The sequence below is a fragment of the Microbacterium sp. A93 genome (assembly GCF_051842835.1).
Map to the genome: position 1 here is coordinate 112,988 of NZ_JBPXMT010000009.1, position 56,269 is coordinate 169,256.

Consider the following 56,269-nt stretch of genomic DNA (forward strand, 5'->3'; position numbering starts at 1 on the left):
GCCGAATCAACTCGCGGACGAACTCACTGCTAGTTCCGTAATCACGTTCATCAACCTGCGCCTCCACGAACTCTTTAAGCGCGTCGGGCAGGGATACATTCATCGTCGCCGTGGGACCACAATAGACCCGATTGGCAAACCTTGCCATAGGCGTGGAGCCCGAGAACAAACCGGTGATGCAGAAGGCCACCGTCCAGGGGGCGGTTCTGGGACTCATATCCGAGGGCTGCGTTGCAGGCCGCCTCGACGTCATGCTCCACCGCCCGCCCGGCGAAGGAGTAGTTGACCTGTCTGACTAGTCAGTCATACGATCTAGTCATGACGGGGGACAACTGGCCGAGTGAATGGCTGCGGGGTGTGCTCGGGGTCTGCGTGCTGCGCATCCTGACGGACGGTTCCAGCTATGGCTATGCGATCATCCAGCGTCTGGCCGAGGCGGGCCTGGGGACCGTCAAGGGCGGAACCTTGTACCCGCTGCTGGGTCGGTTGGAGGAGGCCGGATTCCTCGAGGTCGAATGGCGGCCCGGCGAGGGCGGCCCCGGCCGGAAGTTCTATGCGCTCACCGAGCAGGGACGCCAGGAGGCGGGAGAGCAGGCGGCCCGATGGGCCGCGTTCACCGCGACCACCCGGACGCTCACGGACGGCGCGCTGTCCACCACCGGAGGAAACCGTAGGCCTCGAGGGAAGGAACTGACATGAAGGCAGTGCGCGGTGGATCGGAGCCTCAGCCGGGAGGCTCGCTGGGTTTTGTCCGGTGGGCGCCCAGCGCGGAGAAGGACTGGGTGCAGGATTTCGTCCTGGAACAGCGGCTCCTCGGTGTGCCGGGGGCCGCCATCGGTGACGCGCTCGTCCTGGTGGAGAGCCATATCGTCGATTCGGGTGAATCGGCCCGGGAGGCCTTCGGTGAGCCGAAGGAGTATGCCCGTCAGGCGGCGCCCTCCCGCCGGACCGCCGAGGACCGGGACCCTCGGTGGCTCCTCGGGTTGGGACTCGGTCTGTTAGGCCTGTTCGTCACGAGCATCGGCGCGGAGGAGTGGCTGTTCGGGTCCGGGCAGATCCAGGTCACGGCCGGGCTGCTGGTGAGCGGTGGGTTCCTGGTGGCGGCCTTTGTGGTCCTGATTCTGGCCACCGATGCGGTCCTGCGGATGGCCGTGGAGCGGACCTGGATGTTCCTGGGGGTCTGCGCGTTGTATGCGGCCGCCGTGGTGGCCGCCGTCCTGATCCTCGACGCCAGCGTGGGGCAGTGGTCCGCCGCTCCCGTGACCGCCGTGGGGGTGGGGCTCCTGGCCCTGGGTGCCGCGCTGGAGTGGGCGGTGGCGGCGCGGGGCGGATTGGATGATCCGATCGTGGGCCCCGCCCAGCGGTCCGAAGCGGGCGGGGCCGGTCCGGCGGCCGGGGAGCGGGGGAGTTCTCTGGACATCCTGAGCTGGCTGACGGTCTTCCTCTTCCCGATCCTCACGGCCCTGATGCTCGCCCTGGGCTGGGTCCTACACCTCATGACCTGAGCGGCGCGGAAGGGGGGGCGAACTATTCTTGGAGCGCGCAGTGGCCCACGGGAGCGGAGAACACGCATGGAAGAGTTCGCACTGCTGGCGGTCGCCGGCGTCCTGATCATCGTGACGGTCTCGCTGTTCGCGCCCAAGCTGGGGGTCGCCGCACCGATCCTGCTGGTGCTGGTGGGCATCGGCTGCAGCCTGATCCCCGGCGCCCCACAGATCCTGTTGGAGCCCGAATGGATCCTCATGATCGCCCTGCCGCCCATCCTCTATTCGGCGGCGGTCAACGTCCCCAGGCACCCCGGCGCTTCAGCGCGGTGGACCGGATCACGGACCGCACCAACTGGAGGACCATCCAGCTGCTGCTGGAGAACGGGGTCTTCCTGCTGATGGGCTTCGAGATCACCACGATTGTGGCCGATGCCGAATCCTCGGGGCGTGGCCTGTGGTTCGCCGTGGGCCTGGCCCTGCTGTGCACCGCCGTGCTGGTGGCCGTGCGCATCGGCTTCGTGGTGCCGCTCATCGCAGCCTTGCGCCGGAGGCAGCAGCGGGTGCCGGAGCGGGCGCGGCGGGTGGATGACCTGCTGGAGTCGGTGACGGACCGGGATCAGGCACTCCACCCCCGGGTGGAGGCCCGGCTGAACCGTTGGCGTGCGGACGCGCACTTCCTCTCCACCCAGGGCCTGGGCTGGCGGGCGGGGCCGTGCTGGCCTGGTCCGGGATGCGCGGGGTGATCACGCTCGCGGCCGCGCAGTCCCTGCCCGCCGGCATCCCGTACCGCTCGGAGCTGATCCTCATCGCCTTCTCCGTGGCCATCCTGACGCTCGTGCTCCAGGGCGGCACGCTCCCGATGCTGATCAGGGTCCTCGGGATCAAGGGGACCGACCAGGAGCTCCAACGTCGGGAGATCGCCCGGCTGGCGGAGGAGATCGTGGCGGCGCGGGAGGTGTTCCTGGACCGCCAGGCGCTGCTGCGGGAGAACGGCAGGCCCTTCGCGGAGGAGGTGGTCGCCCAGTCCCGGGAGCGGGGCTTGGCCGCCACCGAGGTGCTGGCGGCCATGGTCTCCGATGTCGATCCGGACAGCCCGGCCCAGCAGTTCCGGGAGCTGCACCGGCAACTGGTGGATGTGGAGCAGGCCGTCCTGCTGGACGCACGGTCCGGTGGCACCTACTCCTCGCACACCCTGCAGCGCGCGCAGCTCGTCATCGACGCGGAGTCCACCCGGCTCGGGTGACCGAGAAATCCTCGGGCAACAGATTTCAGGATGACATCTTTCGAGAAAAGGATTACTGTTAAAGTACGTTGAGCCACAGGAAAGCACCGAATGGTGCCGGAAGGGAATGACCATGAAGACACGTGCCGCAGTAGCCACCGCACCCCAGGCTGACCTGGAGATCCGCGAGGTGGAGCTCGATGCCCCCCGCCCGGACGAACTGCAGGTGAAGGTCGTGGCCTCCGGGGTCTGCCACACCGATGCCATCATCCGGGACCAGTGGTATCCGGTCCCGCTGCCGGCCGTTCTGGGGCATGAGGGCGCCGGCATCGTGGAGGCCGTGGGCGCCGACGTCGAGGGCTTCGCCGTCGGTGACAAGGTCGTCATCGGTCCGGCCTACTGCGGCCGTTGTGAGCAGTGCCTGGCGGGACACCCGATGTTCTGCGTGAACTTCTACGACCGCAACTTCGGGGTCCGGCGCCCCGACGGTTCCACCGCCTTCTCGGACGGGGACGGCGCGATCGGCTCCCACTTCTTCGGCCAGTCCTCCTTCGCCGAGCACACCAACGTGGTGGCCAGCGGCGCCGTCAAGGTCCCGGACAATGCGCCCCTGGAGCTGCTCGGCCCCCTCGGTTGCGGCATCATGACCGGCGCCGGCGCGGTGCTGAACGTCCTGGAGCCCCGGCCCGGTTCCTCCGTGGCCATCTTCGGCACGGGAGCCGTGGGCATGGCCGGCATGCTGGCCGCCCTGGCCGCCGGTGCCACCACCGTCATCATGGTGGACATCGTCCCGGAGCGGCTGGAGTTCGCCAAGGAACTGGGCGCCACCCACACCGTCAACTCCCAGGAGACCGATCCGGTGGAGGCCATCAAGGAGATCACCGGTGGTGGGGTGCACTACGCACTGGACACCACGGGCGTGCCGCCGGTCTTCGCCCAGATGACCCGGTCCCTGGCCACCCGGGGCCACGGCGCCCTGGTGGGTGCCGCCAAGCTGGGCACGGAGGCCCCGTTCGACATCGGCACACTGCTGCTCAGCGGCATCAAGGTCAGCATGGTGGTGGAGGGTGACGCGATCCCGCAGGAGTTCATCCCGCGGCTGATCAGCCTGCACGCGAACGGCAAGTTCCCCTTCGACCGGCTGACCAAGACGTATCCCTTCGAGGACATCAACCAGGCCTTTGCGGATTCCGCGAACGGCACCACGCTGAAGCCGATCGTCGTCTACTGACCGGCCACCCCACGGTCCGGACCCCGGGACGGCGACCGTACCGGGGCCGGGGCCGGGGCCGGGGCTGGAGCCGGGACCAGGCTCAGGGCTTCAGGGCCACGGGGGCGGAGTCCAGGTCCGCCACCCGGATCAACCGTGTCCCCCGGGGGTGCCGGGCGGCCGCCAGTGCCGCCGCCACGGGCAGGCGTTCCGGATCGGCGCCGGCCAGGATCTCCTCCAAGGCGCCGGCCAGGCCGGCCTCCGGCAGCAGTCGGTCGCCGCGGACGTAGCGGGCCGGCGGCGCGAGCGCGAGCAGGAGCATGCCGTAGACCGGCTCCTGAGAGGCGTCCACGGGCGGCTGGACATAGGGCAGGTCCAGGATGTGCCCGCCGAGCCGGCCGTAGAACCGTAACCTCGCCGCCGGGTCCCCGTGGACGGCGTGGACCGGGTGGTGTGCGGGATGCTCCACCTCGGCCAGCACCACGGACACCTCCGGTTCCTCCGCGGCGATCCCGGCCAGCAGGCCGGTCAACAGCGCCGAGCCGATGCCCCGTCCGCGCTGGTCGGCGCGGGTGGCGAAGTAGCCCAACAACACGGCCGGGGACCGGGCGAAGGACTCCGTCACGGCGATCGCCAGCGGGTCCTCGGGGGCGCCGATCACCCGGACCGTACTCGTCCCCGCGGCCACCGACTCCACCAGCTCCGCCGCGGTGATGAGCTCGCTGGCCGGGAAGTTCGGGACCAGCAGGTGCTCATACAACCCCGCCACGGTGAGGGGATCGTCCACCCGGGTGCCGGCGTCGGGCCCGGGGGTGTCAGCGGCGTTCACGCTCGGCCTCCCTGCGTGCGGCACGGGACCCGAGCCGGCGCCCCGGGGTGTGGGTCCAGCGGTAGGCCAGGACGCCGATCAGCGCGGCCAGGAAGACCACGGCGAGGACCAGCCAGAGGGTGTTCCACCAGCCGGTCATGCCGAAGCCCTCCTGCATGAGCGAGGCGATCCCGGAGATGCCGATCCCGGCCACCACCGCCAGCAGGGTCTCGACCATGACGCGGTTCCGGGCCTCCTTCCGGTCCTGCCGGCGCTTCACCCAGGCCCCGATGGTCTCCTCGTACCGTTCACTGAGGGCATCCCCGGCCCCGTCCGTGTACTCGGCCCGCCGGGACCACAGCGGATTCAACGCCAGCAGGTCGTTCAGGGTCTGGCGGATCACCGGGGAGGCCACCAGGGCGGGTGAGTCGATGAACAGCAGGCTGGTCCGGGCCCCGCTGACGTAGCGGCGCAGCAGGACGTGCGACTGTTCCAGCTCGCCGATCACCCGGTCCACCTCGTGGTGCTCGGCCTGCTCCATGCTGGCGACGTTCGGGTAGTGCTCCCGGTGCGCCTGGATCTCCTCCTGGAGCCGGGTGAGTTCGTCCTGCCACGCGGCGAACATCCCCTCGAGGCTGACGGAGAAGTCCACCACCTCCAACACGCTGGCGATCATGAACGAGGGCGCCGTGAAGGAGGCGATCAGCGTGTGGTTGATGTTCACCATCAGCAGCGTGTCCGTGGCGATGGCCGTGGGCACCACGGTGCCCAGCCGAGGGGATCCCAGAGCCCAGTCCGCGATCGAGCCGACTCCGGAGGCGAGGGGGCCGCAGACCGCGGAGGCCCCGAACAGCTGCGGAAGCTCGGAGGATGCCGTGAGCGGGCGGGCCCGGTCCGGATCGCCGCCGGGCAGTGCCGAAGCCCGGCGGATCTGGGTGATGACGTGGAACATCCCGGCCCGGTAGCTCAGGGTGGACTCGATGCCCACGGCGGCCAGGTTCTCCGTCAGATCCTGAAGGCAGCGGGCAACGAAGGCACCCAGCCGCGGCCATCCGGCGGGATCGGCGGGTGGGGTGAGGTCGGCGGGTGCGCCGGGCCGGCCGGGGCTGCCCGGTTCCGCGGACGGCTGGGGCAGCGGGGCGAAGTCCAGGGGCTGGCGGAGTTCCTGGAGGTCGCCGTACTCGGGGGTGGAGAGCAGGCGGAGGGCTGCCATCTCCTGGGGGAGCAGACCGGTGTCTCCACCGTCCGCGGGTTCCTCGCCGAGGCTGATCGCGAACCGCAGATGGTGGTTTCCGATCTGGGACAGCACGATGCTGGGCTCCAGGGTGTACTCACGGCCGCAGACCCGCACCGCCACCTCCGGCAGGTCGATCTGGGTGCCCTCGTAGCGGCGGTTCAGGGTGTCCTCACCGCGCCAGATGTCGTCGATCAGCAGCAGGCTGCTGGGGGCGTTGTCCAGGGGACGGCCCGCCAGAGACCACCGGGAGCCGTGGGACTTGACCGCCTCGATGAGCTCCGTGTGGCTGTCCGTGCGCAGCCCGAACGGGAACACGTGGGTGATGGTGCCCTCATCCACGCGCAGCCAGTCCTGATCTGCTGCCTCCTGCAGGCGTCGAAGCGCCGCCCGGTGGGAGCGGAGTTCGCTGGCCGCCTCCGGGGCGATCCTCTCATCGCGCTCCGCAACCTCGAGGGCACCGACGGCCTCCCCCAGGCTGGGCGGCAGGGAGCCCGAGTCCGGTCTGAGGGAGGCCGCGGCCGCCGCGGCGGCAGTGGCGAGTGCGCCGAGCCGGTTCCCGGTCTCCTCGGCCAGATCGACCAGCCACGATCGCAGTGCGAGCCGGTCCAGATCGTCGGAGAGCTCCTTAACCCTCGCCGCATGACACCGGCCTGCTTCGGCCGCCGAGACCAGGTGGGCGAGGGAACCCACGGAGTTCGCGGTCTCGGTCTTCAGCTCGTGATGCAGGAGCCAGAGGGCGCCCAGCGCCGCACGCTCCTCCGGGGTGCAGTCCTGGGGGGCTTCCCACATCGGCCGGGTGGAGTCGATGACCCGGGTGATGGGGCGGTGGTCCCAGCTGAGCTCCCAGGCCTCCTCACAGACGATGCGGATGTACCCCAGGACCTCGGGGAGCAGCCCGTGCCGCCGCGACTGGTGCATCACCCGCTGCACCATGGCCACGGTGTGGTCCATCTTCTCGGCATCGGCCAACTGGCTCCACCAGACACCCTCGATCAGCTCGCCGAAGCGGTGGGCCTCGTGGCGCCGGACATCGGCGGCGATCAGCTCAGGGATGAGCAACCGGCCCGCCCGGCGGATGTCGCCTGCGGCGATGTGGGTGATCAGTTCTTCTCGGGAGGCCTGGTCCATGAGCACACAGTACTGTCAGGCCCAGCGCCTGTTGGCCCGCTGTTCCACCACACCGAGGATCGTGTCCGTGACCTTGCCGATGACGGCCAGCAGGATGATCGCCAAGATCAGCCGGTCGGTGCGCCCGTTGTTCTGCGAATCGCTCAACAGCCAGCCCAGTCCCATCGAGGCGGCGATGAGCTCGGCAGCCACGAGGAACAGCCAGGCCTGGGCCAGGGCCAGCCGCAGCCCGGAGAACACGGAGGGGACCACGGCGGGCAGCTGCACGGTGCGCAGCAGGCGCAGCCCGTGGAAGCCGAAGGCCCGGCCGGCCTCCACGAGGTGGGGGTCCACATGCTTCAGCGCGGCGTAGAGGTTGGTGAAGATCGGGAAGAAGGCGCCGATGGCGATCAGCGTGACCTTCGAGTCCTCGTTGATCCCCATCCACAGGATCAGCAGCGGGACCCAGGCCAGCGACGGAACGGCGCGGATGGCACCGATCAGCGGCGAGAGCAGGGTGTCCGCCCACGTGGACAGGCCCAGCACGGAGCCCGCCAGCAGGCCGAAGACGCCGCCGATCACGAAGCCCAGCAGCACGCGCTGCACCGAGATGGCGATGTGGTGCCCGAGCTCCCCCTCGGCGGCCAGGTCCAGTCCCGCCTGGACCACCGATGCCGGGGCGGGCAGCTGCACCGGGGAGAACAGTCCGGCCGCCGTCACAGCCCACCATGCGATGACCAGCAGCACCGGAACCAGAAGCCCGACGGCGGCCCGGCCGGCCGGGGTGCCCAGGGCCCCACGGGTGCCCCGGGTGCTGCGTGTGGCCCGCGGCTGCGGGGCCGGGGCGACGTCCGTGGTGACGGGTGAACTCATCTGGTGGCCTGCTCGGCGAAGGAGGGCTCGAGGAGTTCGGCGAGGGCTGCGTCCACGTTCTCCTGGCTGGCCACGTCCCCGGTCTCCACGAGGATCGGGCCGACGACCTCCAACACGTCCAGCTGGGCCTGGCCGGGGACCGGGTCCACGTCCAGGTTGGACCGCTCCTCGATGACCGTGGTGGCCACCTCCGGCTCCAGGCCGGCGACCTCGGCCAGGATCTGGGCGGTCTCCTCCGGGTTCTCCAGGGCCCACGCGCGGGCCTGCTCGTAGACGTCCACCACGGCCTGGGCCAGCTCGGGGGACTCCTCCAGGAAGGACTCCGTGGCGTTGAGGAAGCCGTAGGTGTTGAAGTCCACGTTGCGGTAGAACAACTCGGCGCCCTCGGCCTCGGCGCCGGCCATGATCGGGTCCAGCCCGGACCAGGCGTCCACGGCGCCGTTGTTCAGGGCCGCGTTGCCATCGGCGTGCTGCAGGTTCTGGACGGTGACCTCGGACTCGTCCACGCCGGCCTCCCCGAGGGCCTGGATGAGGAAGAAGTAGGGGTCGGTGCCTTTGGTGGCGGCCACGCTCCTGCCGACCAGGTCCGTGACCTCGGTGATGTCCGAATCGGCGGTGGTGACCAGGGCGGACCACTCCGGCTGGGAGTAGAGGCTGATGGTCTTGATGGGGGTGCCGTTGGCGCGGCTGAGCAGGGCGGCGGAGCCGGCGGTGGAACCCACGTCGACGGCCTCGGCGCGCAGGGCCTCGTTGGCCTTGTTGGAGCCGGCCGACTGGATCCAGTTCACGGTGACGCCCTCGTCCGAGAGCTCCTCCTCGAGCCAGCCCTTCTCCTTGATGACGAGGGAGAGCGGGTTGTAGGTGGCGAAGTCGATGTTCAGCTCGCCGCCCGAGGCGGCAGTGCCGTCACTGTCGCCGGCCTCGGCGGCACCGGTGGAGCCCTCGCCGGCCACGCAGCCGGTCAGGATGAGGGCGGTGGCGGCCAGAGCGGCCGCGGACAAGGTGAATCGTGTGCGCATGGGAGTGCCTTTCGAGGGTGCGGTGCGTTCCGCGCCATCAGGGATGCGGCGCAGGACGGGGGAGTGTGGGGCGAGGGGATCCGGTCCGGTCAGTGCCGGTGGGCGTCCACGCCGAGGCCGGCGAGCAGCTCGGAGCGCAGCGAGGCCAGTGCGGCCGAGCCGCGGTCCCGCGGACGGTCGCCGGGGACGGTGACCACGGAGCGTGCCGTGGCTCCGGGGGCGGCCCCGGCGGTGGGATCCTGACCGAGCAACAGGATGCGGTCCGCCAGCTGGAGGGCTTCGTCCACGTCATGGGTGACGAGTAGGACGGTGGTGGGAGTCGCGGCGTGGATGTCCAGGAGCAGGTCCTGCATCTTCAGCCGGGTCAGCGCGTCCAGGGCCCCGAAGGGCTCGTCCAGCAACAGGACTCCTGGCTGGCGGGCCAGGGCGCGGGCCAGCGAGGTGCGTTGTGCCATGCCTCCGGAGACCTCGCGGGGCCGGTGGCCGGCGTACTCCGCGAGGCCGACCAGCTCCAGCAGCCGGTTCACCCGCTCGCGGCCCTCAGCACGGTTCGTCCCCGGGGGCAGGCCGAGGGTCACGTTCTGGTGGATGGTCCGCCAGGGCATCAGCCGCGGCTCCTGGAAGCCGACGGCGGTGCGGGAGTCGTAGGCGCGGGCCGGGGAGCCGCTGAGCAGGATCTCGCCCGTGCTGCCGGTGTCCAGGCCGCCCACGGCGCGCAGCAGCGTGGACTTGCCGCAGCCGGAGGCGCCGATGATGGCCAGGACCTCGCCCGGGGTCACCGTCAGGTTGATGTCCCGCAGGACGGTCCGCTCACCATCGGACGCCGGGAAGGAGCGGCCCACTCCGCGGAATTCGACCGCCAGGCTGCGAGCGCCGTCGCGTCCCGCTGTGGTCGTGCTGGCGGCGCCGGTGGAGGAGCCGGAAGCATGGTCCAGGGTCTCGGCCAGGGCAGTCATGGTGCATCACTCTCCATCGGTTCTGGCGTGAGCACCTTCCCGGATCGTTGCGGGAGGTTGCTGCGGCGTCGTCGAGCCAGATCTCTCGGCCGCTCTGGATGGTTGTTGACTTCAGTGAAGTAGGCCGGGGGTGCCCGTGTCAATCGCGAGAGGGCTCGCCATCGTCCTCCCACAAGGGGCTCTGCGCCGGTCACCGGTACGTTGTCCGGCGCCGGAGCGCCTCGGCGTCCTCGGCGCGCTCCGGCGCCGGGCGTCATGCAACGTCATCTTCGGGCGGTTTGGACCACCGGGCCGCCCCGGCGGCGCCGGGAGGACGTGACGGGTCTGAATGTGACGTCGAATTGGTTCGTACCCCCGATGATCTGGTCCTCTTTGAGGGAACCCATCCAGAGCGGCCGAGAGATCTGGCTCGACGACGCCGCAGCAACCACCGGGGAACCGGACAGGTGCTACCGCCAGGACCGATGGAAGGACGTGCATCCCCGTGCCCGAGAACCCGCCCGACACCCTGCCCGCGTCCCAGCCCGGGGACGGCGGTGCGCTGTGATCGAGATCCGCGACCTGCACCAGTCCTACACGGGGCACGGCGGGACCGTCGAGGTGCTCAAGGGCATCGACCTGACGGTGCCGGAAGGCTCCATCACCGCCGTGGTCGGGCCCTCCGGGGCCGGCAAGACGACCCTCTCGCACTGCATCTCCCTCCTGGAGAAGCCGACCCGCGGCGAGATCCTGGTGGACGGCAGCGACCTGTCCCGGCTGCGGGGCCATCAGCTGCGCTCCGCCCGCCGCGCCATCGGCACGATCTTCCAGCACTCCGCCCTGTTGCGCCGTATCACCGTGGCCGAGAACGTGGCCCTGCCGCTGCGCAACCTCGGGGTGGTCCACCACGAGATGCAGGACCGGGTGGCCGGGCTGCTGGACCGCGTCGGACTGCTGCACAAGGCTGACGCCTACCCCGGTCAGCTCTCCGGCGGGCAGAGGCAACGGGTGGGCATCGCCCGGGCGCTGGCCCTGCGGCCCCGGATCCTGCTCTCGGACGAGTCCACCTCGGGCCTGGACCCGGACACCACCGCGCAGATCCTGTCCCTGCTCGCTGACCTGCGCGCCGACCTGGGCCTGTCCATCATCCTCATCACCCATGAGATGGACGTGGTCCGGCACGTCGCCGACCAGGTGGCTTCCCTGTCCCACGGCCGGCTCGCGGAGTACGGCTCCCTGCCGTCCCTCGTGGCCGACCAGGACTCGACCGTCGGCGGACAGCTGCTGCCGATCGCCGCGCTGCCGCTGCCGCCCGGCTTCGACACCGCCCTGGACCTGGCTTACCGGGACGGGGACGTGGACCCCGAATGGTTCACCCGCGTGGCGGTAGACCAGCAGATCCGCCTGGCCCTGCTCGGCGGCACCGTCGAGGCCCGCGGCGCGACCGCCCTGGGTCGGGCCGTCGTCGGGGTCCGCGCCGAGCAGGCCCGGCGCGCCATCGGCGCGCTGAACGAACTCGGGCTCAGCGCCCGCGTGAGGAACGACGCCGGCCGGTCCGGTCCCGCCGGGACCGGCGCCACCGCGGGCACAGGCCAAGGCGCGGGTGCAGGCCAGGCCGGGTCGCCGCCGTCGGGCACCCGCCGGGTACCGGCCGGCACGACGGTGGGGGCGACGGCATGAGCGCGACCGCGGACACCTCACAGCCCCTGCTCTCCGACACCCCGCTGTCCGAGCTGCCTGCCCTGTTGCTGCCGGCCTACGGGGAGACCTGGGCCATGGTGGGCATCGTCATGGTGCTGGTCGTGGCGATCGGCGGCGCCACCGGCGTGCTGCTGTACAACACGAGCCCACGCGGGCTGTTCCCGCAGGAGCGGGCCTACGGAGTGCTCAGCTGGGCCGTCAACATGGGCCGGTCATTGCCGTTCCTCGTGCTGATGGCGGCCATCATCCCGCTGACCCGGTGGATCACCGGCACCACCCTGGGCATCGCCGCGGCCGTGGTGCCCATGACGATCGCCGGCATCCCGTTCTTCGCCCGGTTGGTCCAGAACACCCTGAACGACCTGCCGCGGGAGAACATGGCCGTGGGTCTCGTGACGGGGTCATCCCCAGTGCAGATCATCCGCCAGACGCAACTGCGCGAGGCCCTGCCCGGCCTGGCCTCCGCCATCACCCTGAACACCATCTCAATGATCGAGTACTCGGCCATTGCCGGGACCATCGGTGCGGGCGGCATCGGCTTCCTCGCCGTGACCTACGGCTACCAGCGCTTCGACATGACCGTCATGCTCGGCACGATCGTCCTGCTCATCATCACCGTCCAGCTCGTCCAGTTCGTCGGCGACCGGATCGCCCGTTCACTGACCCGGCCCTGAGCGGCCCCACCCCTGTTGAAGGACCTCCTATGAACCCCGAGAAGAAGGCCCCGGCGACCACCGGGGAGCATACGACGGCCGGACACGATCACGGCTTCACCCTGCGGAAGTCCCGCTCCGTGCTGCCTTGGTCGCTGGCGGCCATCGCCACGGTGGTCGCCTTGGCCCTGGGTCTAGTGGTGATCCAGCAGTCCAACCGCCCGGCCGTGGCCGCCGGCGGCGAGGCTGAGATCACCCGGCCGCTGAAGGTGCACTACGAACCGGCCATGGCCGGGGAGGAGAGCCTGGTCGAGTTCGTGGCCGAGGAGATCGCCCCTGACTACGGCGTCGAGATCGAGGCGGTGGGCATCGCGGACGCGGTCCAGGCCAACCGGGCCGTGGCGGAGGGGCAGGTGGACGCCACGATCTTCGAGCACCAGTGGTACATGAAACAGGTGGCGGAGGGCAACGACTTCGACCTGTCCACCACGGTGGAGATCTACCAGTGGGCCTTCGGCTTGTACTCCACCCGGTATGACGCCGTGGAGGACCTACCGGACGGCGCCACCGTGGCCGTGCCCACAGACCTGGCCAACCAGGGCCAGGCGCTGTGGCTGCTGGAGCGCGAGGGCCTGATCGGGCTGGACTCGGACATCGAACCGCGCACCGCTCAGCTCAAGGACGTGGTGGAGAATCCACGCCGTTTCGACTTCACCGAGATCGACCTGCTGTCCATGGCTCGGACCCTGGACTCAGTGGACGCCGCCCTCGGCTACACCAACATCTTCGACGCCGGCAAGATCGGTCGGGACCAAGGCATCCTATTCCCGGACCCGCCCCGGACCTATGCCTCCTGGCTGATCGTGGGGACCGATTTCAAGGACACCCCGGAGACCCGCAAACTCGTCGAGGTCTTCTCCGACCCTCGCTTCGAGGAGTACCTCAAGACCACGGACAACCCGCTGGTCGCCGGCGTCCTGACCCCGGTCTCCGAACAGTAATCACCCGCCCGGACCGGGTTGGAAACCACCGAACCCCTGTGGTCTGATGGAGGGGACCACCATCCAGAGCGGCCGAGAGATCTGGCTCGTCGACGCCGCAGCAACCCGCCCGTCAGGGGCCAGGGTGCTACCGCCAGGACCGATGGAGCCTTTCTCATGACGACCTTGCCGTCCCGCTACACCGCCCTGTCCGCCCGCTTCGCCCCGGCTTTCGCCGAGGTGGCGCAGGGGGAACTGGCCCGGGAGGCCGGCCGCCACCTTCCCTTCGCCGCTTTCGAGCAACTCCGGGAGCAGGGCCTGGGCGCCCTCAGCGTCCCGGAGTCCGCCGGGGGATTAGGGGCGGGCCAGGAGGACACCTACCGGCTGCTGATGGACCTGGCCGCCGTGGACGCCAACACCGCCCACCTGGTGCGCAGCCATCTCAGCTTCGTCCAGCACGTCCTCGCCCAACCCGATCCCGCCGCGAGGGACCGCTGGCTGGGGCGGATCGCCGCCGGGGAGGTGGCCGGCAGCGCCCTGTCCGAGGGGCGCGGCGCAGCACTGGGGGACGTCGGCACCACGGTCTCCCAGGACGAGACCGGACAGCTGCTGATCAGCGGCAGCAAGTACTACACCACCGGCAGCATCTTCTCCACGTGGGCCCTGGCCACGGCCCGGCTGGACCCGGGTCTTTCCCGCGCCCGCCGCCGCCAGCACGCCGGGTTCGCGCTCGCCGTGGTGCGCGTGCGCCAGCCACGGGTCACCGTCAAGGACGACTGGGACGGCTTCGGCCAGCGGCTCACCGGGACCGGGACCATGGAATTCTCCGGGGCGGGTGTCGAGGACCTGCTGGTGGTCCCCCCGGAGGACGGTGCGGTGCCGCTGCACCACGAGTCCACGCTGATGGCCCTGCTCGCCGGGATCGGGCGGGCCGCGCTGCGGGACGGGGTGGAGCAGACCCGGCTGCGCCGGCGCTCGCCGAACACCGGAGGGGGCCTGACCCCGCGCGATGACGACCAGCTGCTGGGGATCGTCGGCGAGATGTCCGCGCAGCAGGCGGCCGCCGAGGAACTCGTGCGGGCCGCGGGACGGGACCTGGACGCCGCGCTCGCGCTGGCGGAGGGCGCGCTGGAAGGGGCCGGGGCCGGCGTCGGGAATCTGAAGGGCAAGAAGGCGGAGCACGACGGCGGCGCGGCGGCCGAGGCGATGTACCGCGCCGCCCTGACGGCGCACCGGGCGCATGTGGTGGTGCCGCGGCTGGTCCTGGACACCTGTACCCGCATCTTCGACACGCTCGGCGCCTCCGCCACCAGCACGGACCTGCGGCTGGACCGGCACTGGCGCAACGCCCGGACCGTCGCGAGCCATGACCCGGCGGCCTTCATGGCCCGGATGGTCGGTGACTGGGAGGTCAACGGGACCCGCCCCGTCCCCTACCTGTCCACCGGGACCGCCGAGGCGTCCTGATCCCCGGGCTGCTCTCCCGGCACACCAGCCGGCACACCAGCCGGCACACCAGCCGGCACACCGAAGGAGATGCGGCTCGGACCCATCCGCGGCGGCCGCGGCTCCGAACACTGGATATCCCGCCGGATCCGGCGCGGGGCAGACACGGACAGGAGGCAGCGCCACTTAGGCTGAGGTGATGACGAGCGAGGCAGGGCCCACCGCCGGGCAACGCGGGCCCCAGGAGCGGGACCGCCACCTCGCGGGCCTGGTGCAGCGCAGCGCGTCCGGTGACCACGAGGCCTTCGCCGCGTTCTACGACGACGTGGCACCGGTGGCCTACGGGCTGGCCCGCAAGGTGGTGCGTGACGCGGACCTGGCCGCCGACGTCACCCAGGAGGCACTCATGGACGTGTGGCGCTCCGCGGACCGCTTCGACGCCGCGCGCGGCTCGGTGATCGGCTGGGTCTGCTCCATCACCCACCGGCGGGCGGTGGACCTGATCCGGTCCACCCAGGCCAGCCGGGACCGCGAGCAGCGGGCCGGGGTGGCCGCGTTCGACCGCGCCCATGATGACGTCGCCGAGCGGAACGAGGCCGTGGAGGACCGGGATCGCGTGAACGAGTGCCTCGGCACACTCACCGAGCTGGAGTACGAGGCCGTGACCGCGGCCTACTACGGCGGGCAGACCTACCGGGAGGTCGCCGAAGGCCTGGGCGCCAAACTGGCCACCGTGAAATCCCGGATGCGCAGCGCGCTGCAACGACTACAGGACTGTTTGGGGGTGGGTGCTTGATGAACCGCGATGGACACCGTGACGGGATCGATGGCGGGCAAGACGGCGGGATCGGCGGCGGGCCGGATGACGCGCTGCTCGCCGCCTGGGCGCTGGACGCCGTGGACGATCAGGAACGGCGTGACCTCGAACGGCGGCTGGAGGCCGACCCGGAGCTGCGGGCCCGCGCCGATGCCCTGAGCGGCACGGTCGCCCGGCTGGCCGCCAGCACGCCCGCCCGGCCCCCGGCCGGGTTGCGGGACCGCGTCCTGAGCGCCGCGGCCGGCACGGAACAGGACCCCGGCCCCGAGCGCTCCCGTCCCGCCGATCTGGACCGGCACCGCGCCCGACGCCGACCCGACCGGCGCCGCTGGTGGGTGACGGTGGCCTCGGCGGCCGCAGCGGCCGCCGTCGCCGTGGGCCTGTTGGTGACGCAGCCCTGGGTCGAGGCGCCCGGGATCTCCGAGGGCGAGCAGCTGACCGCCCTCGAACAGGTCCTGCAGGTGGACGGGGCACAACGCCTCGAGTCCGCCGTCACCGGAGGCGGAGCGGCGGAGGCCGCCATGGCACCCAACGGTGAGGCCGTGCTGGCCGTGCGGGACCTGCCGGATCCCGCCGACGGGCACGACTACCAGCTGTGGACCATCCAGGGTGAGCAGCCGCCCCAGCCGGCGGGACTGCTTCAGGTCCAGGGCGGCCGCGCCCTGGTCAGGATGCAGCAGGTCCCCGCCGGTGCCGCCATGGCCGTCACCGTGGAACCCGATGGCGGCTCGGAGGCCCCGACCACCGAGCCGATCGTGGTCTTGGCCGCGGGCTGAACCTGGAGTGACTCCTCGTGACGAGGCGGTTGGTACCGGACCGCCGGGGTGTGGTGCAATCTACAGGTAACCATCCAGAGCGGCTGAGAGATCTGGCTCGACGACGCCGCAGCAACCACCGGGCACATCGTGTACCGGACAGGTGCTACCGCCAGAACCGATGGAAGGAGCATCATCGTGTCTGTCCCCACCCCTGAATCCGCAGCATCCGCCCGCCTCCCCGAGGGTGTGCCCGTCACACCCGCCGGCCAGCGGGAGATCCTGTTCAACGCCTTCGACATGAACTGCGTGGCCCACCAGTCCCCGGGCCTGTGGCGCCACCCGGAGGACCACGCCCGCGACTACAACACGCTGGGCTACTGGACCGGACTGGCCCAGACCCTGGAGAAGGGCCTGTTCGACGGCCTGTTCATCGCGGATGTCCTCGGCCCCTATGACGTCTACGGCTCCTCGGACGAGGCCACCCTGAGGGCCGGCACCCAGGTGCCGGTCAATGATCCGCTGCTCGTGGTCCCGCCGATGGCCGCCGTCACGAAGAACCTCACCTTCGGGGTCACCGCCGGCACCGCCTATGAGCACCCGTACCCGTTCGCCCGCCGGCTGGCCACGCTGGACCACCTGACCGAGGGCCGCGTGGGCTGGAACGTGGTCACCGGCTACCTGCCGTCCGCCGCCATCAACATGGGCCAGGAAGACCAGATGGAGCACGACGAGCGGTACAACCACGCCGATGAGTACCTCGACGTGGTCTACAAGCTGCTCGAAGGGTCCTGGGAGGACGACGCAGTCCTGTATGACAAGGAGTCCGGCGTCTTCATCGACCCGACCAAGGTGCACCGGATCGAGCACGAGGGTGGGTACTTCAAGACCCCGGGCATCGCCTTCACCGAGCCCAGCCCGCAGCGCACCCCGGTGATCTACCAGGCCGGGGCCTCGACCCGCGGGCGCGCCTTCGCCGGCAAGCACGCCGAGGCCGTGTTCATCAACTCGCCCACGGATGAGCTGATCAAGGGCACCACAGCGAAGATCCGGCAGTCCCTGGCCGAGGCTGGCCGCGACCCCTACGACGTGCGCGTGATGTCCATGCAGACGATCGTCACCGGTGCCACCGACGCGGAGGCCCAGGCCAAGTACGAGGAGCTGACGCAGTACATCGACGTGGAGGGCGGACTGGTGCTGATGTCCGGCTGGATGGGCATCAACCTGGCCGAGTTCGAGCTGGACGAGCCGATCGGTGACGTCAAGTCCAACGCCATCCAGTCCGCCGTGGAGACTTTCAAGAAGGCCTCCGGGGACGACTCGATCGAGTGGACCGTGCGCAAGCTGGCCGAGTGGTGCGGCGTGGGCGGCTTCGGCCCGGTCATCATCGGTTCCGGGGAGACCGTGGCCCGCGAGCTCGCCCGGATCCAGGACGAGACCGATGTGGACGGCTTCAACCTCGCCTACCACATCACCCCCGGCACGTTCGAGGACATTGTGGAGTTCGTGGTCCCCGAGCTGCAGAAGATCGGCCGGTACAAGACCGAGTACACCGAGGGCACCATGCGCCACAAGCTCTTCGGCAAGGGCGACCACCTGCCGCTGAACCACTACGGCTCCGGCTTCGCCCTGCGGAACCGCGTCACCGCCTGATCCCTCGCCCTCCCCTCCCCGCGCATCATGTGACCGATGGATGTCACCACGGTGGGGGTCGGGTCACTCTGGGCCTGAAGGCGGCGTTGGAGAGGCCCACGGCGTGCTGGCAGGCAGAGACCCCGGCCCCCCGAACGGGGACCGGGGTCTCTAACGTGCTGGACCGTGGTGGGGCGGATCCGGATCAGTAGCGGTCGGGTCCGCCACCCTCGCTCTCGAGGGACTGGGAGGGATCCGAGAGGACGTCACCGTTCGAGGACTTCACGGTGGTGTCGCCACTGGAGGCGTTGGAGTCACCGGTGGCGTGCTTGCCGGCCGACTTCTCCGCGGCACTGGAGGCCTTGTCCGCCAGCCCCTGGGTCGCGTCGGAGCCCTTTTGGGTGGCCGTGTGGGCGGCGGCGTTGGCTTTGTCCGCCTTCTCCGCCAGGTTCGGGGCCTTGTCCTTCACGGCCTCCGTGGCCTTGTCGGCCAGCCCGGCGGCCCGCTCCGCCACCACGGGCGCCTGCTCCTTGACGGTGGAGGTGGCGCGCTGGACCTGCTCCTGCGTCTTCGGGTCATTCCAGAAGCTCTGCGCGTTCTTGGCGAACTTGTCCAGATTCTGCCGGCCTTCGCGGCTGCCCAGTAGGTAACCGAGGGCCGCGCCGATGCCGAGGGTGATCAATCGCTTCATGGTCTCTCCTTTGTGGCGTCCTCCCGGGGCGGGATCCACCGCTCGGGTATGTCCCGAGTCTTCACTCTGTGCGGACTCCGGTCAATCTGTACCCAGTGCAGTCTCGGGGCATTCCCAGCCGAATTTCAGGTTCAGCGGGCAGCAGCGAGGGCCCGTGGCACACTGTCCCCAGCGAAGGAGACCCCATGCTCACACTCACCCCACAGCTCGTGGCCCGCATGCGCCTGCTCGCCCAAGGACTGATCGAGCCCTGGCCCACGCCCGTGGAGGCCGCCCGGTCCCTGACCTGTACACAGGGCCAGGACTATCCGGGATCCACGATCTCCCTGGCGCTGCGTTCCGCCCCCGGCGGCTCCGGCCGCAGCACCGGGGGCACCAGTCGCAACACCACAGGAACGACGGCGGCCGTCCGGCAGGCGTACGACGCCGGCCTTATCGTCCGGTCCTGGCCGATGCGCGGGACGTTGTTCGTGGTGGCCTCCGAGGACCTCGGGTGGATCCTGGAGCTGACCGGCCCGAAGATGCTCACCGCCACGGGCCGCCGGCGCGAGGAGCTGGGCCTGGACCCGGGCACGCTGAGGACCGCCGAGGCCACCGCCGTCCGGGAACTCTCCGGCACCGGGCTGACGCGCGCCGGCCTGCTGGAGGCCTGGACGCGGGAGGGGATCGCGGTGGATTCCGGCCGCGGTTACCACCTGATCTTCTTCCTGGCCCTGACCGGGGTGCTGTGCTTCGGTCCCACCGAGGGCAACCAGCAGCGGATCGTGCTGGTCCAGGAGTGGATCGGCGCCCACGCCCCGTCCGGTCACGCCCCGTCCCCACCCGCCTCGTCCGCGCGTAGCCGGGACGAGGCGCTGCGGGAGTTGCTGCTGCGCTACCTGCGGTCCCACGGACCGGCCACCCTGGAGGACTTCTGCTGGTGGTCCAAGCTGGGCAAGACGGAGGCGCGGGCCGCGCTGCGCGAGATCCAGGGCGAGGCCCCGGACCAGCTGGAGGCGGCCGACGTCGGCGGCCGGGAGCACTGGATGGCCGCCGGACTGCCGGACCGGTATGCGGACCGGGCCCGGGCCACCGCCGCACCGCTGCTGCTGCCCGGATTCGATGAGATCGTGCTGGGCTACCAGGACCGTTCCGCCGTGCTGACAAAGGCCGAGGAGGCCCGGGTGGTGCCCGGCCGGAACGGGGTGTTCAAGGGCACCGTGCTGCACCGGGGCCACGCCGTGGGGACCTGGAAGCGGTCCACCCGCCAGGGGCACCCGGTGCAGGTGGAGCCGTTCGGCACCCTGCCGGGGCCGGTGCAGACAGCGGTGCCCCGACTCAGCGCGAGATGGCCGGGCTGAACCGGGGCACAGACTGCAGGGTGAGACTCAGCGGGTCTCAACCAGACCCAGCGAGGCTCACAGACCAGCGGGCCTCAGCCGCGCGGGGTGGCCACCCGCGCCACGGCCTCGGCCACCCGCACCGAGACCTCGGGATCGAAGACCGAGGGGATGATGAAGCTCGGGTTGAGCTCCTCGTCCGTGATGGTCTCGGCGATGGCCTGGGCAGCCACCACGAGCATCTCGTCCGTGATGTCCGAGGCCTCGGCGTCCAGCAGGCCGCGGAAGAAACCGGGGAAGGCCAGCACGTTGTTGATCTGGTTCGGGAAGTCGGAGCGGCCGGTGGCCACGATCGCGGCATGCCTCGAGGCGATCTCCGGGTGGACCTCCGGGTCCGGGTTGGACATGGCGAAGATGATCGAGTCTTCGTTCATCTTCTCCACATCCGCCTCGTCCAGCAGGTTGGGGGCGGAGACGCCGATGAACACGTCGCGCCCGGCCACGGCCTCCTTGAGGGAGCCGGAGAAGGCCTCCTCATTGGTGTGGTCCGCCAGCCACTGGCGGTTGGAGTCGGTGTGCTGGGAGCCGCGCTCGATGATGCCGGACCGTCCGGAGGCCACGATGTGGCGGGCCCCGGAGGCCATCAGCAGCTTGATGATGGCGGTGCCGGCCGCGCCGACGCCGGCCACCACGATCTTGACGTCCTCGATCTTCTTGCCGGTGAGCTTCAGGGCATTGGTCAGGGCGGCCTGGACCACGATCGCGGTGCCGTGCTGGTCATCATGGAAGACCGGGATGTCCAGCTCCTCGCGCAGGCGGGCCTCGATCTCGAAGCAGCGCGGGGCGGAGATGTCCTCGAGGTTGATGCCGCCGTAGGCCGGGGCGATCGCCTTGACGATGGAGATGATCTCCTCGGTGTCCTTGGTGTCCAGTGCCACCGGCCAGGCATCCACGCCGGCGAACTGCTTGAACAGGGCGGCCTTGCCCTCCATCACCGGCATGGCGGCCTCCGGGCCGATGTCTCCGAGGCCCAGCACGGCGGTGCCGTCCGTGACCACGGCCACGGTGTTCTTCTTGATCGTGAACTGGCGGGCCAGCTCCTTGTCCTCGGCGATGGCCATGCAGACGCGGGCCACGCCGGGGGTGTAGGCCCGGGAGAGGTCATTGCGGGTGCGCAACGGCACGCGCAGGGTGGTCTCGATCTTGCCGCCCTCATGGAGCTGGAAGGTGCGGTCCGTGATCTCGTGGACGGTGACCCCCTCGAGGGCTTCCACGGCGGTACGGACGGTCTCGGCGTGGCCCGCATCCACGGTGTCGCAGCTGACGGCCACGATCATGGAGCTGTGGTGGGACTCGACCACGTCCAGGGCGGTCACGGCCGCACCGGTAGCGGCCACCGCTGCGGCGAGGTCGGTGGTGGACGTAAAGGATACGGGCGTCTCGACCTGCAGGGTGATCGAGTAACCGGGGCTGGGTGCTGCCATGGGGATGCTCCTTGGATTGGGGATCCTACCGGGCGCTGGCCCGATTGCCGTCGTGACCACCTTCGCGGCCAACAACGATCTGAGTGTATCGGCGGCTTCTTACTACCCCACAGTTCGCGGCGTAACGTTGGGCGGCGACTGACCGTCCGTCACGGCATGCCGGCGCCGGTGCACCTGGTGGATACCCTCCAGTAACAGGCACGCCACGGCCCCGATGCCCACGGCGGCGACGGCCAGGTCCAGCGGCGGGAGCTCGAACTGGTGGAAGTCCCGGGACGCCGGGATGAGCAGCACCAACAGCAGCAGGACGTACGTGGAGGCCACGAGCGCCAGCTTGAACCGCGTCATCGGCCGGGAGATCAGGTTCAGCACCCACAGGCCCATCAGTGTCAGCGTGATGACGGAGGCGGTCTGGACCTGTTGTAGAGAGACGTCCCCCGGGACCACCCCCACGGCGCCCCCGGTGAACCCTTCGATCCCGGCGAACCAGCGGGCATAGCCGTTGACGGCCAGCATCCCCGCCAGGATGACCACTCCCGAGGGCAGGGCGAACCGCAGGGCCCGGCCCAGGAAACCGGGGACGTATCTGCGCTGGTTCGGCACGAGAGCCAGGAAGAACGTGGGCAGTCCGATCATCAGGAAGTCCACGGTGGAGGCCTGGCGGGGCAGCAGCGGATACTGCCAGGCCAGCAGGGAGAAGACCACGCCGAACAGCACGGCGTAGGCCGTCTTCGTCAGGTACAGGTGCGCCAGCTGCTCCATGTTGGCGATCACCTGGCGTCCCTCCGCGAGCACCTTCGGCAGGCGGGAGAAGCGGCTGTCCAGCAACACCATGCGGGAGACGGCCTTGGTGGCCGGGGCGCCGTTGCCCATCGCGATCCCCAGGTCTGCGGTCTTCAGCGCCAGGGCGTCGTTGATGCCGTCCCCGGTCATGGCCACCACGTGACCGGCCTCCTGCAGTGCCACCACCATGCCCTTCTTCTGCTCGGGGGAGACCCGCCCGAACACGGAGTGCTCAGCCAGGACTGCCCGGCGTGCCTCCGGATCCTCCGGAAGGTCCCGTGCGTCATAGCCGTCGCCCGTGACGAACAGGCCGACCTCCCGGGCGACCGCGGCCACGGTCCGGGGGTGGTCACCGGAGATCACCTTCAGCTCCACGTCCTGTGCGCGGAAGTACTCAAGGGTGTCCCGGGCGTCGTCGCGGACCTTCTCGCGGAAGGTCAGCAGCGCCACCGGCTCCAGCACCGGGGGCAGCGTCCCGGCCGTGCCGCCGAACCACGAGCCGTCCCCGGCCGGCCGGCGCGATCGGCACAGCACCATGGTGCGCAGCCCCCGGCTGGTGGTCTCGGCACACAACCCCTCGACCCGTTCCCGGGTCCCGGCCGCGCCGTCGGCAGCCGGCAGCAGGGCCTCCGGGGCACCCAGGACCCAGGCGCCGGCCACCGCATCCGGGAGGCCGGCAGCGCCGGGGTGCGCGCCGTCGTCGTGCCCCAGGCGGTGCTCGGCGGGCTCCTCCCGGTACGCCCGTGGGCGGGAAGGCGCCCCGAAGGCGACGGCGGACCAGCGCCGTTCCGAGGAGAAGGCCACCTGGGCGGTGGGAGCCTGGGCGGGCGGCGCGGTGAAGGGCGTGGCCAGGGCCAGCGCGGTGGGGTTGGCGTTGGCGTCCGCGCCGAACCAGGCCAGGACGTGGGCGCCGGCCTGCTGCAGGTCGTGGGCCTCGGTGAGGAAGGTGGCCTCGTCGAAGACGATCCGGCCCTCGGTGAGCGTGCCGGTCTTGTCCAGGCAGACGGTGTCCACGCGGGCGAGGATCTCGACCGCCGGCTGCTCCTGGATGAGGACCTCCTCCCGCGCCAGCTTGAGGGCGGCCACCGCGAAGGAGATCGTGGTCATCAGGGCCAGGCCCTGGGGGATCATGGAGGTGATCGCGGCCACCGAGGCGACCACGGCCGGCTCGAGCGCTCCGTGTTCCAAGGCCTGGGTCCACCCGCCGACCGCCTGGACCTGGCCGTTGACGATCACCGCGACGATCGGCACCAAGGCGATGGTCAGCCACTTCGCCACCGTGTCCAGCGCGCCGCGAAGCTCGGAGGGCACCTTGGCGAAGCGGCGGGCCTCGATGGCCAGCTGGGAGGCATGGGAGTCCGCACCGACCGCCGTGATCCTCACCAGCCCCGTCCCGGAGAGCACCGCGGAGCCGGAGAGCACCGGGTCACCCGGACGCTTGCCCACGGCGTCGGACTCCCCGGTCAGCAGGGACTCGTCGATGTCCAGGCCCTCCGAGGAGAGCACCACCCCGTCCGCGGGGACCTGATCACCACGGCGCAGCACCACGGCATCATCCAGCACGATCTCCTCGATGCGCAGCGCCCGCTCGGCACCGTCCCGCAGCACCTGCACGGCATCCTGGTGGAGCAGGGCGATCGCGTCCAGCTTGCGTTTGGCCGAGTACTCCTGGATCACGCCGATGACCACGTTGGCCACGGCGGCCAGGCAGAAGACGAGGTCGAACCAGCGGCCCAGCAGGATGATCGAGGCCGCACAGGCGGCGATCGCGAGGTTGAACAGCGTGAGGATGTGCACCCGCAGGATGGTCCAGATGGACCGGGAGGTGTCCCGCGGCTGCCGGTTGACCAGTTGTTTCTCCTCGCGGAGTACGACGGCGGCCCCGTCCAGTCCCACGGTCCGCAGGACCTCGTCGTCCGGTCGGGGCAGTGGGTCATGACCGCGGCGGTGCAGGTTCAGGTGGCGCTGGTGGTCCGGATGCCGCGGATCCGCCGGATGGTCCGGGGCAGCGGTACGGCCGGCACCCTCGCTGGCCGACTCGGCGGCGGTCTCCACCATGCTCATGATTCTCCCTGATGGGCGCGGTGCAACGGACGGCGCGAGCCGCCGTGGACCGGCCGGTGTGTGGTGCATTTCCCCTGTACAACGAACAACGTACGGGGCGAATCGCGCCGTGGCGTCACTCCGCAGGGGGATTCCGGGACGGTTCCGGGTCATCCCGGGGGGCAGGTCCGGGACGAGGCCGGGATAGGTCCGGGACGGGGCCGGGGCGGATCCGGGACGGGTCCGGGACACATCACAGCCCGGCCGGGGGTTCATGGTCTGGGCCCGGGCCGTTCACCCGGTTGAGGCTGGGTGTTCAGGCGACGCCCATAGTTTGTGCAGGTCAGCACGCACCTCACGGTTGTGCATCACTCGCAACAGAAGAATGGATCATGACTGCCAAGCGACTCCCCCTTGCCGTACTCGCCCTGTCCGTCGGCCTGACCTCCACCGGTGCCCTGATGCCGGTGGCCGCCACCGCGGCGCCCATCGCACCGGCCGTGCACACCGCCACCGCCCCCGCCGCCCAGGCTGCTCCGGCTGCTCCGGCCGCAGACCTGCTGGACGTCGACTTCGAGGACGGCACCCCGGCGGATGCCGCCCAGGACCGTCCGGTGGAGACCTTCGGCGCCCCACAGATCGGCGTGGACGGCACGCTGGCCCGCCAGGTCGGCGACTTCGACGGGGAGTCCGCGTACTCCTATGCGCTGACCGAGACGGACTACGGCCAGCTGGCCGACGGCTTCACGGTGGAATGCAACTTCAAGCGGGACGCCGCCGCCACCAGCGGTGAGGACACCCTGTGCGGGAACAAGGAGGCCGGTGGCTTCGCCATGGTGGTCAAGGGTGACCAGGCCGGTTTCATGGTGCACGTCAACGGCGGTTACACCTTCACCTGGGCGGACATCGTTCCTGACCGCTGGTACCACGCCACCGGCGTGTTCGACGGCGAGTCCGTCAAGTTCTTCCTCGACGGCGAGCTGGTGGCCGAGAAGGCCGTCAGCGGCCAGATGACCGTCCCGCCGAATGAGGCCGCGCACCATCTGGTGGTCGGTGCGGACTCCGGCCCCGGCAAGCCCGGTCAGCACGCGATCGCCAAGGTCGATTCGGCCCGCCTGTACAGCGCCCCGGCCAGCGCCGCCGAGGTGGCCGCGCTGAACGACGCCTACGCGGTCGAGGTCCAGGCCCCGGCCGCGGATGTCCTCAACGTGGACTTCGCCGACGGCACCTCCGCCGAGACCGCCCAGGGTCTTCCCGTGGCCACCCACGGTGCGCCCGTCATCGGCGAGGATCCGGCCCTGGGCCGCAACACCGCCACCTTCGACGGGGACGACGCCCTGCTGTACCCGCTGGGCGAGCAGTATGCCAAGCTCGGGGACTCGATGACCGTGGAGTGCGTGTTCCGCTACAACGGCGCCCTGCCGACCTCCGGGGAGACGAACCTCTGCGCCAACAAGGAGGCCGGCGGGTTCTCCATGACGATGTACGCCAACAAGCTGACCTTCGCGGTCAACACGGGCAGCTACCACAACGCCGGCATCGAGATCGAGCCCAACGAGTGGTATCACGCGGTGGGTGTCTTCGACGGTGATTCCCAGACCGTCAAGCTCTACGTCAACGGCGAGCTCGTGAGCGAGGTCCCGACCGGCAACGCCGAGATCAAGTGGCCGCCGAACGCCGGTGCCCACCACCTGGCGATCGGTGCCGACTCCTCCAACAGCGGTGCCCAGTTCCACTCCACCTCCACCATCGCCTCGGCCCGGATCTTCAGCGACTCGTTGGACGCCCAGCAGGTGGCGGCGCTGAACATCGACGCCTTCGGCGGATTGCGGGACCAGGAGGTCGAGCTGGCCGGGACCACGCCGGCCGCGGGCTCCACACTGACGCGTGCCACCGAGTTCGCGGTGGACTGGTCCACTCCGGGCCTCGTGGCCGCAGGGACCACCTACTCCCTGGACGGGGAGCAGATCGAGCCGGGGGAGATCATCGGCTCCGGCATGACCGCCGGTGAGCACGCCATCGTGGTCGAGGGCAAGACCGTGTTCGGCCTGCCGATCTCCGAGACCATCACGTTCACCTCGGGGTCCATCCCGGAGGGCGGAGGCACCGAGACCGGCCAGGGCCAGGGCAAGGTCACCCTCTCCGCCCGAGCCGTCAACCCGGATGGCGGCGACGTCACCACCACCTTCTACGCCGGACGGGCGGACGTCGCCGAGGGCGGTTTCCAGGGGCTGGTGGCCGAGACACCGACGTCCCTGAAGTTCGACTACACCGAGAACTCCGCCCTTGAGGGTGCCGGGGACTCCCTGATCGCCAGCCCGGGCGAGATCCCGTTCCAGCGCTTCGACGTGGCGGTGGGCGAGGCCGCCCAGGGCCAGTCGATCCGGTGGGCCGGCACCGCGGACCCCACCCGTGAGGTCAACCTGCTGGTGTGGAACACGGCGTCGGAAGAGTGGGACGAGGTGGCGGCGGGCCGCGGACTGCAGGAGAGCGAGCTCGTCCTGACCGGTGAGATCGGCGAGGACCACCTGAACGAAGACGGCGGTGCCGCCGTCCTGGTGGTGGGCGAGGACCCCTTCGCCGACGACCTGGAGAACGAGGTCCGCGACTCCTTCGAGGACCCTGCGGACTACGACTTCTCCATCGCCCACTTCACCGACACCCAGTACCTGGCCGAGGGCGCTGCAGAGGATGCGTACTCCGAGGAGCAGCAGGCCGTCTGGGCCGAGGCCTACACCTCGGTCGCCGACTGGATCGTGGCGAACGCCGAGGAGAAGAAGATCGAGTACGTGGCCCACACGGGCGACATCATGGAGAACTGGCACACGGGCACCCCGCGCGCTGACGAGGAGGCCTACCGCGAGATCGCGGTCGAGGAGTTCGAGTTCGTCTCGGAGGCCCAGAAGATCCTGGACGACTCCGAGATCCCCAACGGCGTGACCCCGGGCAACCATGACAACCGCTCCGGTGCGGACGTGGGCGCGGACAACCTCTACAACCAGTACTTCGGCCCCGAGCGCTACGAGGCGTTGGAGCAGACGCAGGGTTGGAAGGACGCCAACGCCACGTTCACACCGTGGAAGGAGGGGGACAACGACAACCACTACGACCTGTTCACCGCCGGCGGCCTGGACTTCATCGCCGTGTATCTCGGCTTCGACGTGACCGATGAGGAGATCGAGTGGGCCAGCGGGGTGCTGGAGGAGTACTCCGACCGCAACGCCATGATCATGACCCACGCCCAGCGCAAGCCCAGCACCAACCCGGACGGCCGTGGCGCGACGTTCTCCCATGACGGGGCCAAGATCGACGAGGGGCTGTTGCAGAAGCATCGCAACATCTTCCTGGCGCTGTCCGGCCACGAGCACGGCGTGGACATCGAGGTCCGCAAGGACGTGGGCACACAGGGCAACAACGTGGTCGAGTTGCTGGCGGATTACCAGTTCTACACGGTCTCGGCCGAGGAACTGGGCCTGACCGGGGTGGACGGCCGCTCGCCACAGGACATGCTGCAGTTCGGCTCCAGCTTCTTCCGGATGCTGCAGATCGACGTGGACAACGCGGAGCTGGCCGTGGACACCTACTCACCGCTGCTGGATGACTTCGGCGCCACGGAGTATGACGACCGGAACCGGTACAACGGCACCGAGGATGACACCCGTCTGCCGATCCAGTTGGAGACGCGCAAGACCTCCTTCGCCACCGACCAGATCATGGTCACCACCCCGACCGACGAGCAGATCGGTGAAGCGACCGCAAAGTCCGGGTGGCCGGCGTCGGTCGAGTGGGCCGGCCTGTCCGAGGGCGAGACGTACGCCTGGTACGCCACCAGCCGCGATGCCGAGAGCGGGGATGACCTGGAGGCTGGCGAGACCGGCCAGATGGGCGTCTTCACGGCCACGGCAGCCGGCACGGATACCGAGGCTCCCGAGCTGACCGTCCCGGACCATGCCACCCTGACGGTGGGCGACGCCTTCGACCCGATGGCCGGGGTCACCGCCACGGACACCGTGGACGGGGATGTCACCGGTGCAGTCCAGGTGATGGGCTCCGTGGACACCGCCACCGCGGGCACCTATGTCCTGAGGTATGTGGTCCAGGATGCCAACGGCAATCAGGCCACGGCGCCCCGCGTCGTGGTGGTGGAGGCCGCCGCGGTCCCGGAGCAGCCGGAGCCGGTGGAGGACTTCACGGACAACCCTGAGGGCTCGCAGTTCTACGCGCCGGTCCGGTGGATGCAGGAGCAGGGCATCACGACGGGGTACACGGACGGCACCTACCGCAAGGGCAAGGACATCTCCCGTGGCGAATCGGTGGCCTTCATCCACCGGTACATCGATCCGGAGGTGACGGGCGGTACCGAGGACTTCACCGATATCACCGAGTCCCATGGGTTCTTCGATGAGATCGTCTGGGCCGTCAACGCCGGCGTGACCACGGGATACGCGAACGGCACGTTCCTCCCGTACGACAGCGTGACCCGTGGTGAGTTCGCCTCGTTCCTGTTCCGTGCGGTGGAGCCGGAGGCGGGCGAGTGGGACGAGTCCTTCTCGGACGTGGCGGAATCGCACCCGCACCACGAGGCGATCTCGTGGCTGGCCTCGACCGGTGTCTCGACGGGCTATGTGGGCGGCACGTTCAAGCCGAATGACACGATCACCCGTGGCGAGGTCGCGGCCCTGATGCAGCGGTATGCCACGGAGGTCGCGGACCAGGGCTGACCCCGCCTCCAGCTTTGAGGGCAGAGATCACGAGTGATCTCTGCCCTCAAAGTGCAGGGCACGACGACGGCTGTCACCTGACCGTGGCCCCGCACCCTTTCCGTCCGGAAGGGTGCGGGGCCGCAGTCGTCCGCGGAACCGTCTACGGGATCAGCACCGGCTTGATGGTCCGGCCGGCGGACATGTCCGCCACCGCGGTGTTGATCTCGGACAGCGGGTAGGTCCGGACCAGGCGGTCCAGGGGGAAGCGACCCTGTCTGGCCAGGTCCAGGATGGCGGGGACGAGGGACTGGATCTCGGCGTCGCCGATGGTCAGCCCGTGGATCTTCCGGCCCGGGAGCATGAAGTTCACGTCCACCGGAACGGACTGGCCGAAGGGCGGGGCGCCCACGATCGCTACTTCACCCTGTGCGCGGGTGCACTGCACCGCCTGCCCCAACACTGTGGTGTTTCCCGTGGCCTCGACCACCCCGTGCGCACCGCCGCCGGTGATTTTCTGGATCGCGGCGACCACGTCATCCACCTGGGCCGGGTTGACGGTGTGCGTGGCCCCGAGCTCCCGGGCCAGTTCCAGCCGCTCCTCCACGAGGTCCACCGCCACGATCCGGGTGGCGGGAGACAGGGCAGCCGCCATGATCGCAGCCAGTCCCACCGTGCCGACTCCGAAGACCACCAGACTCTGACCCGGACCCGGCTGCAGGGCGTTCCACACAGCACCCGCGCCGGTCTGGACGCCGCAGGCCAGCGGCGCCAGCTGTTCCCAGGGTAAGTCCGCCGACACCTTGACCACATTGCGTTCTCCGGCGATGGCCGCCGTCGCGAAGGACGACTGGGCGAAGAAGTGTCCGCCGAGCTCCGCCCCGTCCCGGGTGATGGGGGAGCTGCCGTCCGCCCGCCGCCCGCCGAGCAGGTTGTCCGGCAGCCATCGTTCACAATAAGCGGGATGTCCGCTCCGGCACCCTTCGCAGGCGCCGCAGGACGTGAAGGACAGGACGACCCGATCCCCGGGGGCCACGGTGGTGACGGCGGCACCGACCTCGCGGACGATCCCGGCCCCCTCATGGCCGAGTACGCCGGGCAGGGGGAAGGGCAGGGCCCCGGAGGCCACGGTCAGATCCGTGTGGCAGAGGCCGGCGGCCTTGATGTCCACCAGGACCTCGTGGTCCTGGAGCACATCCAATTCCACGTCCTGGAGGGCGAAAGGCGCTCCTCCGGACTCGGTGACGGCTGCGGTGATGGTGGTCATGACGGGTCCTTTGCAGTGCCGGCGGTGTCCTGTTCGGGGGCCGGCTCGAGGGCGATGATGACGGACTTGGTCCGGGTGTAGGCCTCCATCTGCTCGGGGCCGTTCTCCCGGCCCCAGCCGGAGGCCTTGACGCCGCCGAAGGGCATCGCGGGATCGAGCATCCCCCAGGCGTTGACCCAGATGATGCCGGCCTCCAGGGCGTCCGCCACGCGGTGCGCGCGGGAGATGTTGCCCGTCTGGATGCCGGCGGCCAGCCCGTAGTCGGTGCTGTTGGCCAGCTCGATCGCCTCCTGCTCCGTCTCGAAGGGCTGGACGGTGAGGACCGGCCCGAAGACCTCCTGCTGGACGGCCTCGGCGGAATTCGCGACGTCGGCCAGGACCGTCGGGCGATAGAAGAATCCGCCGTTGATCTCGGCCGGCTCGCCACCGGTCACCACGCGCGCCCCGGAGGCCTTGGCCTGCTCGACGGCGGCCGTGACCTTCTCGAGCTGGCTGCGGTTCGCGAGGGGGCCGATGACGGTGCCGGGGTCCTTCGGGTCACCGAACGGCACGTGGGGCACCGCGCCAGCCAACGCCTCGAGGACCTGGTCATAGACGCTCCGCTCCACCAACAGTCGGGGACCGCCCATGCAGAACTGACCCGTGTTGAAGACGAAGGCTGAGATGGAGGTCTCCACGGCCTGGGCGAGATCGGCGTCCGCGAAGACGATGTTCGCGGCGTTGCCCCCGAGTTCAGCGGTGATCGGCCGCAGCGCCTGCCCGGCCACGGCGGCCACATGGGCGCCGGTCTGGGTGGACCCGGTGAAGGCCACCTTGGCCACCTTCGGGTGGGCGGTCAGGTGGTCGCCCAGGTCCGAGCCGTAGCCGGTGACCACGTTGTAGACCCCGTCCGGGACGCCGGCCTGGCTCAACAGCCGTGCCGTCAGCAGGGCCGAGAGCGGGGTGTCCTCGGCCGGCTTGTGCACCACGGTGTTCCCGGCGGCCAGGGCCATGGCGATCTTCGAGGTGGAGAGGATCAGGGGGAAGTTGAACGGGGTGATGGCCGCGACCACGCCGAGCGGTTCCCGTTGGGTGTAGGCGTGGGCGGGCAGGGGGACGCGCCGCACCGCGCCGTCCAGGTGTTGGGCCAGGGATGCCGCGTACTCGTAGGTGTCCGCGGCGGTGTTGACGTCCACGGCACGGGCCAGGCTAATGGGCTTGCCCACGTCCAGGCTCTCCACCTGGGCGATCTCCTCGGCGTGCTCACGGAACAGTTGGGCCACCTGAATCAGCACCCGGGACCGCTCTCGGCCGGACAGCCGTGACCAGACGCCGCTGCGGAAGGTGGCGTGGGCCGCGTCCACGGCGGCGTCGACGTCTGCGGTGGTTCCGGCGGGAACGGTGGCGACCTGCTGGGCTGTCGCTGGGTCCAGCACGGGGAGGGTGGCGGAACCGGTGCTGGCCGCCGCTGCGCCGTTGATGTAGTGCTGTGCCTCGCGCAGGTGGTCGGGGAGACGGTACTCGGTCATGGTGTGGGCCTTTCGCTCAGGGGGATCACAGGGGGTTGTGGGGGCGGATCAGTCGGTGGCGGGCAACCGGTGGCCGGCGTCCCGGTAGCGGGCGCCCCAGATGCCGGACTTGCCGGGCGCCATGATGGAGTTCGGGTCGAGGGCGTCCTTGATGCGCTCATGGAAGCGCAGCAGGGCGTTGTCGTTGAAGTCGAAGGTGTCCATGACCTGGTCCATCAGGGCCAGGTGGGTGCGGTACTCGCCGTAGCCGGCGTCGGCGCCCTCCTTCACGAGGGTGCGGCCGAGCGCCATGACGCGGTCGCGGTCCTCGGCGTCCGCGGAGTTGTAGAGGAACAGGCAGATGTGGTGCATCTCCCGCAGCCCCACCGCGAACTGGGCGGCATAGTCTGGGCCGTACTCGTAGGAGCGGTTCCGGACCATCTCGAACTGTTTCTGGGCCTCGGCCCCGTCCGGCTCCGAGATCGGGGAGAACCCGATGTGGGCGCCGTTGGGGACCCACTCCAGGATCTGCTTCTCCTTGATCGAGGGGATGCCCTGGTTGATCTCATGCCGGTCGTGCAGCACGTGGGAGCCGGGGGAGCCCGCGGGGCGGTCCTTCGTGGTGGCGAAGCGTGCGCCCTCCACGGCAGAGAAGGCGTCCTTGATCATCGTCAGGAAGAGGTCGCACTGCTCCGGCGGGCCGTAGACGGTGCCGTACAGGTTCCAGTAGCCCAGGTTCAGCTCCTCCTTCATCCGCTGGATGACGTCCGCCGTGAGCGGCCCGCCCTCGGGCAGCCAGTGGGTACGCTCCGTCTGGGCGGCGGCGTCCAGGATGATGTTGCGCAGCACCGGCACCGACTGCAGCGGGGCCATGCCGATGCGCAGCGGCAGCATGATGTCCACGATCTGCGTCAGGTCCTCCTCGTGCTCGAAGGAGATCACGAAGGTCTCGGCGGCGGGCGGCGCCGGCATCAGGGCGATGCCCATCTTGGTGACGATCCCGAAGTTGGACTGGGAGAACAGGCCGTCAGGGTAGGGGCCGAATCCGTAGGAGAACAACTGCCAGGTCTTCGCAGAGCTCATGGCGCCCATGCCCGTGCGGAGCAGGTCGCCGTCCGGCAGGACCACCTCCAGACCGGTCTGCCAGGACCAGTGGTCGCCGTACGGCGTGTACCCCACGCCGCGGTCCAGGGCGTTGCCGACCACGGAGCCCCAGCCGAGGTCCGGGACGTCGATCCACAGGTTGTAGCCCTTCTCCTGGATGTGGTTGTAGAGGTCGAAGTAGGTCACGCCGGGCTCGATCAGGGCGTAGGCGTACTTCTCGTTGACCTCGATGATCTTGTCCATCCGCCGGGAGGTCTGGACCACCACGGTGCCGGCCAGACGGGGCGCCGCGCCCCCGTAGCCAAGGTTCTTACCGGTGGCGGTGGGGGACAGCGGGATCCGGTGCTCGTTGGCGATCCGCACCAGTTCCACGACCTCCTCGGTGGTCTCAGGGAACACCACGGCGCCGGGACGGAAGTCGTTCCCGCCGGTGGTGGGGAAGGGGTCCTCGAATTCCTGCAGGGCCTCCGGCTCGGAGATGACGTGTTCGGCACCCAGCAGGGCACGGAACTTCTCCAGGGCGGCATCGAATTCGGCGGCGGGGACGTCTGCGGGAATGATCCGGTCCATGAGGGGCTCCTTGATCCTGGGGATGCATCCCCGGTGGAAAGTGACGTGGCTCATACTTGGCCGGTTAGGCGGCTCCCACAAGGTCGCGCTGCGCAAAGTGGACAGGTCAGGCGGAGCGGCCCAGGACCACTGAGGGGGACTGTCCGTAGGCCTGCGCAAAATGGATGGCGAAGCGGCCCGGGTGATTGAAGCCCCAGCGGCGGGCCACTGCGGTCACGGTGGTTCCGGGTCGACCGGAGAGGAGGTCCATTTGGGCACCCTCCAGTCGGATGCGGCGCAGGGCGGCCATGGGAGTGCTGTCCAGGTGGTCGCGGAATCCGGCCTGCAGGGTGCGGACGCTGACATCGGCGGCCTGCGCGATCTCCTCCACGCTGAGGGGCCGCTTGGCGTTGGCTCGAAGGAAGTGCAGGGCATCGGTCACGGCTGCGGGCGGAGTGGGCCCTGGTGGCGGATTCAAGAGGTGGCTGTGATTGTGGGGTGCGCCCAGTAGTAGGCCGCGGGCCGCGGCCTGGGCCAGGGGCGCGGCCATCAGCGGGTGGGCCGCGATGGGCGAGCCCTGGGTCAGCCCTTGCGCCAAGGCCTGCACGGTGGAGCGCCAGGCCTGCCCACCCGGGGAGCCCAGGTCGAAGGTGCCCTCGAACCGGATCGCAGTCTCCGGAGGTGCGCCGGTCAGCAGCTCGAACTCCTCCTCCAGGGCCTGCCGGAGGATTTTGAGCCCGACGACCCGGGCGGGGTGCTGCCAGCCCTCCATCCTGGTGTCCTCCGTGAAGCCGTGCACCGCTGCGCGTCGCTGACTCGCCAGGACGGTCTGGCTGCCATAACCCATCGACACTGAGCCGAAGATGGTGAAGTTGATCTGGTAAGAGTCCTCAAGGGGTGGGGTCCTCACCTCCACATGATGGCCGTACTCGAGCAGCCCCAGGGTGAGGTTCGGGAGGTGGAGTGCCTTCAGGCCCATCCGGAAAGTGCGGGTCCGGGAGTCCAGGCGGATGCGGTGGGGGTGATAGACGTCGCCGCCTACGGACATGGCCCGGTCCGGGTCGGCGGTGTCAATGCTGACAGATTGGGCGGTTGGGCTGCCGGGGTTGCGGGGATGCACCCGAGGGGAGGACATGCATCCAGAGTCTATAGGGGTAGTGACTACAGTCACAGGTATCGCCGGCCGGGGAGGGCTCTGCCGGTCCCCGATCCACGGTTCCAAAGACAACAAGGGGACCTAGGAAAGTCCTGGAGGTGCGTCTATGGTGATCCTTCACCAGACTGCCTCGGGGTACCCCCGCTCCCGGCAGGAGGCCAGAGGGAGTCCAGACATGCGCGCACAGCATCGTCTTGCCGGAATCGCCATTGCCGCCACCATCGCCGTCGGCCTGTCAGGATGCACGTTCGGCAACGAGGCAGATCCCCCACCGGGCCCACCGAGCACATCGGCCGATGCCCAGCCTTCATCGGCGCCGGTGGTTCCGGCGTCGGCTTCGCCGGAACAGCCGTCGTCGACCGCGCCACCGAGTACGGATATCCCCTCGGCTCCCTCTACTTGGGCGGATACCTTCGAAGAGGTCGGGTCCGGAGTGGTGCGGATCGCCAATGCCACGTGCGAGGGTCCGTCCGGGTCAGGTAGCGGGTTCCTGGTCGACGATGACCTGGTCGTCACGAATTTCCACGTGATTGCCGAGGCCGCCTACCTCACGGTGGGCCCGAATGCCGTTCCCGCGGAAGTCATCGGCTACAGCCAGGTGGCCGATCTGGCGCTGTTGCGGCTCGACGATGTGGTGGACGGCCACGTGTTCTCCTGGGTCGATGAGGATCTGCGGGTCGGAGACGAGGCCGCGACCCTGGGGTTCCCAGCCGGGGGAGGAGTCACCTCGAACCAGGGCGCGGTCAGTAGCGTGAATCCTGAAGCCGACTTCCTCCACGACACCGTGCAATATATCCAGACGAATGCGCCGGTCAATCCTGGAAACAGCGGTGGACCCTTGGTGACTAAGGCCGGGCAGGTGGCCGGTGTGGTGTTCGCGCGGAACTTCTGGTCGGAAGACGGCCGGCCCTTGGACGGCCTGGGATATGCCATCTCGGTCCATGATGCGAAGCAGCTGGTGGACCGGTGGACTGCGACCCCGGAGTCCACCCCGCTGGTCGAATGCCGGCAACCCACAGGCATTCCGGAGCCCGTCGAGTCCAACGAGGTGGTCATCGACGTCACCTCCCTCCACGCGCAGGCGGACGCCGTCGCCCAGTCCCTCGCCCTGCACGGGAACTCCATCAACACGGCACAGTATGACGTCGCCTTCAGCCTGTTCACCCCGGACATGCAGGGGAAGGTCGGAGGACTGCAGACCTGGGAGGAGGGGGTCTACACCAGCTACTGGAAATCACTGTCCATCACCGATGTGGTGGTGGAGGGTGACCGGCTGCGTGCCGCGTCGACTCTGACCACCGAGCAGTCTTCCGATTTCAGCGACGAAGGATGGATGTGCACCGTCTGGCCGCTGGACTATGACATGCGGCTGGACGGGGAGACCGGTCTCTGGCTGATCGACGGTGCGAGTCTGCGGGGGGACGTGGCGGAGTGCTGATGGATCCACCGTTGGTGCTCGCGGGTTTGCTGCCCGTCGAGGATGGGGGCCGGACTTCCCGTCCGGCGGTTCCCGGCCTACGTTGGGTGCATGGCACACGTGAATGATCCGGCAACCATCCGCGCACTGTTGACGAACCGCGGGGCCCGTTGGGCCGTCGTCGGGCTCTCCCCGAACCCGCGCCGCGCCGCGGTGGGCGTCTCGAAGTTCCTGCGGGACGAGCTGGGGATGGAGATCATCCCCGTGAACCTGGGCGCGCAGGAGGTCCACGGCGAACCGGGCTATCGGAAGCTGGCGGACATCCCGGGAGGGCCGGGGAGTATCGACGTGGTGGACTGCTTCGTGAACTCACAGAAGGTCGGAGCCGTGGTGGACCAGGCGATCGAGGTCGGGGCGAAGGCCGTGTGGCTGCAGCTCGGCGTCATCGACGAGGCGGCGGCGCAGCGGGCCGCCGAGGCAGGCCTGGACGTGGTCATGGACACCTGCCCGGTGATCGAGGTCCGCAACGACCCGTCCCTGCGGAGCTGAGTGATCAACAGGCCTGCCGGGCTGGCTAGGCTGGGACCATGATCTTCATCGTCGTGAAATTCCCCGTCAAGCCCGAACACACCGAGCTCTTCATGGACCAAGTGAAGCACTACACCGAGTCCACCCGCGCCGAGGAGGGCAACCTCTGGTTCGACTGGTCCCGCAGTGTGGAGGACCCGAACGAGTTCGTCCTGGTCGAGGCCTTCCGGGACGGCGCCGGGGAGGCCCACGTGAACTCCGAGCACTTCACCTCGGGGCTCGAGGCCATGCGCCCGCTGCTGGCTGCCACGCCGAAGATCATCAGCCGCCAGATCGACGGCGAGGGTTGGGACGAGATGGGCGAGCTGCAGATCGGCTGACCTCCTGACGTTGAGTCGACTTCGTGTCGGTGTTTCGCGGAAACACTGACACGAAGTCGACTGACAACGCAGGGGTGGAGCGGGCTCCGACGGCTCAGGCGGCGTTGGCCGCTCTCGGTGCCCCGATGCCGGGATCAATCTGGTGCGGTCCGGCGGATGAGGGCCGGACGTCGAACTCGAACATGGCCGTCGGCAGGTAGACGGTCGAGCAGGAGTTCGGGATGTCCACCACGCCGGACAGCCGGCCCTCGATCGGCGCCGCGCCCAGCAGCAGGTAGGCCTGCTCGGGGGCGTAACCGAACTTCACCAGGTAGTCGATGGCGTGCAGGCAGGCCCGCTGGTAGGACAGGTGCGAGTCCAGGTAGCGCTGCTCGCCGTCCAGGGTCACCGAGGTGCCGGAGAATGCCAGCCACTCGCTGAACTGCGGTTCCACCCGGCCGGGCATGAAGATCGCGTGCTCGTGGACGCCATAGGTGTCCATGCCGCCCTTGATCAGGTCCACGTGCAGGTCGATGAACCCGCCCATCTCGATGGCACCACAGAACGTGATCTCACCGTCGCCCTGGGAGAAGTGCAGATCCCCCACGGACAGGTTCGCGCCGTCCACGAACACCGGGTAGAAGATCCGGCTGCCCTTGGACAGGTTCTTGATGTCCTGGTTGCCGCCGTTCTCCCGGGGCGGTGCGGTGCGGCCGGCCTCCGAGCCGACGCGCTGCCATTCACCCCGGTCCAAGCCGCCGAGGACGGCGTGCTCGGCCTCCGGCGGAAGGGCCAGGGGCGGGATCCGGTTCGGGTCCGTGGCGATCAGGTCGCCCTCGCGCTTGTTCCACTTCGCCAGCAGTTCGGCGGAGGGTGCGGTGCCCATCAGGCCGGGGTGGATGAGACCCTCGTAGGCGACCTCGGGGATGTGCCGGGAGGTGGCGACCTGTCCCTTGAAGTCCCAGACGGCCTTGTAGGCGTCCGGGAACTGGTCGGTCAGGAAGGCACCGCCGTTGTTCTTCGAGAAGATGCCGGTGTAGCCCCAGCCCTGGCCGGCCAGCGGACCGCTGTCCTCCTGCGGGATGGGGCCGACGTCGAGGATGTCCACGACCAGCAGGTCACCCGGCTGGGCGCCTTCCACGGCGAACGGCCCGGAGAGCTTGTGCACCGTGAGCAGCGGGGCGTTGAGGATGTCGTCCGCTGAGTCGTCGTTGATGATCGCCCCGTCGAACCATTCGCGGCAGTCGACCCGGAAACTGTCTCCGGGCTTGACCGTGGCGACCGGAGGGATCTCGGGGTGCCAGCGGTTGTGGCCCAGCTGCTGCTGGTCCTCGAACTTGCGGCTGGAATCCAGGGGAAAGATGTTCTGTGGCATGGTGCTTCTGTTCCTTGAGGTCAGGGCGCGTTACGGCCGGGGTAACTTCTGGTGCAGGGGGTGGTGGGTGTGGCGGGAGGCGGGCGGCGGGCCGCCTGCCGTGGGGATGGACGTGACCACGTCGGGCGACTCGGCGCTACGCCGGGTGCTGTCCATGAGCTGGAACGCCGGGGAGCCCGTCCGGGAGAGCCTCGGGATACTGATCTGGCGTGAGGCCGGTGCCCCGCAGTCCGGGCAGTCGACGGTGTCCGGTACGGCGGCCATGGTGTAGCTGGCATCGGTGGTGGTGCCTGCGGGGCACCGGAACTCATACAGCGGCACGGGCATTCCTCCTCGGTGGGGATTCGGGTGGTGGTGGCTCGGTGGTGGGGGTGTCCGGCGGCCGGCCCAGCAGGATGGAGACGGCGAGGGCGATCACGCCGCAGGCGCCCATGACCCAGGTCCAGAAGCTGTCCGACTGGTACTCACCGGCGAGCAGCAGCAAGGCCGGGATAGTGCCCGTCAGGTGCGCCACGATCACGGTGAACCACCCGGTGGTCCGCGTCAGGGATTCCTTGCGGAGCCCGAGCACGAGGAAGAACATGAACCACAGCACGGCCCAGATGAGCCAGATGGCTCCGAAGACCGGATCGTTGACCGAGGTGAAGTTCAGGTACCCCATGACGATGGCCACCACGGCGACGAACAGGGAGAACCAGCCCAGTCCCTCGCCGTCCAGGTTGAAGGTCTGGTTGAGCGCCACATACAGGTAGGTGAAACCGAAGAGGTAGAGTCCGGAGGCCCCGAGGACCACGGCCGGATCGCCTTCGGACTGGAGGATCAGCAGGGTCGGGAAGATGACCTGCATGAAACCCACGAAGTAGTTCATCGGGGCGGCAGCCTTGCCTGAGATCGTGCCCAGCAACATCAATCCGTTGATGAACAGGACTGCGCCAACGTAGAGGAGTCCAACACTGCCCACGGCGACCTCCTTGAGACGCGCACCGTGAACAGACGGTCAGTGAAGGGGGGAAAGGTGGAGAAGGGGGATAGGATGCCTAGTCCGGTGCGGGGGGAGTGATGTAGATCACGGTAGCCCGACCGTGATTCGGCAACAAGGTTTGGTGACCTCTGCCTGGTCGTCACCCTGCCGTGACCTTCCCGGTACCTGTCCGCTACCCCGGGCCGTGCCAGCCTGCCACACTGGAGCGCATGTTGCTCCAACACATCGCCGAGTCCGAGGAATGGGCCCGCGCTCGAGAAGCGGGATTCTACGACCGCTCCACGCGCGGCGCCTCCATTGAGCAGGTCGGATTCCTGCATGCCAGCAGCGGCCCGGATCAGGTCGCCACCGTCCTGGCCGCGGTCTACGCCGATGCCACTGAACCCCTCGTGCTGCTGACGCTGGACCCGGCGGCCCTGTACCGCGCCGGACTGCAGGTCGTCCTGGAGCCGGGGGACCCCCGGAGGCCCGACGGCGAGTGGTTCCCCCACGTCTACGGCGGGCCGATCCCGGTGGCCGCGGTGGCTGACGTCGTGCCGATCGACCGGCCCGTCCGGGACGGTGACACTGACGGTGCCGTACTGGGCGGTGCGCAGGAAGTCGATGATGCGTCCCGGATGATGGATGAGGCGCACCTGGCACGGGCGATCGACCTGGCCACGGTCAACGCCTCCTCAGGCGGCGGTCCGTTCGGCGCCGTGGTGGTGGCCTCAGACGGTCAGGTCTTCCAGGGGGCCAACCAGGTGACGGCCACCAACGATCCCACGGCCCACGCCGAGGTGGAGGCGATCCGTGCCGCCGGTGCAGGACTCGGGAACTTCGACCTGACCGGGGCGGTGGTCTACGCCAGTTGCGAGCCATGCCCCATGTGCCTGGGAGCAGCCCTGTGGTCCCGCGTGTCCCGCGTCGTGTTCGCGGCGGGCCGCCTGGATGCGGCGGCCGCCGGCTTCGACGACGCGGCGTTCTACAGCTACTTCGAATCCGCGGAACATCGGGGCCTGATGCCGGTGCTGCAACACCGCACCGAGCGGTCCGCAGAACCGTTCACGGCCTGGCGGGCGAACGAGGCCCGCACTGCCTACTGACTGAAGCGGCTCAGCGGTCAGCCGAAGTACCGCGGCATGGTCCCGGCCCAGGCCTCGCGCAACTCCTCGATCGGCAGGGTGAAATGGTCCTGTACCTCAAGTGCACCGGAAGCCACATCCACCACGCCGATCCGCACCACGGGGAAGCGGCGGGCGGTGGTCATGTCCTTGAACCGAACCTCCTCGGTGCGCGGCACGGCCACCAGGGCGCGCGCCTGCGACTCGGAGAACAGGGCGGTGAAGGCATCCACCCCGTCGCGGTGCTGGATCTCATCCAGGTTCACCCGGGTTCCCACGCCGAAGCGCAGCACCATCTCGGCCAGCGCGGCGGCGAGCCCGCCCTCGGAGAGGTCGTGGGCGGCGTCGATCATCCCGTCCCGCGAGGCGTTGATCAGCAGCTCGCCGAGCAGCTTCTCGGCGGGCAGGTCCACCCGCGGCGGCACGCCGCCCAGGTGACCGCGCAGATTGGCGAACTCGGAGCCGTCCAGCTCATCGGCCGTGACGCCCATCAGGTAGACGGCCTGGCCGTCCGCCTCGGCGTGGAAGCCCGAGGGCGTCCGGCGTGAGACGTCGTCGAAGCGGCCCAGCGTGGCGACCACGGGGGTCGGGTGGATCGCGTTCGAGCCGGTCTGGTTGTACAGCGAGACGTTGCCACCGGTGACCGGGATCCCCAGCTCGAGGCAGGCGTCCGAGAGTCCGCGGATGCCCTCGGCCAGCTGCCACATGACCTCCGGGTCCTCGGGGGATCCGTAGTTCAGGCAGTCGGAGACGGCCATCGGGATGGCCCCGGAGGTGGCCACGTTGCGGTAGGACTCGGCCAGGGCCAACTGTGCCCCGGCGTAGGGGTCCAGATAGGCGTAGCGGCCGTTGGCGTCGGTGGACACGGCCACGCCCATCCCGGTCTCCTCGTCCACGCGGATCACCCCGGCGTCATCCGGGGCGGCCAGGGCGGTGTTGCCGCCCACGTAGCGGTCGTACTGGTTGGTGATCCAGGACTTGTCGCACATGTTCGGGCTGGCCATCAGCTCCAGCACGGCGGAGCGCAGGGCATCGCCCGACGACGGCAGGCCGGCTCCCGCGGCAGAGTCCCGGAAGCGGTCCGCCACCAGGGCGTCCTGCCCGGCGGGCCGGTGGTAGGGACGGTCATAGACGGGGCCGTCATGGGCCACCGTCTTGGGGTCCACGTCCACGATCGTCTCGCCGTTCCAGGTGATGATCAGGCGGTTGGTGTCCGTGACCTCCCCGAGCCAGGAGTACTCCACGCCCCAGGTGGCCATGACGTCCTCGAAGGCCTGCACGTTGTCCGGGGACACCACGGCCATCATGCGTTCCTGGGACTCGGACATCAGGATCTCGCCCGGGGTCAGGGTGGGGTCCCGCAGCAGCACATCCGTCAGCTCCACCTGCATGCCGCCCTCGCCGTTGGAGGCCAGCTCGGAGGTGGCGCAGGCGATGCCGGCCGCGCCGAGGTCCTGGATGCCCTCCACCAGGGAGTTCTTGAACAACTCGAGGCAGCACTCGATGAGGACCTTCTCGGCGAAGGGGTCGCCCACCTGAACGGCGGGGCGCTTGGAGGGCTTGGTGTCGTCGAAGGACTCGGAGGCCAGCACGGAGGCGCCGCCAATCCCGTCGCCGCCGGTGCGGGCACCGAACAGCACGATCCGGTTGCCCACGCCGGAGGCATTGGCCAGGCGCAGGTCCTCGTGGCGCAGCACGCCCACGGCCAGGGCGTTGACCAGGGGGTTGCCCTGGTAGATGGGATCGAACACGGTCTCGCCGCCGATGTTCGGCAGGCCCAGGGAGTTGCCGTAGCCGCCGATCCCGGCCACCACGCCGTGGACCACGCGCTGGGAGTCCTCGTGGTCGATCGCGCCGAAGCGCAGCGGGTCCATCACGGCCACCGGGCGGGCACCCATGGAGATGATGTCCCGGACGATCCCGCCGATGCCGGTCGCCGCGCCCTGGTAGGGCTCCACGTAGGAGGGGGAGTTGTGGGACTCGATCTTGAAGGTCACGGCCCAGCCGTCCCCCAGGTCCGTCACGCCGGCGTTCTCACCGATGCCGACCAGCATGTCCTTCTTCATGTCCTCGGTGAGCTTCTCGCCGAACTGGCGCAGGTGCACCTTGGTGGACTTGTAGGAGCAGTGCTCGGACCACATCACCGAGTACATGGCGAGCTCGGCGGCCGTGGGTCGGCGGTCGAGGATCTTGACGATCTCCTCGAACTCGTTCTGCTTCAGGCCCAGCTCGGCCCAGGGCAGCTCGGTGTCCGGAGTGGTGGCGGCGTGGTCCACCGTGTCGATGTTGAACTGCTGCGTCTCGGTGCTCTCAGCGGTCACTTGCTGCCTCCTGCAGTCTGTCCGGCGGTGCCCCCGGCGAGGGACGCCAGCACGGACGTGAAGACGCCGAGCCCATCCGTGCCCAGGCGCATGCCCGCGGGGGAGTCTGGGCCGAAGCCGGGCTCCACGGCGTGTTCCGGGTGGGGCATCAGGCCCACCACGTTGCCGGCGGCGTTGGTGATCCCGGCGATGTCCCGGCGGGAGCCGTTCGGGTTCACGCCCACGTAGCGGAAGGCCACCCGGCCCTCGCCCTCCAGCTCGTCCAGGGTCTTCTCGTCGGCCACGTACTGGCCGTCCTGGTTCTTCAGCGGCACCGTGATCTCCTCGCCGGTGGCGAAGTCACGGGTCCAGGCGGTGGCGTTGTTCTCCACGCGCAGCACCTGGTCCGTGCACAGGAACTTCAGGTGCTCGTTCTTGATCATCGCACCGGGCAGCAGGTGGGACTCGGTCAGGATCTGGAAGCCGTTGCAGATGCCCAGGACCGGCAGGCCACCGCGGGCACCATCGATGACGGCGTCCATCAGCGGGGCGAAGCGGGCGATGGCCCCGGCACGCAGGTAGTCGCCGTAGGAGAAACCGCCGGGGATGATCACGGCGTCCAGCGAGGACAGCGCCCTCGCGCCCTCCACCTCGGCGTGCCACAAGGCCACGGCCTCGCCGCCGGCCAGTCGCACCGCGCGGGCGGCGTCCCGGTCGTCCAGGGTGCCGGGGAAGGTGACCACGCCGATGCGAGCCCCGGTGAGGACGGGCCCGGCGGTGGAGAAGTCCCCGATCAGGGGCAGCTCTGCGGCTGGATGGTGCTGTGCGGTCATCAGGCGCCCTGGCCCTCGGCGGCCTGTGCGGCCTCGGCCGCCTGACCGATCCCGCCGGGCGCTGCGGTGTCCGCGAGCACGGCCACGTTGACCACGTCCTCGATCACGGGGTTGGAGAGGAGGTCCACGGCGGCCTGGCGTGCCTGGGCGAGCACCTCCTCGGTGACCTCACCGTCCACGGTCAGTTCGAACCGGCGGCCCTGACGGACCGCGGCGAAGCCGGTGAAGCCGAGGCGGGGCAGTGCTCCGGCGATGGCCTTGCCTTGCGGGTCAAGGATCTCGGGTTTGGGCATGACGTCGACGACGATCGTGGGCATGGAAGACTCCCGGTGGTATGCGTGAGGGCTCAGGTCAGTCTAGCGGTGACCGCCCCCTCCCAGCGGCCTACGCTGAAACCATGACTCGGCCTCAGAACCCCTCCCCGGACCCGCCGGTGCGCCCCGCCCTGGAATCCCTGCGCTGCCCCTGCGGGGGAGGGGACGTCTACGGCTCCTGCTGTGGGCGGTGGCATGGGCGCTTCACCGCAGACGGGACGCTGGCCGCCCCCACCGCGGAGGCCCTGATGCGGTCGCGGTACTCGGCGTTCGCCCTGGCGTCCTCGGGGGATCTCCCGGAGGCCGAGGCCTACCTGCTGGCCACGTGGGCGCCCGAGACGCGGCCCGCGGAGTTGGCCCTCGACGCGCCCGGGCAGGGGCCGGACGAGGACCTGGACTGGGTCCGGCTGGACGTGGAGTCCACCGCGGGCGGTGGGCCCTTCGACGACGACGGCGCGGTCACCTTCACCGCCCACTTCCGCACCCCGGCGGGCCGGCACACCCAGCACGAGACCTCCCGCTTCGTCCGCCGGCAGGGCACGTGGCTCTACCGCGACGGCGACGTCTCCTGATCAGGTGCCGGAGTTGAGCCGGTACATCACCAGCAGCAGGGTCAGGCCGAGCGTGAGCAGCAGTCCGGGGGCCGCCAGCGCCAGCTGGGTCCGCTGGTTCATCACCATGACGGCCACGAACTCCCGCAGGTAGGCACTGGGCACGTAGTAGCCGGCGGTGCTGCCGCCCACCACGTCCGCGTCCACCCCGAGCCGCCGGGACAGCAGGGCGGCCCGGGGTGCGTGGTAGTTGTTCGTGGCCACGAGTAGGTGACCCGGGGCGGCGCCGGCCGGCAACGCCCCATCGGCGACGGCCCGGGAGAGGCGCAGGTTCTCCTCCGTGGTGCGGGATCGGTCCTCCGGCAGCACCCGGCCCGCCGGGACCCCGTGCGCCACGAGGTACTCGGCCATGGCGGTGGCCTCCGCGCGCGGCTCGTCCGGGCCCTGCCCGCCGGAGGGGATCATCGGGAGCCCGCGACCCTGGGCCGCCCAGGCACGCTGTCCCCGGTCCAGCCGGGAAGCCAGCAGCGGCGGCACGGCGCCGTTCACCAGACCCGAACCCAGGACCACCACCGCGTCCGCCCCTGAGCGGGGCCCGCGCCGTGCGTAGACCACCGTGAAGACCAGGAAGGCCAGGAACGAGAGCCCCACCTGGGCGGAGAGGAAGAAGGCCAGGGTGGCCGCGCCGATGCCCACGGGGTGGAGCGTCGCCGCCAGCAGGAAGGCCGCCACGGGCAGCGCCAGCAGCGCGACCCCGGCCAGCAACGAGAGCAGGTTGCCCAGGCTCCGCCCCTCCCGGCGCAGCATCTGGAAGCCGTTGCGGATGAGGAATCCGGCCAGCACGAGCACGGAGAACGGCAGCGCCAGCAAGACCAGGCCGAGCAGGGTCTGCAGCTCGGGGGAGAAGTACGAGATGACCTCCAGCACCGCACCCCAGGCGAACCAGGCACCCACCAGCAACAGCGCCGCGGTGCGCAGCCGCCGGGGCTCGGTCCGCCACATGCGGCGGAACGCCAACCAACAGGCCAGGGCGAGCAGTGCGCTGATCACCGGTCGTCGCCTTCCGTTCCTGCCGGCCCGGCCAGCGCCCTCACGGTCTCCAGTTCCGCCAGCAGCCGCCGGCGCAGGACGTTGGCCTCCTCCGCGAACCCCCGCTGCAGCCGCACGTACTCGGCCCGTCCCGCGGAGGCCTCGATGCGGATCGGCTCCAGCCCCCAGTCGGACAGCTCGTAGGGGGAAGCCTGCATGTCCATGCTCCGGATCCGCCAGGCCAGCTCGAAGCAGTCCGCCACGAGGTCGGAGCTGATGGCCGGCAGCAGCTTGTAGGCCCACTTGTAGACGTCCATGTTGGCGTGCAGGCACCCCGGTTGCTCCAGCTCCACCTGGGTCTGGCGCGTGGGCTGGAGGGTGTTCAGCGGCGCGGCCTCGGGGGCGTAGAAGCGGAAGGCGTCGAAGTGGGAGCAACCGATCCGATTCTGTTCCACCACCCGGTTGGTCCCCTCGGCCCCGAGCCGCAGCGGAACGGTCGCATGGCGCACCCCGTGGACCTCGGAACGGTAGGCCATGGCCCACTCGTGCAGTCCGAAACAGGCCAGCCGGGCCGGGCGTTGCGCGGTCAGGCCGAGGATGCGTCCGGCGAACTCGATCATGGAGGCCCGGCGTTCGGCGAAGGCGGGGGCGTCCACCGTCCACCCGCCGTCCTCGAGTCCTTCGCGCGGCTCCACCCACCGGTAGAACTTCCAGCCGCCTCCGGAGGGCGGTCCGCCCTCCTGGTTCCCGACGCCGGCCGGTGACCTTCCAGCGCCGGGTTCCGGGCCGGCGTCGGGCCCGGGGTCCGCGGCCAGCACCGTACCGGCCCCCGGGTGCCAGCGCTCCAGGGCGCCCGGGGTGAGGGAGTAGTAGGAGAACAGGAAGTCATGCACGGGGTGCCGCACCCCGGTGGCGTGCAGCTGACGCAGCGGCTCGGTGTAGGCGGCGATGCGCGCCCGGTGGGCTGCTGCGGCGGCCCGCCACTGCGCCGCGGGCAGCGCCCGGAGCGAGTCCGGGGGCGGCGGTGCGGTCGTGGCAGGTGGGCGTCGGGCCGGGTGTTCGGACGGACGCTGGGGTGGCTGAGGTGGGGATGCGACGGAGGGGGAACGGGGCACCCAGCCAGCGTACGGTCCTGAGCCCTTCCCGCGCAGGCCCGGGGGCGCTCGGAGGGAGGCGCTTCGACACTTCGTCTAAAAGATGTGTTTCAGGCCTTCCGCTGGTCGTCCGGCTCGGGTAGGTTGCCGTCATCCCACTTTGTGGTTGTCATCACTCGCACCGCTCTCACTAGGTCTTCCGCACCGTCTCGCGCCCTACCGGCCGAACACCGCGGTGGCCGCAAGCAACCACGGAGACCACTCGCCGGGCACGACCGTGCCCGGACTGCACCTTGGTGAGGAAAGGCGAGGTTCATGTCTAGGAACCCCAGAATGGCCCGGCGACGCCGGGCTTTGACCGCCACATTGGCGGGGATCGGAATGCTGGCCGCTCCCCTGGCAGCGATCCCGGCCGTCGCGGCCCCGGCCGAGGGCGGCTCGGCATCTTCGATCGATCAGGCACTGCAGGCCGGTGCCGACTACCGGGACGGCCGCTACTTCGTGATCCTCAAGGAGGATCCGGTGGCCACCTACACCGGCGGCACGGCGGGCTTCGCAGCCACCGCCACCGACGGCGGTGGCCTGGACGTGGACGCACCCGCAGTCCAGAAGTACGGCAGTCACCTGACGGCCCGCCAACTCGAGGTGGCCCACTCGGCGAGCTCCCGGCTGAACGTGGAGCGTCACTTCACCACGGCCCTGAACGCCTTCGTCTCCGAGCTCACCGCCGAGCAGGCCCGCGAACTGGCCAAGGACGATCGCGTCCTGGGGGTCTCCGAGGTGCAGCAGTACGCGCCGGACTACTCCTCCACTGAATTCCTCGGACTGCCCGGCCCGGGCGGGGCCTGGGACAACCACTTCGGCGGTGTGGAGGGTGCCGGCCAAGGTGTGGTCGTCGGCGTCATCGACACCGGCTACTACCCGGAGCAGGAGATGCTGGCCGGCGAGCCGGTCGCTGCACTGTCCGGGGAGCCTCAGGTCGGCGAGCCCTACCTGACCGGCTCCGGACAAATCGCCATGCTCAAGGCGGACGGCACCACCTTCAGCGGCGACTGCGAGGCCGGCGAGGACTTCGCCGGGGACGAGTGCAACTCCAAGGTGCTCTCCGCGCGGTACTACTCCGAGGATTTCGAGGCCTTCGTCCCCGAGGAGGACCGGGCCCCCAACGAGCGGCTGTCCCCGATCGACATCTCCTCCCACGGCACGCACACCGCCACCACGGCCGCCGGCAACCACGGCGTGGACCAGGTCATGAACGGCGGTGCCTCCTATGGTGAGGGCTCCGGCGTGGCCCCCGAGGCCAAGGTCTCCGTCTACAAGATCTGCTGGGAGGACACGGATCCAGATACCGGCGGCTGCTACGGCACCTCCTCCGTGGCCGCCATCGAGCAGGCCATCGTGGACGGCGTGGACGTGCTGAACTACTCCATCTCCGGGTCCAACAACTCGGTGATCGACCCGGTCTCCCTGGCCTTCAAGTCCGCCGCCGAGGCCGGGATCTTCGTGTCCACCTCCGCCGGCAACTCCGGCCCCACGACCCAGACCGTGAACCACTCCGCACCGTGGCTGACCTCCGTGGCAGCCACCACCTTCTCCGATGAGCTCAGCGGCACGGTCGAGTTCCCGGACGGCACTGCGGTCCGCGGCGTCTCCTCGATGACCGAGGGCGTCGGACCGGCAGACATCGTGCTGGCCAGCGAGGTCGGTCTGCCGATCACCGAAGACCTGGACGCGGAGGACATCAGCCTCTGTGCCCCCGGCTCCCTGGACCCGGCGGCCGCTGAAGGCACGATCGTGGTCTGTGACCGCGGCGTGTATGACCGGGTGGCGAAGTCCGCCGAGGTGGAGCGTGCCGGTGGCGTGGGCATGGTGCTCGTGAACATCGGTGGCGGTTCCGAGGACGCGGACCTGCACGCGGTGCCCACCGTGCACACCTCGGACGAGAGCATCAAGGACCTGGTGGCCTCCACGGACCAGCAGGCCACCCTCGTGGTGGGGGACACCACTGATCTGGATCCCGTCCCCGTCCCGCAGATCGCCGGGTTCTCCTCGCGCGGTCCGTCCACCGCAGCGGATTCCGAGCTGCTCAAGCCGGACGTCGCCGCCCCGGGCGTCAACGTCCTGGCCGGTGTCTCCCCGCTGGATCCCATGTACAACGGGGATTCCTACGGTCTGATGTCCGGCACGTCCATGGCGGCGCCGAACCTGGCCGGCATGGCGGCCCTGATGAGCGCCAAGTACCCGGACTGGTCGCCGATGGCTGTGAAGTCGGCCATGATGACCTCTGCCGGTGACGTCCTGAACGCGGACGGCTCGGCCAGTGCGGACAGCTTCGCCACCGGCGCCGGCTCTGCCGATCCGGCCGCGATGGTCAATCCGGGTCTGGTCTACGAGGCCGACGCCCGTCAGTGGGATGCCCTCATCCTGGGGGACATCGCGGGCCGGGACGTCAACGTGCCCTCGATCGCGGTCAACGACCTGCTGGGTGCGGCGACCGTGACCCGCACCGTCACTGCCACCGAGACCGGAACCTGGTCCGCCCAGGGATCCGTGCCCGGCTACGAGGTGACGGCCGCACCATCAACCCTGTCCCTGGAGAAGGGTGAGTCCGCCGAGGTGGAGATCACCCTGACCCGCACCGATGCCGAGGCTGACGTGTGGAGCCACGGCACCTTCACGCTGGCCCGTCCGGGTGCCACCGCAGTCACCTCCCCGGTGACGGTGCGTGCCGTGGACGTCCTGGCCGAGGACACCCTCGAGGGTGAGGGTGCCTCCGGTGCCGTCGAGACCGAGCTCGAGTCCGGGGTCACCGGAAACCTCGAGCCCGAGATCGAAGGGCTGGGCCTGGCCGAGCTGGAGGACTTCAGCAAGGTCCCCGGCGGTCTCTACGGTGGGGACGACGCATCCAACCACGTGACCGAGACGGTGGTCCCCGAGGGGGCTACTTCGGTGTCGTGGAACTTGAACGCCGGTGACGAGGTCTCCGACTGGGACCTGTTCGTGGTCACCCCGGAGGGCGCCGTGATCCAGGCGGCGACCGCCTCCGGTTCCGAGGAACTCGTGCTCACGGACCCGGCGCCGGGGACGTACGCCGCGATCTCGAACCTGTACTCCTCGCCGGGCAGCGCCTCCGTGCCGGCCAGCATGGAGGCCGTGGTGCTCGAGGGCGATTCGGGCAACCTGTCCGTCACACCGGACCCCGTGGCCGTTCAGAACGGTGAGAGCGCGGACGTCGAGGTCGAGTGGTCCGGTCTGACGCCGGGCACCTGGAAGGGCTTCGTCGAATGGGCGCCGGGCACCCGCACCGCGGTCTCCGTGACCGTGGATGAGGGCGGCACCGGACCGGGAGAGTGCGATCTCGAGGACTTCGCTGACAACGCCGAGGGTTCTCAGTACTACGAGAACGTGCGGTGGATGCAGTGCGACGGGATCACCACCGGGTATGAGGACAACACGTACCGCAAGCACCGGGACATCTCCCGTGGCGAGTCGGTGGCCTTCCTCTACCGCTACATGGATTCGCCCACCGTGACGGATCCGGCCGACTTCCCGGATATCCCGGAGTCCAGCACCTTCTTCGACGCGATCTCCTGGGCTGACGCCGAAGAGATCACGACCGGATACGAGGACGGTACCTTCCGCCAGTTCGTCGAGGTGACGCGCGGGGAGTTCGCCTCCTTCGTGTTCCGCACCGTGGGACCGGAGGCCGGCACCGTGGCGGATGAGGGCTTCTCCGACGTCCCGGAGACCAGTGCCCACTACGAGGCCATCTCCTGGATGGCGTCCGAGGGCATCTCCATCGGCTATGGGGACGGCACCTACCGGCCCTACGATCCGATCACCCGCGGTGAGGTGGCGGCACTGATGTCCCGCACCGATGGTGTGGTGACCGAGTAGCCCGATGGGTGGCCAGCCACCCACTCCCTGACTTTGGGGGCAGAGATCACTAGTGATCTCTGCCCCCAAAGTGCATGAGGGGCAACACCGGAAGGCCCGACGCCGGCCGCGCGAGGTGCGCGGCCGGCGTCGGGCCTGGTGTGTTGTTGGCTCTACAGCCGGTGCCTGAATCGGATCAGCGGCCGGTGCCGCCGTGGATGACGGCTTCCTCGTCCGCGTCGAGTCCGAAGGCCTGGTGCACGGCGCGAACTGCGGTGTCCAGCATGTCCTCGCGCGTGATGATGGAGATGCGGATCTCCGAGGTGGTGATCATCTCGATGTTCACGCCGGCCTGCTTCAAGGCCTCGAAGAACGTGGCGGAGACGCCCGGGTTGGAGCGCATGCCACCGCCGATGACGGAGAGCTTGCCGACGTGCGGGTTGAGGATGGCGTCCTCGAAGCCGATCTCCTCCCGCGCGGCCTCGAGGGCCTCCATGGCCGTCTTGCCGTCCGTGATCGGCAGGGTGAAGGAGATGTCCGTGCGTCCGGTCTCCACGCGGGGGACGTTCTGCACGATCATGTCGATGTTCACGCCGGCACCGGCGACCACGTTGAACACCTCAGCGGCCTTGCCCGGAAAATCCGGGACGCCGTAGACGGTGACCTTGGCCTCGGAGCGGTCATGGGCAACGCCCGAAACGATCGGCTGTTCCATGGGTTCGCCTTCCTCAATGGTGATGGTGTCTTCAGGATTGGGGCGCACCCAGGTGCCTTCGTTGTGGGAGAAGGAGGAGCGCACGTGCAGCAGCACGCCGAAGCGGCGGGCGTACTCCACGCAGCGCAGGTGCAGGATCTTGGAGCCGGCCGCGGCCATCTCCAGCATGTCCTCGGAGGAGATCTCGTCGATCTTCCGGGCCGAGGCCACCACGCGGGGGTCCGCGGTGTAGACGCCGTCCACGTCCGAGTAGATCTCACAGACGTCAGCGTTCAGGGCGGCGGCGAGCGCCACGGCCGTGGTGTCCGAGCCGCCGCGGCCCATGGTGGTGATATCCCGGGACTCGCGGCTCATGCCCTGGAAACCGGCCACGATCGCGATGTCCCCGGCGTCCACGGCCTCCTTCACGCGGTCGGGGGAGACGTCGATGATGCGGGCATCCCCGTGCAGGCTGTCCGTGAACATACCGGCCTGGGAGCCTGTGAAGGACTGGGCGGTGGCGCCCTGGGAATGGATGCCCATGGCCAGCAGGGACATGGAGATGCGCTCGCCCGCGGAGAGCAGGATGTCCATCTCCCGGGCCGGCGGCTCGCCGTTGACCTGCTCGGAGAGGTCCAGCAGCTCATCGGTGGTGTCCCCCATCGCGGAGACCACCACCACCACCTGGTGTCCCGCCTGCTGGGTCTCCACCACGCGTTGGGCCACGCGCAGGATCCCCTCGGCATCGGCGACGGAGGACCCGCCGTACTTCTGGACGATCAGACTCATGCAAGGACCTCAAGGTGGATGGGCGTACCGCGCTGCGGCGGATGGGCGTTGGGGCTCGTCCCAGTTTAGGGGGAGCGGCCGCCGGGCGGTCCCGGATGACCGCCAGGGTCACGGACGTATAACGACCCGTCTCGGTGAGGGCTTGTGAGGGGCCGTGAGGGCAGGGCGAATCGGCCCGTCCCGCCCGCACAGAAGGGAGACGAGACCGGGTGCTTGCCGTCGTCGATGCCGTGCCTCACGATGTACCTATGAGCACCGATACCGGCACCGTCCCCGCCAGTGAGGTCCCGGTTCCTGCCCCGGAGCCGGGGGTGGCGGGCATCACCGTCAGCGGGGTGACGCGCAGCTTCGGTGCGGTGAAGGCCCTGCAGGGCGTGGACCTGACGGCCCCGGCCGGGGCCATCACGGCCCTGGTGGGCCCCAACGGATCGGGCAAGACCACCCTGATGCTGGTGCTGGCCTCCCTGCTGAAGCCCGACGCCGGCTCCGTCACCATCGCCGGTGCCGACCCGGAGGTGGATCCGGGCGCCGTACGTCGGAACACCGGGTGGATGCCGGACACCCTCGGGGTGTGGGAATCGCTGACCGCCCGCGAGATCCTCGTGACGATGGGCCGGTTCTACGGGTTGGACCGGGACCGGGTGCGCTCCCGTGCGGGCCAACTGCTCGAGTGGCAGGAGCTGGCCACGCTGGCGGACCAGCCGGCCCGGGTGCTCTCCCGCGGCCAGCAGCAGCGGCTGTCCCTGGCCCGCGCCCTCATCCACGATCCGCAGGTGCTGTTGCTGGACGAGCCGGCCTCCGGGCTCGACCCGGGGTCCCGGATCCGCCTGCGGGACGACTTGAAGCAGATGGCCGCCTCCGGAAAGACCATCCTCGTCTCCTCCCACGTGCTCTCCGAGCTCGATGAGATGGCGGACCTGGCCGTCTTCATCCAGGACGGGGCCACTGTCCGGATCGAGGACCTCAGCCGGGATGGCGCCGCCGGCGGGCGGTACCTCATCACCGCGCTGGACGTGGCCGCCCTGCATGCGGCGCTGGAGCACTATTCGATCGCCTTCCGGCCCGCCGGGCGGCGACAGGACTCGGTCAGCGTGGAGATGGCCTCCGCCGTGGAAGCCGCAGACATGCTCGCCACGCTGGTGGGGGCCGGGGTCCGTGTGCTGTCCTTCACCCCCGGAGCCTCGCGGTTGGAGACGACCTACCTGGAGCTGGACCGGATGCGCTCGGTGGACCACCGGCCCGCCGGGAACGGACCCGCCGACCAGGCCACCGAACGGGGAGTGCAGCGATGACCATGACGCAGTCGCCACAGCGGCCGGAGTCGCCGCTGGTTCCGGAGCCCGGCCGGCAGGGACCCTCGCAACGACTGGGCTGGGGCGCCGCCCTGGGGAACATCATCCAGATGGAGTTGCGCCAGCGCCTGCGCACGCGCAGCTGGTACATCATGCTGGCCGTGTGGTTCGTGGTCATCGGCCTGGTCACATGGGGCGCGGTGGCCAGCTTCAACACCCTGGCCGGTGAGGACCTGTTCTTCGGCCCGGGCCGCTTCGTGTTCGAGGCCGTGGTCGGCTTCGTGCTGTTCTTCGGACTGCTGGTGGCCCCGGCGATGTCCGCCAGCACCGTCAGCGGCGACCGGGCCGGCGGCACCCTCGCCATCGTCCAGATCACGCTGGCCACCCCGGGACAGCTGCTCACCGGGAAGTGGCTGGCGTCCTGGATCGCCTCACTCGGATTCCTGGTGGCCGCCCTGCCGTACATCATCCTGGCCGTGGTCCTGGGCGGGATGGATGTGCCGGGCCTGATGGTCTTCGTGCTGATGGTGGCCGTGGAGCTCGGGGTGGTCTGCGCCATCGGCACCGCGATCTCCGCGATCGTGGCCCGGACCCTGTTCGCCGTGGTGGTCACCTACCTGCTGGTGGCACTGTTCTCCCTGGGCACGGTGATCGCCTTCGGGCTGACCGCGCCCCTGGCCATGACCTCTGTGCCCGCCAACCGAGCCGTCTACCCGGACGAGGAGCCCGGTTTCGACGAGGAGACCGGCTACGACACCATGGACTGGACACCCGTGCGCTGCACCGGGCCGCTGATGCCCATGGACACCTTGGACGCGCGGTCCACGTACTGGCTGTTGGCCGCGAACCCCTTCGTGGTGGTGGCGGACGCCGTGCCGCAGCCGGAGAAGCCCCCCTATGATCCCGACGACCCGGAGACGTGGGAGCCGGACGGCATCATGACCTCGGTCTCGACCGGGGTGCGGTTCCTGCAGCGGCCGCCGGAGATGAACGTGGAATGCGCCCACGGGGAGCTGACGGACCCGGCGGAGGCGGACGCCCATGACGGCACCCCGGTGTGGCCGCTCGGCTTGGGCATCCAGCTGGTGGTGGCCGGAGCCCTCTTCGCCTGGGGTCGGGCCCGCCTGGTGGCACCCGCCGCCCACCTGCCGCGAGGCACGCGCGTGGCCTGACCGGCCGCCGTCGTGCCCGGCCGTGCGCTTTGAGGGCAGAGATCACCAGTGATCTCTGCCCTCAAAGCTCAGCGGGTGCCGATCTGTCCTTCGCCGAGCACCGCCCGCAGGAACTTCTTGGTGCGCTCGTGCGTGGGGGCCGTGAACATCGTGTGGGGGTCGGAGTCCTCCACGATCGAGCCGCCGTCGAACATCAGCACGCGGTCCGAGACGTCCCGGGCGAACTGCATCTCGTGGGTGACGATCAGCATGGTGATGTCCGTGGTGTCGGCGATGGTGCGCAGGATGCCGAGGACCTCGTCCACGATCTCCGGGTCCAGGGCGGAGGTCACCTCGTCCAGCAACAGGATCTCCGGGTCCATGGCCAGGGCGCGCGCGATCGCCACGCGCTGCTGCTGGCCGCCGGAGAGGGAGGAGGGGTGCGCGCCAGCCTTGTCTGACAGCCCGACCTTGTCCAGCAGGTCCATGGCCTTCGCCTTGGCCTCGGTCTTGGACTGGCCCAGCACGTGGACGGGGGACTCGATGATGTTCTCGATCACCGTCATGTTCGGGAACAGGTTGAACTGCTGGAAGACCATCCCGATCCGGGTGCGGGTCCTCTTGATCTCCTTGTTGGACAGGCGCACGCGCTTGCCGCCCTCCAACCGGTGGGTCAGCGGCTGGCCGTCGATCAGGATGATCCCGCCGGTGGCCTCCTCGAGCGTCATGACCAGCCGCAGGATGGTGGTCTTGCCGGAACCCGAGGGGCCGATCAGCGTGACGCGCTCGCCCTTGTTCACGTGGAAGTGCAGGTCCTTGAGCACCACGTTGTCACCGAAGCGCTTCTCCACGTCCCGGAACTCGATGAGGGGTGCGGAACCCCTGGCCGGTGCACCGGGGGTGGTGGCGGCGGGGTCAGTAGGCGTAGGCAAGACGCTTCTCCAATCGGCGGATGAGGACGGAGGTGGGATAGCTGGCCAGCAGGAAGATGATGCCGGCCAGGGTGATGGCCTCCACGTAGCGGAAGTGGTTGCCGCCGAAGATCTGGGCGGCGTTGACCATCTCCACCACGCCGATCACCAGCAGGAACGGGGTGTCCTTGAACATGGAGATGGCGTAGTTGCCCAGGGCGGGCACGGTGGCGCGCAGGGCCTGGGGGATCACGACGGCGGTCCAGGTGCGCCGCGCGGACATGGACAGGGCCGTGGTGGCCTCCCATTGGCCCTGCGGGACCGCATCGATCCCGGCACGGTACACCTCGGACATATAGGTGGAGTAGTGGATGCCGAACACGACGATCCCGATGGTGATCGAATCGAACATCAGGAACGTGTAGTAGGCGAACAGCAGCTGCACCACGATCGGTGTCATGCGGATGAAGCTGACGATCCACTTGACGATCCCGGAGATCGGCTGGGGTGCCATCCGGATGATCATGGCCCACACCAGGCCCAGTGCGGCCGCGATCAGGGTGGACAGCACGGTCACCAGCAGGGTGACGGTGAGGAATCCCTCGAGGACATCCGGGAGGGCCTTGAAGGCCAGGTCCCAGTCCCAGAGGGCGCGTTGGTTCTCCATCAGACTCCACCTCCTGCCGTGGACAGGACGTCTTTGTTGGTCGGGGTGGGCGAGAGGATCTCACGCAGGGAGGGGCCCCGGCCGAGCCGGTTCTTGGCGCGGGCCTCGAGGGCGTTCATGAACAGCGTCAGGATCAGGGCCAGGATGAAGTAGCCCACCAGCCCGACGCCGGCGTACGCCCAGAACGTGTTCGTGGCCCGGGTGAGCTGGTCCAGGTGGAAGGTGAAGTCCCGCAGCAGGATGACGCTGACGATCGCGGTGCCTTTGAGCAAGTGGACCAGCAGGCTGGCCAGGGAGGGGATCATCAGGGCCCAGGCCTGCGGGAAGATCACCCGGCGCATCCGGTGGACGGGGGGCATGGACAGGGCCGTGGTGGCCTCCCACTGGCCCTGCGGCACGGAGGCGATGGAGCCGCGGACGACCTCGGCGCAATACGCCCCGTAGTTCAGGCCCAGTGCCAGCACCCCCACGAACATCCCGGGCAGCTCGACCCCGAACTGGGGCAGCACGAAGAAGATGAAGAACAGCTGGACCACCAG

General features: G+C 69.6%; 48 protein-coding genes and 4 riboswitches (2 of these 52 cut by a window edge). Of the genes, 23 read left to right on the forward strand and 25 right to left on the reverse strand.

Translation table 11 applies throughout. The annotated features are described in order from the left end of the window. On the reverse strand, positions 1 to 103 hold the start of the coding sequence (locus tag ACSU1G_RS21740) for a type II toxin-antitoxin system ParD family antitoxin (RefSeq protein ID WP_439282108.1). It extends 125 nt beyond the left edge of the window; the window shows 103 of its 228 coding nt (coding positions 1-103); it begins with the start codon at positions 101 to 103; its stop codon lies beyond the left edge, outside the window. 215 nt (positions 104 to 318) lie between these two features. Between ACSU1G_RS21740 and ACSU1G_RS21745 the strand changes: the two genes are divergently transcribed. The 6 genes from ACSU1G_RS21745 to ACSU1G_RS21770 all read left to right on the forward strand — a co-directional run bounded on the left by ACSU1G_RS21745 (position 319) and on the right by ACSU1G_RS21770 (position 3,940). Next, positions 319 to 699: a PadR family transcriptional regulator gene (locus ACSU1G_RS21745; RefSeq protein ID WP_439282109.1), complete on the forward strand. Its 381-nt coding sequence runs from the start codon at positions 319 to 321 to the stop codon at positions 697 to 699. Continuing rightward, on the forward strand, positions 696 to 1,505 hold the full coding sequence (locus ACSU1G_RS21750) for a hypothetical protein (protein ID WP_439282110.1): 810 nt from the start codon (positions 696 to 698) through the stop codon (positions 1,503 to 1,505). Before ACSU1G_RS21745 ends, ACSU1G_RS21750 begins: the two co-directional genes overlap by 4 nt. Before the next feature lie 66 nt (positions 1,506 to 1,571). Continuing rightward, the gene (locus tag ACSU1G_RS21755) at positions 1,572 to 1,886 is read left to right on the forward strand and encodes a hypothetical protein (RefSeq protein ID WP_439282111.1); all 315 of its coding nucleotides are present in this window, start codon (positions 1,572 to 1,574) and stop codon (positions 1,884 to 1,886) included. Beyond that, positions 1,814 to 2,230 (forward strand): hypothetical protein, encoded by a 417-nt coding sequence (locus tag ACSU1G_RS21760; RefSeq protein WP_439282112.1) that lies wholly within the window; start codon positions 1,814 to 1,816, stop codon positions 2,228 to 2,230. The genes ACSU1G_RS21755 and ACSU1G_RS21760 overlap by 73 nt, the downstream gene beginning before the upstream one ends. Further along, positions 2,200 to 2,730: a hypothetical protein gene (locus ACSU1G_RS21765; protein ID WP_439282113.1), complete on the forward strand. Its 531-nt coding sequence runs from the start codon at positions 2,200 to 2,202 to the stop codon at positions 2,728 to 2,730. Before ACSU1G_RS21760 ends, ACSU1G_RS21765 begins: the two co-directional genes overlap by 31 nt. 112 nt (positions 2,731 to 2,842) lie before the next feature. Further along, positions 2,843 to 3,940 (forward strand): NAD(P)-dependent alcohol dehydrogenase, encoded by a 1,098-nt coding sequence (locus ACSU1G_RS21770; RefSeq protein ID WP_439282114.1) that lies wholly within the window; start codon positions 2,843 to 2,845, stop codon positions 3,938 to 3,940. An 82-nt stretch (positions 3,941 to 4,022) separates the two neighbouring features. Here the strand turns inward: ACSU1G_RS21770 and ACSU1G_RS21775 are convergent, their stop codons facing one another. The 5 genes from ACSU1G_RS21775 to ACSU1G_RS21795 all read right to left on the reverse strand — a co-directional run bounded on the left by ACSU1G_RS21775 (position 4,023) and on the right by ACSU1G_RS21795 (position 9,919). Next, on the reverse strand, positions 4,023 to 4,748 hold the full coding sequence (locus ACSU1G_RS21775) for a hypothetical protein (RefSeq protein WP_439282115.1): 726 nt from the start codon (positions 4,746 to 4,748) through the stop codon (positions 4,023 to 4,025). Continuing rightward, entirely contained in the window at positions 4,735 to 7,092 is a 2,358-nt protein-coding gene (locus tag ACSU1G_RS21780) for a hypothetical protein (RefSeq protein ID WP_439282116.1), read from the reverse strand. Before ACSU1G_RS21780 ends, ACSU1G_RS21775 begins: the two co-directional genes overlap by 14 nt. Before the next feature lie 15 nt (positions 7,093 to 7,107). Continuing rightward, on the reverse strand, positions 7,108 to 7,944 hold the full coding sequence (locus ACSU1G_RS21785; RefSeq protein WP_439282117.1) for an ABC transporter permease: 837 nt from the start codon (positions 7,942 to 7,944) through the stop codon (positions 7,108 to 7,110). Then, positions 7,941 to 8,963 (reverse strand): aliphatic sulfonate ABC transporter substrate-binding protein, encoded by a 1,023-nt coding sequence (locus ACSU1G_RS21790; RefSeq protein ID WP_439282118.1) that lies wholly within the window; start codon positions 8,961 to 8,963, stop codon positions 7,941 to 7,943. Before ACSU1G_RS21790 ends, ACSU1G_RS21785 begins: the two co-directional genes overlap by 4 nt. Positions 8,964 to 9,052: 89 nt before the next feature. Continuing rightward, positions 9,053 to 9,919, reverse strand: coding sequence for an ABC transporter ATP-binding protein (locus tag ACSU1G_RS21795; RefSeq protein ID WP_439282119.1), 867 nt, complete (start codon positions 9,917 to 9,919; stop codon positions 9,053 to 9,055). Between the two features lie 10 nt (positions 9,920 to 9,929). Then, a riboswitch (SAM riboswitch) is annotated at positions 9,930 to 10,024 on the reverse strand. 274 nt (positions 10,025 to 10,298) lie between these two features. Continuing rightward, positions 10,299 to 10,390, forward strand: a riboswitch (SAM riboswitch). A 72-nt stretch (positions 10,391 to 10,462) separates the two neighbouring features. On the opposite strand from ACSU1G_RS21795, the gene ACSU1G_RS21800 reads away from it, so the two are divergent. From ACSU1G_RS21800 to ACSU1G_RS21830, 7 genes are all read left to right on the forward strand, one after another. Then, positions 10,463 to 11,578 (forward strand): methionine ABC transporter ATP-binding protein, encoded by a 1,116-nt coding sequence (locus ACSU1G_RS21800; protein ID WP_439282120.1) that lies wholly within the window; start codon positions 10,463 to 10,465, stop codon positions 11,576 to 11,578. Further along, a complete protein-coding gene (locus tag ACSU1G_RS21805) occupies positions 11,575 to 12,273 on the forward strand; it encodes a methionine ABC transporter permease (RefSeq protein ID WP_439282121.1) in 699 nt (232 codons plus the stop codon). Before ACSU1G_RS21800 ends, ACSU1G_RS21805 begins: the two co-directional genes overlap by 4 nt. Positions 12,274 to 12,302: 29 nt before the next feature. After that, complete coding sequence (locus tag ACSU1G_RS21810; protein WP_439282122.1) at positions 12,303 to 13,253, forward strand: MetQ/NlpA family ABC transporter substrate-binding protein; 951 nt, start codon at positions 12,303 to 12,305, stop codon at positions 13,251 to 13,253. 56 nt (positions 13,254 to 13,309) lie between these two features. Beyond that, positions 13,310 to 13,402: riboswitch (SAM riboswitch) on the forward strand. 7 nt (positions 13,403 to 13,409) lie between these two features. Further along, a complete protein-coding gene (locus ACSU1G_RS21815; RefSeq protein WP_439282123.1) occupies positions 13,410 to 14,699 on the forward strand; it encodes an acyl-CoA dehydrogenase family protein in 1,290 nt (429 codons plus the stop codon). Positions 14,700 to 14,877: 178 nt separating this feature from the next. Beyond that, a complete protein-coding gene (locus ACSU1G_RS21820; protein ID WP_439282124.1) occupies positions 14,878 to 15,474 on the forward strand; it encodes a sigma-70 family RNA polymerase sigma factor in 597 nt (198 codons plus the stop codon). Then, positions 15,474 to 16,271 (forward strand): anti-sigma factor domain-containing protein, encoded by a 798-nt coding sequence (locus ACSU1G_RS21825; RefSeq protein ID WP_439282125.1) that lies wholly within the window; start codon positions 15,474 to 15,476, stop codon positions 16,269 to 16,271. The genes ACSU1G_RS21820 and ACSU1G_RS21825 overlap by 1 nt, the downstream gene beginning before the upstream one ends. Before the next feature lie 67 nt (positions 16,272 to 16,338). Then, positions 16,339 to 16,438, forward strand: a riboswitch (SAM riboswitch). A gap of 61 nt (positions 16,439 to 16,499) precedes the next feature. Next, a complete protein-coding gene (locus ACSU1G_RS21830; RefSeq protein ID WP_439282341.1) occupies positions 16,500 to 17,903 on the forward strand; it encodes an LLM class flavin-dependent oxidoreductase in 1,404 nt (467 codons plus the stop codon). A 184-nt stretch (positions 17,904 to 18,087) separates the two neighbouring features. Here the strand turns inward: ACSU1G_RS21830 and ACSU1G_RS21835 are convergent, their stop codons facing one another. Next, positions 18,088 to 18,573 carry a YtxH domain-containing protein gene (locus ACSU1G_RS21835; RefSeq protein ID WP_439282126.1) on the reverse strand — a complete coding sequence of 162 codons (486 nt, stop codon included), beginning with the start codon at positions 18,571 to 18,573 and terminating at the stop codon, positions 18,088 to 18,090. 185 nt (positions 18,574 to 18,758) lie between these two features. On the opposite strand from ACSU1G_RS21835, the gene ACSU1G_RS21840 reads away from it, so the two are divergent. Further along, positions 18,759 to 19,913: a winged helix DNA-binding domain-containing protein gene (locus tag ACSU1G_RS21840; protein WP_439282127.1), complete on the forward strand. Its 1,155-nt coding sequence runs from the start codon at positions 18,759 to 18,761 to the stop codon at positions 19,911 to 19,913. A 74-nt stretch (positions 19,914 to 19,987) separates the two neighbouring features. Here ACSU1G_RS21840 and ACSU1G_RS21845 read toward each other — a convergent pair whose 3' ends face one another. Together ACSU1G_RS21845 and ACSU1G_RS21850 are read right to left on the reverse strand one after the other, a co-directional pair. Then, a complete protein-coding gene (locus tag ACSU1G_RS21845; protein ID WP_439282128.1) occupies positions 19,988 to 21,376 on the reverse strand; it encodes an NAD(P)-dependent malic enzyme in 1,389 nt (462 codons plus the stop codon). 102 nt (positions 21,377 to 21,478) lie between these two features. Then, positions 21,479 to 24,223 carry an HAD-IC family P-type ATPase gene (locus ACSU1G_RS21850; RefSeq protein WP_439282129.1) on the reverse strand — a complete coding sequence of 915 codons (2,745 nt, stop codon included), beginning with the start codon at positions 24,221 to 24,223 and terminating at the stop codon, positions 21,479 to 21,481. Positions 24,224 to 24,594: 371 nt separating this feature from the next. Here ACSU1G_RS21850 and ACSU1G_RS21855 point away from each other — a divergent pair, with 371 nt between their 5' ends. Next, entirely contained in the window at positions 24,595 to 28,923 is a 4,329-nt protein-coding gene (locus ACSU1G_RS21855) for a LamG-like jellyroll fold domain-containing protein (protein ID WP_439282130.1), read from the forward strand. A 142-nt stretch (positions 28,924 to 29,065) separates the two neighbouring features. Here the strand turns inward: ACSU1G_RS21855 and ACSU1G_RS21860 are convergent, their stop codons facing one another. The 4 genes from ACSU1G_RS21860 to ACSU1G_RS21875 all read right to left on the reverse strand — a co-directional run bounded on the left by ACSU1G_RS21860 (position 29,066) and on the right by ACSU1G_RS21875 (position 34,444). After that, a complete protein-coding gene (locus ACSU1G_RS21860) occupies positions 29,066 to 30,169 on the reverse strand; it encodes an NAD(P)-dependent alcohol dehydrogenase (RefSeq protein ID WP_439282131.1) in 1,104 nt (367 codons plus the stop codon). After that, a complete protein-coding gene (locus ACSU1G_RS21865) occupies positions 30,166 to 31,677 on the reverse strand; it encodes an aldehyde dehydrogenase family protein (RefSeq protein WP_439282132.1) in 1,512 nt (503 codons plus the stop codon). The genes ACSU1G_RS21860 and ACSU1G_RS21865 overlap by 4 nt, the downstream gene beginning before the upstream one ends. A gap of 48 nt (positions 31,678 to 31,725) precedes the next feature. Next, positions 31,726 to 33,330 (reverse strand): FAD-binding oxidoreductase, encoded by a 1,605-nt coding sequence (locus ACSU1G_RS21870; protein WP_439282133.1) that lies wholly within the window; start codon positions 33,328 to 33,330, stop codon positions 31,726 to 31,728. A 106-nt stretch (positions 33,331 to 33,436) separates the two neighbouring features. Continuing rightward, positions 33,437 to 34,444: an AraC family transcriptional regulator gene (locus ACSU1G_RS21875; RefSeq protein WP_439282134.1), complete on the reverse strand. Its 1,008-nt coding sequence runs from the start codon at positions 34,442 to 34,444 to the stop codon at positions 33,437 to 33,439. 196 nt (positions 34,445 to 34,640) lie between these two features. Here ACSU1G_RS21875 and ACSU1G_RS21880 point away from each other — a divergent pair, with 196 nt between their 5' ends. From ACSU1G_RS21880 to ACSU1G_RS21890, 3 genes are all read left to right on the forward strand, one after another. After that, the gene (locus ACSU1G_RS21880) at positions 34,641 to 35,903 is read left to right on the forward strand and encodes a trypsin-like peptidase domain-containing protein (RefSeq protein ID WP_439282135.1); all 1,263 of its coding nucleotides are present in this window, start codon (positions 34,641 to 34,643) and stop codon (positions 35,901 to 35,903) included. A gap of 90 nt (positions 35,904 to 35,993) precedes the next feature. Next, complete coding sequence (locus ACSU1G_RS21885) at positions 35,994 to 36,431, forward strand: CoA-binding protein (RefSeq protein ID WP_439282136.1); 438 nt, start codon at positions 35,994 to 35,996, stop codon at positions 36,429 to 36,431. 38 nt (positions 36,432 to 36,469) lie between these two features. Then, the gene (locus ACSU1G_RS21890; protein WP_439282137.1) at positions 36,470 to 36,790 is read left to right on the forward strand and encodes a putative quinol monooxygenase; all 321 of its coding nucleotides are present in this window, start codon (positions 36,470 to 36,472) and stop codon (positions 36,788 to 36,790) included. Positions 36,791 to 36,884: 94 nt separating this feature from the next. Here ACSU1G_RS21890 and fmdA read toward each other — a convergent pair whose 3' ends face one another. The 3 genes from fmdA to ACSU1G_RS21905 are packed head-to-tail and all read right to left on the reverse strand — an operon-like array spanning position 36,885 to position 39,105. Continuing rightward, positions 36,885 to 38,144, reverse strand: coding sequence for a formamidase (fmdA, locus tag ACSU1G_RS21895; RefSeq protein ID WP_439282138.1), 1,260 nt, complete (start codon positions 38,142 to 38,144; stop codon positions 36,885 to 36,887). A 30-nt stretch (positions 38,145 to 38,174) separates the two neighbouring features. Further along, positions 38,175 to 38,471, reverse strand: coding sequence for an FmdB family zinc ribbon protein (locus ACSU1G_RS21900; RefSeq protein WP_439282139.1), 297 nt, complete (start codon positions 38,469 to 38,471; stop codon positions 38,175 to 38,177). After that, positions 38,452 to 39,105: an AmiS/UreI family transporter gene (locus ACSU1G_RS21905; RefSeq protein ID WP_439282140.1), complete on the reverse strand. Its 654-nt coding sequence runs from the start codon at positions 39,103 to 39,105 to the stop codon at positions 38,452 to 38,454. Before ACSU1G_RS21905 ends, ACSU1G_RS21900 begins: the two co-directional genes overlap by 20 nt. Before the next feature lie 230 nt (positions 39,106 to 39,335). On the opposite strand from ACSU1G_RS21905, the gene ACSU1G_RS21910 reads away from it, so the two are divergent. After that, on the forward strand, positions 39,336 to 40,211 hold the full coding sequence (locus ACSU1G_RS21910) for a DUF952 domain-containing protein (protein ID WP_439282141.1): 876 nt from the start codon (positions 39,336 to 39,338) through the stop codon (positions 40,209 to 40,211). Positions 40,212 to 40,228: 17 nt separating this feature from the next. Here ACSU1G_RS21910 and purL read toward each other — a convergent pair whose 3' ends face one another. The 3 genes from purL to purS are packed head-to-tail and all read right to left on the reverse strand — an operon-like array spanning position 40,229 to position 43,679. Next, a complete protein-coding gene (gene purL, locus ACSU1G_RS21915; RefSeq protein WP_439282142.1) occupies positions 40,229 to 42,550 on the reverse strand; it encodes a phosphoribosylformylglycinamidine synthase subunit PurL in 2,322 nt (773 codons plus the stop codon). Next, the gene (gene purQ / locus ACSU1G_RS21920) at positions 42,547 to 43,362 is read right to left on the reverse strand and encodes a phosphoribosylformylglycinamidine synthase subunit PurQ (protein ID WP_439282143.1); all 816 of its coding nucleotides are present in this window, start codon (positions 43,360 to 43,362) and stop codon (positions 42,547 to 42,549) included. Before purQ ends, purL begins: the two co-directional genes overlap by 4 nt. Beyond that, a complete protein-coding gene (gene purS, locus ACSU1G_RS21925) occupies positions 43,362 to 43,679 on the reverse strand; it encodes a phosphoribosylformylglycinamidine synthase subunit PurS (RefSeq protein WP_439282144.1) in 318 nt (105 codons plus the stop codon). The genes purQ and purS overlap by 1 nt, the downstream gene beginning before the upstream one ends. A gap of 80 nt (positions 43,680 to 43,759) precedes the next feature. Between purS and ACSU1G_RS21930 the strand changes: the two genes are divergently transcribed. Beyond that, a complete protein-coding gene (locus ACSU1G_RS21930; RefSeq protein WP_439282145.1) occupies positions 43,760 to 44,248 on the forward strand; it encodes a YchJ family protein in 489 nt (162 codons plus the stop codon). Here the strand turns inward: ACSU1G_RS21930 and ACSU1G_RS21935 are convergent, their stop codons facing one another. Together ACSU1G_RS21935 and ACSU1G_RS21940 are read right to left on the reverse strand one after the other, a co-directional pair. Continuing rightward, positions 44,249 to 45,277 (reverse strand): YdcF family protein, encoded by a 1,029-nt coding sequence (locus tag ACSU1G_RS21935; RefSeq protein ID WP_439282146.1) that lies wholly within the window; start codon positions 45,275 to 45,277, stop codon positions 44,249 to 44,251. Beyond that, the gene (locus ACSU1G_RS21940) at positions 45,274 to 46,254 is read right to left on the reverse strand and encodes a 3-methyladenine DNA glycosylase (RefSeq protein ID WP_439282342.1); all 981 of its coding nucleotides are present in this window, start codon (positions 46,252 to 46,254) and stop codon (positions 45,274 to 45,276) included. Before ACSU1G_RS21940 ends, ACSU1G_RS21935 begins: the two co-directional genes overlap by 4 nt. Positions 46,255 to 46,683: 429 nt before the next feature. Here ACSU1G_RS21940 and ACSU1G_RS21945 point away from each other — a divergent pair, with 429 nt between their 5' ends. Next, positions 46,684 to 50,247, forward strand: coding sequence for a S8 family serine peptidase (locus ACSU1G_RS21945; protein WP_439282147.1), 3,564 nt, complete (start codon positions 46,684 to 46,686; stop codon positions 50,245 to 50,247). A 175-nt stretch (positions 50,248 to 50,422) separates the two neighbouring features. On the opposite strand, the gene ACSU1G_RS21950 is transcribed toward ACSU1G_RS21945, so the two are convergent. Beyond that, on the reverse strand, positions 50,423 to 51,709 hold the full coding sequence (locus ACSU1G_RS21950; RefSeq protein WP_439282148.1) for an aspartate kinase: 1,287 nt from the start codon (positions 51,707 to 51,709) through the stop codon (positions 50,423 to 50,425). 248 nt (positions 51,710 to 51,957) lie between these two features. Here ACSU1G_RS21950 and ACSU1G_RS21955 point away from each other — a divergent pair, with 248 nt between their 5' ends. Both ACSU1G_RS21955 and ACSU1G_RS21960 read left to right on the forward strand, forming a co-directional pair. Then, entirely contained in the window at positions 51,958 to 53,001 is a 1,044-nt protein-coding gene (locus tag ACSU1G_RS21955) for an ABC transporter ATP-binding protein (RefSeq protein ID WP_439282149.1), read from the forward strand. After that, on the forward strand, positions 52,998 to 54,173 hold the full coding sequence (locus ACSU1G_RS21960; RefSeq protein ID WP_439282150.1) for an ABC transporter permease: 1,176 nt from the start codon (positions 52,998 to 53,000) through the stop codon (positions 54,171 to 54,173). Before ACSU1G_RS21955 ends, ACSU1G_RS21960 begins: the two co-directional genes overlap by 4 nt. 68 nt (positions 54,174 to 54,241) lie before the next feature. Here ACSU1G_RS21960 and ACSU1G_RS21965 read toward each other — a convergent pair whose 3' ends face one another. The 3 genes in view from ACSU1G_RS21965 to ACSU1G_RS21975 are tightly spaced (each overlapping or abutting the next) and all read right to left on the reverse strand, a layout consistent with a single transcriptional unit that may run on beyond the window. Continuing rightward, positions 54,242 to 55,084, reverse strand: a complete 843-nt coding sequence (locus ACSU1G_RS21965; protein WP_439282151.1) for an amino acid ABC transporter ATP-binding protein — start codon at positions 55,082 to 55,084, stop codon at positions 54,242 to 54,244. Beyond that, positions 55,068 to 55,730, reverse strand: a complete 663-nt coding sequence (gene ehuD / locus ACSU1G_RS21970; protein WP_439282152.1) for an ectoine/hydroxyectoine ABC transporter permease subunit EhuD — start codon at positions 55,728 to 55,730, stop codon at positions 55,068 to 55,070. Before ehuD ends, ACSU1G_RS21965 begins: the two co-directional genes overlap by 17 nt. Then, positions 55,730 to 56,269 carry the 3' portion of an amino acid ABC transporter permease gene (locus ACSU1G_RS21975; RefSeq protein WP_439282153.1) on the reverse strand. It continues 198 nt past the right edge of the window, so the window shows 540 of its 738 coding nt (coding positions 199-738); its start codon lies off the right edge, out of view; its stop codon occupies positions 55,730 to 55,732. Before ACSU1G_RS21975 ends, ehuD begins: the two co-directional genes overlap by 1 nt.

What these genes read in the sequence shown, in the direction of transcription:
- ACSU1G_RS21745 (WP_439282109.1), top strand. Translation starts at nt 319, where the DNA reads ATGACGGGGGACAACTGGCCGAGTGAATGGCTGCGGGGTGTGCTCGGG.
- ACSU1G_RS21750 (WP_439282110.1), top strand. Translation starts at nt 696, where the DNA reads ATGAAGGCAGTGCGCGGTGGATCGGAGCCTCAGCCGGGAGGCTCGCTG.
- ACSU1G_RS21755 (WP_439282111.1), top strand. Translation starts at nt 1,572, where the DNA reads ATGGAAGAGTTCGCACTGCTGGCGGTCGCCGGCGTCCTGATCATCGTG.
- ACSU1G_RS21770 (WP_439282114.1), top strand. Translation starts at nt 2,843, where the DNA reads ATGAAGACACGTGCCGCAGTAGCCACCGCACCCCAGGCTGACCTGGAG.
- ACSU1G_RS21780 (WP_439282116.1), bottom strand. Translation starts at nt 7,092, where the DNA reads ATGGACCAGGCCTCCCGAGAAGAACTGATCACCCACATCGCCGCAGGC.
- ACSU1G_RS21785 (WP_439282117.1), bottom strand. Translation starts at nt 7,944, where the DNA reads ATGAGTTCACCCGTCACCACGGACGTCGCCCCGGCCCCGCAGCCGCGG.
- ACSU1G_RS21790 (WP_439282118.1), bottom strand. Translation starts at nt 8,963, where the DNA reads ATGCGCACACGATTCACCTTGTCCGCGGCCGCTCTGGCCGCCACCGCC.
- ACSU1G_RS21795 (WP_439282119.1), bottom strand. Translation starts at nt 9,919, where the DNA reads ATGACTGCCCTGGCCGAGACCCTGGACCATGCTTCCGGCTCCTCCACC.
- ACSU1G_RS21805 (WP_439282121.1), top strand. Translation starts at nt 11,575, where the DNA reads ATGAGCGCGACCGCGGACACCTCACAGCCCCTGCTCTCCGACACCCCG.
- ACSU1G_RS21810 (WP_439282122.1), top strand. Translation starts at nt 12,303, where the DNA reads ATGAACCCCGAGAAGAAGGCCCCGGCGACCACCGGGGAGCATACGACG.
- ACSU1G_RS21815 (WP_439282123.1), top strand. Translation starts at nt 13,410, where the DNA reads ATGACGACCTTGCCGTCCCGCTACACCGCCCTGTCCGCCCGCTTCGCC.
- ACSU1G_RS21820 (WP_439282124.1), top strand. Translation starts at nt 14,878, where the DNA reads ATGACGAGCGAGGCAGGGCCCACCGCCGGGCAACGCGGGCCCCAGGAG.
- ACSU1G_RS21825 (WP_439282125.1), top strand. Translation starts at nt 15,474, where the DNA reads ATGAACCGCGATGGACACCGTGACGGGATCGATGGCGGGCAAGACGGC.
- ACSU1G_RS21835 (WP_439282126.1), bottom strand. Translation starts at nt 18,573, where the DNA reads ATGAAGCGATTGATCACCCTCGGCATCGGCGCGGCCCTCGGTTACCTA.
- ACSU1G_RS21840 (WP_439282127.1), top strand. Translation starts at nt 18,759, where the DNA reads ATGCTCACACTCACCCCACAGCTCGTGGCCCGCATGCGCCTGCTCGCC.
- ACSU1G_RS21845 (WP_439282128.1), bottom strand. Translation starts at nt 21,376, where the DNA reads ATGGCAGCACCCAGCCCCGGTTACTCGATCACCCTGCAGGTCGAGACG.
- ACSU1G_RS21850 (WP_439282129.1), bottom strand. Translation starts at nt 24,223, where the DNA reads ATGAGCATGGTGGAGACCGCCGCCGAGTCGGCCAGCGAGGGTGCCGGC.
- ACSU1G_RS21855 (WP_439282130.1), top strand. Translation starts at nt 24,595, where the DNA reads ATGACTGCCAAGCGACTCCCCCTTGCCGTACTCGCCCTGTCCGTCGGC.
- ACSU1G_RS21860 (WP_439282131.1), bottom strand. Translation starts at nt 30,169, where the DNA reads ATGACCACCATCACCGCAGCCGTCACCGAGTCCGGAGGAGCGCCTTTC.
- ACSU1G_RS21865 (WP_439282132.1), bottom strand. Translation starts at nt 31,677, where the DNA reads ATGACCGAGTACCGTCTCCCCGACCACCTGCGCGAGGCACAGCACTAC.
- ACSU1G_RS21870 (WP_439282133.1), bottom strand. Translation starts at nt 33,330, where the DNA reads ATGGACCGGATCATTCCCGCAGACGTCCCCGCCGCCGAATTCGATGCC.
- ACSU1G_RS21875 (WP_439282134.1), bottom strand. Translation starts at nt 34,444, where the DNA reads ATGTCCTCCCCTCGGGTGCATCCCCGCAACCCCGGCAGCCCAACCGCC.
- ACSU1G_RS21880 (WP_439282135.1), top strand. Translation starts at nt 34,641, where the DNA reads ATGCGCGCACAGCATCGTCTTGCCGGAATCGCCATTGCCGCCACCATC.
- ACSU1G_RS21885 (WP_439282136.1), top strand. Translation starts at nt 35,994, where the DNA reads ATGGCACACGTGAATGATCCGGCAACCATCCGCGCACTGTTGACGAAC.
- ACSU1G_RS21890 (WP_439282137.1), top strand. Translation starts at nt 36,470, where the DNA reads ATGATCTTCATCGTCGTGAAATTCCCCGTCAAGCCCGAACACACCGAG.
- fmdA (WP_439282138.1), bottom strand. Translation starts at nt 38,144, where the DNA reads ATGCCACAGAACATCTTTCCCCTGGATTCCAGCCGCAAGTTCGAGGAC.
- ACSU1G_RS21900 (WP_439282139.1), bottom strand. Translation starts at nt 38,471, where the DNA reads ATGCCCGTGCCGCTGTATGAGTTCCGGTGCCCCGCAGGCACCACCACC.
- ACSU1G_RS21910 (WP_439282141.1), top strand. Translation starts at nt 39,336, where the DNA reads ATGTTGCTCCAACACATCGCCGAGTCCGAGGAATGGGCCCGCGCTCGA.
- purQ (WP_439282143.1), bottom strand. Translation starts at nt 43,362, where the DNA reads ATGACCGCACAGCACCATCCAGCCGCAGAGCTGCCCCTGATCGGGGAC.
- purS (WP_439282144.1), bottom strand. Translation starts at nt 43,679, where the DNA reads ATGCCCACGATCGTCGTCGACGTCATGCCCAAACCCGAGATCCTTGAC.
- ACSU1G_RS21930 (WP_439282145.1), top strand. Translation starts at nt 43,760, where the DNA reads ATGACTCGGCCTCAGAACCCCTCCCCGGACCCGCCGGTGCGCCCCGCC.
- ACSU1G_RS21945 (WP_439282147.1), top strand. Translation starts at nt 46,684, where the DNA reads ATGGCCCGGCGACGCCGGGCTTTGACCGCCACATTGGCGGGGATCGGA.
- ACSU1G_RS21950 (WP_439282148.1), bottom strand. Translation starts at nt 51,709, where the DNA reads ATGAGTCTGATCGTCCAGAAGTACGGCGGGTCCTCCGTCGCCGATGCC.
- ACSU1G_RS21955 (WP_439282149.1), top strand. Translation starts at nt 51,958, where the DNA reads ATGAGCACCGATACCGGCACCGTCCCCGCCAGTGAGGTCCCGGTTCCT.
- ACSU1G_RS21960 (WP_439282150.1), top strand. Translation starts at nt 52,998, where the DNA reads ATGACCATGACGCAGTCGCCACAGCGGCCGGAGTCGCCGCTGGTTCCG.
- ehuD (WP_439282152.1), bottom strand. Translation starts at nt 55,730, where the DNA reads ATGGAGAACCAACGCGCCCTCTGGGACTGGGACCTGGCCTTCAAGGCC.